Here is a 57671-nt window from a genome sequence, read left to right as displayed (position 1 = left end):
TAATTGCCGGCGACGAACGGCAGCGCGGCGGCGACCACCAGCGCGGCGATCGCGGCGAGCCGTTCATTCATCGTCAGCGGCCGCCATGGATTGACCGTGAGGCCCGGCGTGCGCCGCACCGGCGCCTCCGGCTTGCCGAACAGGCCCCACGGACGGACGATCAGCACCACCGCCATCACCAGGAACACCAGGATGATGGAGATCTTCGGGAAGATCAGGATGCCGAAGGCGTTGAGCTCCGACACCAGCACCGCGGCGACGAAGGCGCCGATGATGCTGCCGAGGCCGCCGATCACAACCACGACGAAGACCTCGACGATGACGCGCAGATCCATCGCGTGGTTGACCGCATCGCGCGGGATCTGCAGCGCGCCGCCGAGCGCGGCGAGGAAGACACCGAGCGCGAACACGCTGGTGAACAGCCATTTCTGATTCACGCCGAGTGCGGCAACCATGTCGCGATCCTGCGTCGCCGCGCGCACCAGCACGCCCCAGCGGGTGCGCTGGAACAACAGCCAGAGCACACCAAGCACGACAGGCCCGAGCACGATCAGGAACAGATCGTAGCTCGGAATATTCTGGCCGAAGAAATCGATCGCCCCCTTGAAGCCGGGCGCGCGGCGGCCGACCAGATCGTCCGGCCCCCAGATCAGCACCACGAGGTCCTCGACCATCAGCGTGAGACCGAAGGTGGCGAGCAGCTGGAACAGCTCGGGCGAATGGTAGATCCGGCGCAGCAGCACCATCTCGACCAGCACGCCGATCGCGGCAACCACCAGCGCCGCGATGACGATGCCGCCCCAGAAGCCGAATGCGCCCGAGAAGCGCTCGGTCAGCGTGAAGGCGACGTAGGCGCCGAGCATATAGAACGCGCCATGCGCAAAATTGACGATCCGCGTCACGCCGAAGATGATCGACAGGCCCGAAGCGACCAGGAACAGCGACGCCGCGCTGGCAAGACCGGTCAGGAACTGGACGATATAGAAGGCCATGGGCGGTCCGCGTTGGAGAACACAAGCGTCACTTTCCTTCACCTCGCCCCGCTTGCGGGGAGAGGTCGAAACTCAAGCGGAGCTTGAGCTTCGGGTGAGGGGGACTCTCCACGCGCTCGCTCGCGGTGGCGGCCCCTCACCCCGACCCTCTCCCCGCAAGAGCGGGGCGAGGGAGAAGAGAAATCAATCCTTCGGCCGCAACTTCTCGATTTCGGCATCGCTGGGCAGATAGTCCGAGCCCTTGCGATAGGCTGTGTCCACCATGATGCCCTTGCCGTCCTTCAGCGCGGTCTTGCCGGTGAAGGCACCTAACGTCGACTGGTGATCGATCTTGCGGAAGGTGATCTCGCCGAACGGCGACGGCATCGAGATGCCCTCCGCCGCCGCAATCAGCTTCTCCGGATCGCTCGAGCCGGCTTTCGCGAGAATCGCCGCCGCCGCCTTGATGGTCTGGTAGCCGACGATCGAGCCGAGCCGCGGATAGTCGTTGTACTTGGCCTGGTAGGCCTTCAGAAACGCGTCGTGCTCCGGCGTCTTGATCGAATACCAGGGATAGCCGGTGACGATCCAGCCCTCCGGCGTCTCGTCCTTCAGCGGATCGAGATATTCCGGTTCGCCGGTCAGGAAGCTCACCACCGTGCGGCCCTTGAACAGGCCGCGGGTGTTGCCTTCGCGCACGAGCTTGACGAGATCGGCACCGAAGGTGACGTTGAGGATCGCCTCGGGGTTCGCCGCGGCAACCGCCTGTATCACTGGGCCGGCGTCGATCTTGCCCTGCGGCGGCCACTGCTCGTCGACCCACTGGATGTCGGGCCGCTTCTCCGACATCAGCTTCTTGAACACCGCGACCGCGGACTGGCCGTATTCATAGTTCGGTGCAATCGTCGCCCAGCGTTTTGCGGGCAGCTTCGCCGCCTCCTCCACCAGCATCGCCGCTTGCATGTAGTTGGAGGGACGCAGGCGGAAAGTATAGCGATTGCCCTTCGACCAGGTGATGGCATCCGTCAAAGGCTCGGCAGCGAGAAAGAACACCTTCTTCTGATTGGCGAAATCGCTGACAGCGAGGCCAATATTGGAGAGGAACGTGCCGGTGAGCATCGCGACGTTCTCGCTCGACACCAGTTCGTTGGCCGCGGTCTGCGCATCCGCCGGCTTGCCGCCATCATCCTTGGAAATGACGACGAGCTTCTTGCCGTTGATTCCGCCGGCCGCGTTGATTTCCTCCACCGCGAGCTGCCAGCCCTTACGATAGGGCTCGGTGAACGCCGGCAGCAAGGAGTAAGAGTTGATCTCGCCGATCTTGATTTCGCTCTGCGCCAACGCCCGTGTCGTCATGGCGCTCGTTGCCATGGTCGCGACCGCGATCGCCAATCCCGCCCCTACGAAATAACCACGCATCCCGTCCTCCAGTTTTTCTTCAAAGAGATTATCGCAATCCGTCTTCGCCCTTGACTTCGTCGACCGTCAGCCCGCCGACGCGCGGCAGCGGTCGTCCGCTGTCGGTCACCGCCACCGCGACCATGATCTCGTTGGCCCGCGGTGCATCGTTGATCTGCACCTCCATGCCGTCGAAATGGCTGCGCACGAAGGCGGCGTCCTTGTGCCCGAGCGGAATGTCCAGCGTGGTGCCGGGACCCGAGCGCTTCTTCGACGACGGGATCAGCGCGGCACCCTTGGAGAGCACCTTGCGCACCGGCGCACCCATTTTCGGATGCAGGATCGCGGCCGCGTGCTCGAGCTCGCCATTCTCGCCGACGGCAGCGGCCTTGCCGTAGCTGTGTGCCTTGGCGCCGTCGATGCCGAGCGCGGCGACCGCCCGCTTCGAAAGCAATTCGCCGAGTTCCTCGCCGATCGCGATCAACGGCGACAGATCCTCGACATAGCGGCCGGCAAAGGGATTTTCGATCACCGCGATCGCGGCAGCACGCCGGGTCGGCGGCGCGATGGTCTTGCCCATCTCCAGATGGGTCTCCTCGACCACGGTGACGATCTTGCGAATGACGGCGCTCATCTTGGCTCGCTCCCGGTCATGCCTGCAGCATGTATTCTGTCGTTGTTGCCTGAAACGCGTGCGACGCCGGCGTCCCGTTGCCAGTTGCACCGACAAGCCGCGTTTCCCCCAGTAGACGCAATGCCGCACCCTCGATCAATCCCGACGTCAGGAGCATGCGCGCCCGCGTCGCCCCTGCCTCAAGCGCCTGCTCGATCTCATGTTCCGCGAGCGCTCCGACATCGCGGGTCACCAGCCGCGCGCCGAGATCGCTGTCCGGTTGCAGTTCGCTTGCCGGAACGCGCAGGATCGCGGGATGGTGGGGCAGATCGACCGCATTGGCGATCACGGTCGCGGCGGCATCCGCCTGCGAGGCCGTCCGCGCCAGCACGGTGACGGCATCGGCAATGCCGAGCGAGAAGCTGCGGCCATGGCGGCCGCTGGTGGCGATGCCGCGGGCCGGCATGTCGCTATCCACGGTCATTGTGCGCATCACGCCATGGCGGTCCGGCCGGTCCATCAGGCCCACGGTAAACTGTTCGCCATCGCCGAGGTGTAAGGCAATATCGCCGCCATTGTTGACATAGGCGCGGTCAAGCGCCGCTGCTCTCAGCATCGCGCCGAGAATTTCCTCGGCGACCGAGCCTGCGACCGCCGCCATCGGTGTGATGAAGCAATCGGCAGCAAACTGCGCGACCGCCGCATGCATACGCCGCGCGACCACGCCCTTCAGCATACAGTGATCGGGATCGGCCGCACTGCGCAGCTCGACGAGTTCGACGCAGAGCTCGTCGAGCAAGCCGGTGAAGCGTTCCGCCGCCGCCTGATAGGCGGCGCTGACGTCCCGGTCCGTGCCCTTGGCCTCAACAATGAGATCAATGGGGCCGTCCTGCAAATGCAGCCGCTTGCCGTCAGGAAGAAGCGCGATTTGCGGAAGCCGCCTCATGCGCGCCGCCCTGGAAGATGAGGCATCGGCCGGACCTCGGCGCTGTCGCGCAGCGACGACAGCGGCCGGACAAAATCCATATGGCCGCCAAGCGCCGCATAATCCGACAGCCGCATCGTGAACTCGATCGGCGCCACCAGGGCCGGCGTCGGCACGTAGCCGAAGGCGCCGGCCGGCATCTGCGTGACATCGACCATGAAGGTGATGCCGCCGCCCGGCCAGACATAGACCGGCGCGCCGCCGCTGGTCACCCTCGTCAACGCGTCCTTGACCGAGCGGGTCAGCCGCACCGGATTGTCGGTAACGCCGGCGCGCAGCGATCCGCCCGCGCCGCCCATGAACAGCACGGTGCACAGCGCCGGCTCGCAATTCTCCTGGATGCGCTCGACCGAGAATTTGAGGTCCGCCGGCATCTCTGTCTCGATCGGCTTCAACGCCTCGTCGAGCACGTAGTAGGAGGCATGCTCGCCGGTGGTCGAGACCATCAGCATGGTGAGCCCGGGCCGCGCTTCCTTGGCATTGAAGGGGCCGAGGATCGACAGCGGATCGGAGATGTTGGTGCCGCCCCATCCGGTGCCGGGATCAGCGACCTGGAAGTAGCGGCCCGGCGTCGAGCGGCGCCCCTTCATCTTGATGCCGGTGTCGGCGATGTCGAGCAGCTTGCCGGCCTGGTGCTCGCTGAGCACCCCGGTGATGTGGTCGTCGACCACCACGACTTCATCGACCTTGCCGTGCCACTGCTTGGCGAACATGCCGATGGTCGCCGAGCCACAGCCGACCCGCATCCGCTCTTCCGCCATGCCGTTGACGATCGGCGGCTTGCCCGCCTGCACCACCACGGTCGCGCCGCCATCGATGGTCAGCTCCACAGCCTTGCAGTTGGACAGATCCATCAGCGTGTCGCAGGTGACGCGGCCTTCCTTCTTGGAGCCGCCGGTCAGATGATGCACGCCGCCGAGCGAGAGCATCTGCGAGCCGTATTCGCTGGTCGTGACATGGCCGACCGCTTCGCCCTCGGCACGGACGATCGCGGTCTCCGGCCCGAGATAGCGGTCGGTGTCGATCTTCAGCTTGACGCCGCAATAGGAGAAAATGCCCTCGGTCACAACGGTGACCATGTCGACGCCGTCGACTTCCGACGACACGATGAAGGGCGCCGGCTTGTAGTCCGGATAGGTGGTTCCGGCGCCGATCGCGGTGACGAACAGTTCGGGATGACGGACGATCTTGCCGTCCCAGTCGCCGCTCGCCTGGAACGGCACCAGCTTGCCGCCATGCGAGACCGTGCGCTCCAGCACGACATGCGGATCGACGCGCACCAGCGTGCCGTCGTGATTGGCATAACGGTCGCACGCCCCGGCCGCGCCCGGCTTGATGTAGCACATCACCGGACAGGCATCGCAGCGGATCTTGTCGCCGGCGGCGACGGTCATTGTGTCAGCCATCGTGACCAAGCCTGGACTTGTGGCGGCGGTCGATCATACTGCGCTTCCGCCTCCCTGCCTATATCGTTCGTATACGAATGATCCTGCGCGCAGGTCTCAAACCTGTCAAGCGGGCTTTGCGATCAAAAGCTGCCATTCGCTTGCGCACCCTGTTCATAAAGCGTGCACTCGCTGCAGCGCGGCATGCCGCCGCTTGCACGTTTGTATACAAACGTTATCCTCATCGGCGGATTTGACGCTGACATTGCAGCGCAAACATCAAGGGGAGAACCAAGGCAATGCGCCTGACCGTGAACGGCAGGAATTATGATGTCGACGCCGCTCCCGACACCGCATTGCTTTACGTATTGCGCAACGATCTCCAATTGAACGGACCGAAATACGGCTGCGGGCTCGGCGAATGCGGCGCCTGCGCGGTGCTGATCGATGGCGTCGCTGCGCGCGCCTGCGTGATTCCGATCGAAGGCTGCGTGGGGCGCAACATCGTCACGCTCGAAGGGCTCGGCAGCCGCGAGCATCCCGATCCGGTGCAGGATGCCTTCATTCGCGAACAGGCCGCGCAATGCGGCTATTGCCTCAACGGCATGATCATCACCACCAAGGCTTTGCTCGCGCGCAATCCCCATCCGTCCGAGCACGAGGTGCTGGAAGCGCTGCGCTACAATCTCTGCCGCTGCGGTGCGCATATCGAAATCGTCCGCGCGGCGATGCGCGCCGCCGGCCATGCGCTCGAGGCGCGCGATTGATGACCGGTTCGGAGCAACACAAGCGCGGCTCGCTGTCCGTCGTTCGCCCCGCAGTGCTCGGCGCGGAAGGCGCGTTCGAGACCTTCATCACCATCACATCAGACGGTTCGGTCAACGCCTATAACGGCCACGTCGATCTCGGCACCGGCATCCGCACCGCGCTCGGGCAGATCGTCGCCGAAGAGCTCGACGTCTCGTTTGCCCGCGTTGTCGTGATCCTCGGCGACACCGCCGTGGTGCCGAACCAGGGTGCGACGATCGCGAGCGAGACCATACAGATCACCGCCGTTCCCCTGCGCAAGGCCGCCGCGCAAGCACGGCACTTTTTGCTCGCGCGCGCGGCGGAGCGGCTCGAATTGCGGGCCAGCGACCTCACGATCGAGGATGGCCTGGTCCGCGGCCACGACAATCGCAGCGTCAGCTATGGCGAGCTGATCGCGGACGAGACTATCCGGCTCGATCTCGCCGATGACGTTCCGCTCAAGGAAGTGAGCGCCTATTCCGTCGTCGGCAAGTCGGTGCCGCGCGTCGACCTGCCGGCGAAGGCCACCGGCGAACTCGTCTACGTCCACGACGTGCGCGTACCCGGCATGCTGCACGGCCGCGTCGTTCGCCCGCCCTATGCCGGCGTCGATGCCGGACCGTTTGTCGGCACCAGCCTGATCGCGGTCGATGAAGCTTCGGTACGCGATATTCCCGGCTTTGTTGCGGTGGTGCGGATCGGCGACTTCGTGGGCGTCGTCGCCGAGCGCGAGGAGAACGCGATCAAGGCCGCCGCGCAGCTCAAGGTGAGCTGGAAGCCGGGACCTGTTCTGACCGACCTCTCCGACATCGAGCAGGCACTGCGCGCCAATCCCTCGACGCCGCGCCAGCTGATCGACAGGGGCGACGTCGATGCCGCGATCAAGGCGGCGGCCAAGCCGATGCAGCGAACCTACGTCTGGCCCTACCAGATGCACGGCTCGATCGGCCCGTCTTGCGCAGTCGCCGATTTCGGCAACGGAGCCATCCGGGTGTGGTCCGGCACCCAGAACCCGCACATCCTGCGCGGCGATCTGGCGCTGTTGATCCAGCGACCGGAATCCGAGATCGACGTGATCCGGATGGAAGCCGCCGGCTGCTACGGGCGCAACTGCGCCGACGATGTCTCCGCCGATGCACTGCTGCTGTCGCGTGCGGTCGGCCGCCCGGTGCGCGTGCAGCTCACCCGCGAGCAGGAGCATGCCTGGGAGCCGAAGGGCACCGCGCAGCTGATGGACGTCAATGGCGGACTCAATGCCGATGGCAGCGTCGCCGGCTACGACTTCGTTACGCGCTATCCCTCGAACGGCGCGCCGACGTTGGCGCTATTGCTCACCGGACGGATCGCACCTGAAGCCACCGTGTTCGAGATGGGCGATCGCACCGCGATCCCGCCCTACGACTACGAAAACATGCGCGTCGTCGCCAACGACATGCCGCCAATCGTGCGTGCTTCCTGGCTTCGCGGCGTCTCGGCGCTGCCCAATACGTTCGCGCATGAATCCTACATCGACGAGCTTGCCGCCGAGGCCGAGGTCGATCCGATCGAATACCGGCTGCGCTATTTGAAGGACAAGCGCGCGGTCGATCTCGTCAACGCGGTTGCCGAGCGTGCCGGCTGGATGCCGCGCCCGGTGCGGAAAGAGCCCGAGGCCGAGGGCGATATCGTGCGCGGCCGCGGCTTTGCCTATGCGCTCTACGTGCACAGCAAGTTTCCCGGCTACGGCGCGGCGTGGTCGGCCTGGATCGCCGACGTCGCCGTCAACAAGGCCACCGGCGATGTCAACGTGACGCGCGTCGTGGCGGGCCAAGATTCGGGATTGATGATCAATCCGGAGGGCGTGCGGCACCAGATCGAAGGCAACGTCATCCAGTCGACCAGCCGCGCGCTGATGGAGGAAGTCTCGTTCGAGCGCGGCGCGGTGACGGCGCGGGAATGGGGCGCCTACCCCATCATCAAATTCCCCGACCTGCCTGAGATCGACGTCCTGATGCTGCCGCGGCAGGACCAGCCGCCACTCGGCGTCGGCGAGTCTGCATCGGTGCCGAGTGCGGCTGCGATCGCCAATGCGATCTATGATGCGACCGGCGTCCGCTTCCGCGAGCCGCCGTTCACGCCGGAACGCATTTTGAAGGGCTTGCACGGCGAGCAACCCGCAGCGCCCGCGGCGCTTGCACCACCCGCGCCGCCGGCCGACCTCAGCAGATGGCAGAATCCGTTCGCAAAGCGCGGCGGGGTGCTCGCCGGCATTGCGGCGCTCTGCGCCGCGGTGATCGGGATCGGCGCGACGGTGCTGCCCTGGCGCGCGATTGCGCCGATCGCCCGGCCGGATGCCTCGGTCTATTCCGCCGCGACGATCGCGCGCGGCAAGGAACTTGCGGCGCTCGGCGCCTGCGCCATCTGCCATACGTCGGAGCATGGCATCGCGAACGCCGGCGGCCGACCGCTCGAGACGCCGTTCGGCACCATCTACACGACCAACATCACGCCCGATGTCGACACCGGCATTGGCGCCTGGTCCTATCCCGCGTTCGAGCGCGCGATGCGCGAGGGCATTCATCGCGACGGGCGCCATCTCTATCCGGCGTTTCCCTACACGCATTTTGCAAGGACCAGCGATTCCGACCTGCAAACGCTCTACGGCTATCTGATGGCGCAGGCGCCGGTGCGCGCCGAGACGTCGGCGAACGCGCTGGCCTTTCCGTTCAACCTGCGGCCGCTACTCGCAGGATGGAATGCGCTGTTCCATCAACCGCGGCCATTCCAGCCCGAACCGTCGAGGTCGGAGATCTGGAATCGCGGCGCCTACCTGATCGAGGGTCTCGGCCATTGCAGCGCCTGCCACTCGCCGCGCAATGCGCTGGGCGCCGAACGGCAAGCGGCCTATCTCGCCGGCGGCTTCGCCGAGGGCTGGGAGGCGCCGGCGCTGACGTCGCTGTCGAAGGCGCCGATCCCCTGGAGCGAGGACGAGCTGTACGCCTATTTGCGCACCGGCGAGTCCCGTCTGCATGGCGTTGCCGCCGGGCCGATGGCGCCGGTAGTGCACGAGCTCGCCGCACTGCCCGACCAGGACATCCGCGCGATGGCGGTCTACCTCGCCTCGTTCAACGAAGCCACCGATCGGCCAGCGCACGAAGCCGTGGCCGCCGCGCTCGAGGCCGCCACGGCCGTCGCAGCCTCCACCGGCGCACGGATCTATCAGGGCGCCTGCGGCGTCTGCCACGAGGTCGGCGGCCCGCCGCTGTTCGGCAGCCGACCGTCGCTGGCGCTGAACAGCAATTTGCACAGCGACAACCCCGACAATCTGATCCAGGTGATCCTGCACGGCATCGCCAAGCCGGCCGTGACCGATCTGGGTTACATGCCGGCCTTCAAGGACAGCATGAGCGACGGCCAGGTCGCCGAGCTCGCCTCCTTCCTGCGGCAGCAATTTGCCCCGGGCAGGCCGGCCTGGACCGATGTCGCCGCCACGGTCGGCCGTATACGGCAGACCATAGCGCGCTGACCTGCCATGTTCCGCCCGATACCCACTGGGCGGGCGGCGCGGGGCAGGTTAAGGTTCCCGCATGACCGTGACAGACATCGCGACCCGGACCTACAACCACGGCTGGCGGCTCGACCCGATCGTGCGCAGCCTGCTGGACACCGATTTCTACAAGCTGTTGATGCAGCAGATGATCCGGGAAAGCTATCCGGACACGCGCACGACCTTTTCGGTGATCAACCGGTCGACCCATATCCGGCTTGCTGAGGTCATCGACGAGGGCGAGTTGCGCGCCCAGCTCGACCACGCCCGCACCATCCGCTTCTCCAAGAAGGAACTGATCTGGCTCGCCGGCAACACGTTCTACGGCAAGACCCAGATGTTCTCGCCCGATTTCATCAACTGGCTCTCGACCTTCCGCCTGCCCGAATACGAGCTGCATAAGGTCGACGGCCAGTATGAGCTGCATTTCCACGGGCCGTGGACCCACACCACGATGTGGGAGATCCCGGCGCTCGCGATCCTCAACGAGCTGCGCTCGCGCGCCGCGACCAAGACCTACGGCCGCTTCGCACTCGACGTGCTCTACGCCCGCGCCAAGGCCAAGCTGTGGGCCAAGGTCGAGCGGCTGCGCAAGCTGGACGGCTTGCGGCTGTCCGATTTCGGCACGCGCCGCCGCCACGGCTTCCTGTGGCAGCGCTGGTGCGTCGAGGCGGTGAAGGAAGGGCTCGGCCCGTCCTTCACCGGAACGTCGAACGTGCTGCTCGCGATGGACAACGACCTCGAGGCGATCGGCACCAACGCGCACGAGCTGCCGATGGTAGCCGCCGCACTCGCCAACGACGATCAGGAGCTGCGCTGGGCGCCCTATCGCATCCTCGACCAATGGCGCCACGCCTATGGCGGCAACCTGCTGATCGCCCTGCCCGATGCGTTCGGCACCAAGCCGTTCCTGCGCGATGCGCCGGATTGGGTCGCCGACTGGACCGGCTTTCGTCCCGACAGTGCCCCGCCGATCACCGCCGGCGAAGACATCATCAAGTGGTGGAAGCAGAAGGGCCGCGATCCCAAGGAGAAGCTGCTGGTGTTCTCCGACGCGATGGATGTCGGCTCGATCGAGGAGACGTTCCATCATTTCAAGGGACGCGTGCGCGTCAGCTTCGGCTGGGGCACCAACCTCACCAACGATTTCGTCGGCTGCGCGCCTGATGGCACCGCCGAGCTCGATCCGATCTCGATCGTGTGCAAGGTGACGTCGGTCGACGGACGCCCGGCCGTCAAACTCTCCGACAATCCGGAGAAGGCGACCGGCATTCCGTCCGAGGTCGAGCGCTATCTGCGCGTGTTCGGCAATGTCGGCCGCGTTCGCACCGCAGTTCACGTTTAAATTCGCGGACCAACCATTTCCCATCGACTGACCTGACGAGCTTCGCATGCCCGCACCCAAGCCGCCTGCCTTCGAAACCCTGAGCCTGCACGCCGGCCAGCGCCCCGATCCCGCGACCGGCGCGCGCGCGGTGCCGATCTATCAGACCACGTCCTACGTGTTCCAGGACGCCGATCATGCGGCGGCGCTGTTCAACCTGGAACGTGCCGGCCACATCTACACCCGCATCTCGAACCCGACGACTGCGGTTCTGGAAGAACGCATCGCGGCGCTCGAATGCGGCGTCGGCGCGATCTGCACCGCCAGCGGCATGGCCGCGATGCATCTCGCCATCGCGACGCTGCTCAATGCCGGCGACCATATCGTCGCCTCCGCCTCGCTCTATGGCGGCACGATCAACATTTTGGCGCACACGCTGCCGCGCTTCGGCATCACCACGACCTTCGTGAAGCCCCGTGCGCTCGACGAGTTTCGCGCCGCGATCAAGCCGAATACGCGGCTCGTGATCGGCGAGACCATCGGCAATCCCGGCCTCGAAGTGCTCGATATCCCGGCGGTGGCACAAATCGCGCATGATGCGAAGATTCCGCTGTTGATCGACAACACCTTCGCGACGCCCTATCTGAGCCAGCCGATCGAGCTCGGCGCCGACATCACGATGAATTCGGCGACCAAATGGATGGGCGGCCACGGCATCGCGATCGGCGGGGTCATCGTCGACGGCGGCCGGTTCGACTGGCGCGCCTCCGGCAAATTCCCGCAGTTGACCGAGCCCTATGCCGGTTATCACGGCATCGTCTTCGACGAGCAGTTCGGCAAGGCCGCCTTCATCATGCGCGCCCGCACCGAGGGCCTGCGTGATTTCGGCGCCTGCCTGTCGCCGACCAACGCCTTCCAACTCTTGCAGGGCATCGAGACGCTCGGCGTCCGCATGGACCGCCATGTCAGCAACACCCATGCTGTGCTGGACTTCCTCACCACGAACAAGGCGGTCGACTGGGTGCTGCATCCGTCGCTGGAGACGCATCCGGACTACGCGCTGGCGAAGAAGCTGTTGCCGCGCGGCGCCGGCTCGATCGTCAGCTTCGGCATCAAGGGCGGCCGCGCCGCCGGCAAGAAGTTCATCGAGCAGCTGAAGCTGATCAGCCACCTCGCCAATGTCGGCGACGCCAAGACGCTGGTGATCCACCCCGCCAGCACCACGCATCAGCAGATGGATGCCGAGCAGCTGAAAGCCGCCGGCATCGGCGAGGAGCTGGTGCGGCTGTCGGTCGGCATCGAGACCGCGCAGGACATCATCGACGATCTCGGCCAGGCGCTGCGCGCCTCGCAAAGGACTTGAGGCCATGCAGCTTTCCGTCAACGGGTCAGACACCTTCATCGCTACCGGCGGCAAGCCGTTCGATGCCTCGCTACCGGCCGCGGTGATGATCCACGGCGCCGGCTTCGACTCTTCGACCTGGGCGCTGCACAGCCGCTGGTTCGCCCATCACGGCTATTCCGTTCTTGCGCCCGACCTCCCCGGCCACGGCCGCTCCGCCGGCAAGCCGCTCGCGACCATCGCCGAGATGGCCGACTGGGTCGCGGCGCTGATCACCGCCGCCGGCGCGTCGAAGGCCCGGCTGATCGGCCATTCGATGGGCTCGCTGATCGCGATCGAGACTTCGGCGCGGCATCCCGACAAGGTCTCCGGCCTCGCGCTGATCGGCACCGCCGCGACCATGACGGTCGGCCCCGATCTGTTGAAGGCGGCCGAGGCCAATGACGTGGCCGCGATCGACATGGTCTCGATCTGGGGCCTCGGCTTCAAGGCCGAGCTCGGCGGCAGCCTCGCGCCCGGCCTCTGGATGCACCAGGGCGCGCAGCGGGTGCTGCAGGAGGCTAAGCCCGGCGTGCTCTACAACGACCTCAACGCCTGCAACGCCTATCAGAACGCGCTCGCGGCTGCGGCCGCGGTCAAGGTGCCCGCAACGTTCGTGCTCGGCGAGCGCGACATGATGACCCCCGCCAAGGCCGGCAAGGCGCTCGCCGCTGCGACGCCGAATGCCCGCATCGTGGTGCTGCCAGGTGCGGGCCACATGATGATGGTGGAGCAGCCCGACGAGCTATTGGCGGCGCTGCGGTAATCGCGCTTGAGATCCCGCTTCCTTCTTCCATTGTGGGAGAAGGTGGCGCGGATGCAATCCGCGCCGGATGAGGGGTTTGTCTCCGCGAATAGAGACCCCTCGACCGGCTCAGATGCTTTCGCATTCGAGGTGCGCCACCAAAATATCGAAAACAACCCCATGCAAAGTAGCAGGCGGCCGCCGGCCCACGGACAAGCAACTTGACACGTCGGGCAACTCAGCGATATCTTCTATTATTCCGAAAATCCGCAAACGCCCCGCGCCTGCACAATAGTTCGCATTTCTTTGATTTGTACAGGAAGCCATCAATCCGCTCGGCTTAAGCGAGGGTCGGACGAGATACCGCATGACAACTCTGCGCATTTACGATTATCGCGATGGAGTGCTGGCGCTCGACTTGAGCGACCTAGTCGACTTGCTTGCTCCCCGCTCACTCGAAGCCAGTTGGACGGCTTCGCCCGTTCGGGTAAATCATCCGGACCTCGGCCGCTTCTGCGATGAATTCATGGTCGTTGGGCAAGGCAAAGCGGGCCAGCACCCGCTAGAAGTACTCGCGGCCAACGGCTCGTCGTTCGATGGCATTAGGTTCTCGGAGGCCGCTCACACAGCACGTCAGGTGATTTGGGGGCAATTCGTCGCGGCTCTCTCGGAGCAGGACGACCATTGGGTCGACATCCGCGCGATAGACAGCACGTTCTACGAAGTAACGACGTCGGATAAGGCCGTGCTCAATGCAGTTTGGGCGTCTTACAAAGACGTTCGAGTTGCGTCCGGGCCCACGATATCGGTTCCTATTGACCGCATCTGACGCGAAGAATATCCGGGCGATCCGACGGTTTGACGCCCAAGGGGGCACGGTCCCCTCGGGCATTTCAAGCCGATCGGCAGCCTCCTCAAATGCCCGGAGCGACCGATCTTTCAGGAAATCCAGCTCGCCATCACGAGCAAGGCGGCGAAGCAACCGATCGGTGCGAGATGAGAAAACTCCCGATGTCGCAGGACGGTCAAAGCTGCTGCTGCGAGAATGACGGCGCAGAGGATCAAGCCTGCTGCGCGGGTTGCCGGTAGTGCAACCAGGATGGCGGCCGATATCTCCAATCCGCCGGTGACCCGGCACCACCACGCGGGATACCCCCATCGAACAAAGTCGCTCCGCGTCGTCGACGTCGCGATCGCATTGAACAGACCAGCACTGGCGAAGGCAGCGGCAAGCAGCCTGATGAATATCAGGTGCATGACTTAAGCGACCGCCAACGCATAGGCCCGTAACTCGTCGATGATCGATCCCCGCGAAGGATTCCAGCCGAGTTCGCGCTTTGCCTTCTCGCTCGAGATGATCTGATCGGAGGCGATCGCATCGGCGAAACCCCAGAGGACCTTGCGCGCCTCTTCGAGCGGCCATGCCGCTACTCGGCCCCCGGCACCGCCCAGCTCGCTCGCTGCGCGTGCGATCTCGATGAGCCGCGGCGCCGAACCGTGCGCGCCATTGAAGACGGATCCCGCCGGTGCCCGCGCGAGCGCGAGCGCATAGAGATCGGCCAGATCGTCGGCATGCACGGTCGACCAGCGATTTTGACCGTCACCGACATGAAGCGCCGCACCGTGTTCCTTGGCCGTTGCGACCATCATCATCGCGGCGCCGCCCCAGTTGCCATACACCCAAGCAGGCCGGATAACGACCGGATGGACGCCCTCGGCTTCGGCCGCGAGGATCTCGCGTTCCAGGGCCTGGCGCCAGCGGACCATCTCGACCGGGTTCAGTGGAGTGCGCTCGGTCACTGGCATGTCACCCGTGGAGCCGTAGACCAAACTGCCACTGGTATAGATGAAGCGCTTACCCGTTCCGCGCTGGGCTTCGAGGATCGCGCGCGTCGCAATCTCATCGAGCGACGCAGCGTTCTGATCGTTGGGCGAAGCGGCATGGACGACGGCGTCCACGCCTCGCACCGCCGAGATCAAGCTCACCGGGTCGGCAAGCTCACCCATCTCCGCTACGAAGCCTCGGTCGAGCAGCTTGGCCGCGCTGGCTTCCGACCGAGCGAGTCCCACGACTTCATGGCCTGCCTCTTTCAATCGGTGCGCTACCGCACCGCCGATCAAGCCAGTCGCGCCTGTTACCAAAACTCGCATGTCGATCACCCTTCAATTTCGGTGAATCCAACAAAGCGGAACGGCAATGCGGATGGAAATCGCGAGTTCTGATGTGGCGCTATCGATCGCGCCGATGGCGTCAGGCCGAGGCGGCGATTCTGGTGATGATGCCGCGCAGCCAGGCAATGGCCCCATGGGTATCCGCCCGCCGGTGCCACATCAGGTGGAGTGGCCAGGTCGGCAGTTCGAGCGGCGGATCATAAATCGCTATGCCTGCTCCGGTACCAGCGAACCTTCGTGCGACCCGGGAGGCCAGCGTCGCGACGAGGTCGGTCCCGGCGATCACGAAAGGGGCGGCCAGGAATTGCGGCAGGCTCAGCACGACGCGCCGTTCGAGACCGAGATCGGCAAGCCTCAGATCGACGATCCCGGAGCGGTCGCCTTCCGGAGAGACCAGAAGATGCGGCGCCGCTGCGAAAGCCTTCAGGCTTGGACCATCCGCGAACGCCGGGTGTCCCTCCCGCACGACGCAGGCGAAACTCTCAAGAAAGAGCGGGCTGCTGATAATGCGCGCCGACGTCTCGACGGGGAAACCGATCGCCAGGTTCGCCTCGCCGCTGTCGAGCAGCGTGATGGCTTCGTCTCGTCCGAAGATCCCGCAGACCCGCACATTGATGTGCGGGGCGTCGATGCTGAGGCGGGCCATCAGCGACGGCAACAAAACGAACGCCGCATAGTCGCTCATCGCGAGCGTGACGGTATTGTCGGCCGTCGCGGGGTCGAAGCTATCGGCCTGTAGCGCGCTCCGGAGCAGCCGGAGCGCATCCGAGACGGGACCAGCAAGGTCATGGGCGCGGGGCGTCGGCTGCATGCCTGAAGGCGTTCGCACGAACAGCTCGTCCCCAAGAAGCTCTCGCAAGCGCGTGAGTGCTCCGCTCATCGCCGACTGGCTGAGGCCGATCCGCGATCCGGCGCGCGTCACGTGGCGCTCCGCGTACAGCGCATCAAAGGCCTTCATCAAATTAAGGTCGAAGCCGGCTATATCCATGTGGCCGACCATAAGCGAATGCGCCGAACGGGCATAGCGGCCATACGTCAAGCGCACGCCGGCGCCGTCTGCAAAAGGTCAATAGGCGCCGTCCTCCTTCCAATCTATGCTAATGTGGTGCGTCATTTGGCGCAGATGGAGCGTGCACTCTCAGGTTAGGAGGCCGATGCATGAAGATGAAGATTGTGACCGTCGTGGGCGCTCTCGGAGCGGCCTTGGTGCTGTGTAGCCTCGGAGCGTCCGACGCTGAAGCCCGGGCGCGGAAGGCACAAGTCGTTCATGAACGAGCGAGGGTCGTTATCTCGACGCCCGTGATAACGCCGACTCCGTGGGACTATTATATTGTTCCACGATATCGCTATCGCCCAGAAGACGACCGCGTCGATCCATATGGGCCGCCTCTGGTGTCGTCTTGGCTCCTCTATGAAGGGTGGCGGTGGCCATACTGGTGATGAACAGCGACCACGCCAAACGGATCGCATTCGGAGAGAAGCCGGTGATGGCCCCCTGACGGACGCGGCGGTGGAGCGTAACGCCCGGCCGCGCGACGGGAGGGTTCCTTTTTGCTCGCCGCCGGTGTTTCGTCTGTCACGGCGGAGAACGGGCATGCAGGGATCGCTGGGAGAGAAGATCGGCGATGGGCTTTTCGCTGATGTCTACGCCTGGGCGCCCGGTCAGGTCGTCAAGTTGTCCAAGCCAGGTATCCCGTAATGGGTCGTCCAGCACGAGACGCAAATGACCCGCGCGGTCTTCGCCGCCGGCGGCCCAGCGCCGGAGGTGCTCGGCGAAGTCACCCTGGACGGCCGCTTTGGCATCGTGCTGCCGCGGTTCGATGGGCCGACCCTGACGCAGGCTACGCGCACCGGCGCCATCACGCGTGAACAAGCGGGCGCAATCCTTGCGACGCTCTGCCTTGCCGTTCACAAGACGCGACCGCCGCCGGACGCACTCTCGCTGCGCGAGGCGATGGACGCCAGATTGCGGTTCGGCGGCAAAGTGCTTCCAGAGCGCATCACCACCGGCGTCCTCGCGCTGATCGAACACCTCGCGCCCGATGACGTTCTGTGCCATTCCGATCTTCACCCCGGCAACGTGATCATGACGGCGCAGGGTCCGAGACTGATCGACTGGCTCGGCGCGGCTCGTGCGCCCGCCGCCTACGAGATTGCACAGTGCCATATCCTGCTTGCCGAGATTGGCTCGGAACACGCCGACGATCCGGAGCGGGCCACGGTCAATTCGGTTCTGCAGGCGGAGTATGCGCGGCTGGCCGGCATAGCCCCTGCGGCGCTGACGGCGGCGATGCAGCCCTATTTGCCGATCGTCCGCGTCTTCCTGCTGCTCGGCGGGGCGATGCCTGACATGCGGGAGCGGCTGATCCAGCGCGTCGAGGCGGCCCTGCGCTCCGTGGGGTGATTACTCTCGGTCATCGCGCTCCGCCTATGGTGATTGACGTCACAGCAACACGGAGGCTGAAGATGCAGGGATCGCTGGGGGACAAGATCGGTGAAGGCGCCTACTCCGAAGCCTACGCCTGGGCGCCGGGGCAAGTCGTTAAACTGTTCAAGCCCGGCTTGCCGCGGCGGATGCCTCGGTTCGAGGTGCAGATGATCCGCGCCGTCCACGCTGCCGGCGCTCCGGTACCGGAGGTGTTCGGCGAGGTGACCCTGGACGGGCGCTTCGGCATCGTGCTGCAGCGCCTCGATGGACCGACCCTGCTGCAGCTAACCCGAACCGGCGCGGTGACGTTCGAACAGGCCGGCGCGATCGTCGCGGCTCTTGCCATGTCCATTCACAAGACACCCCTGCCGCCGGAGGTCCTCTCCATGCGCGAGTACATGGAGGCTCAGCTGGGGCACGACGACGGCAAGCTCCCGAAGCACATCGCCACTGAGATCCTCGCGCTGATCGATCGCTTGCCGCCGGGCGACGGGCTTTGCCATACCGACCTGAGCCCCGGTAACGTGATCATGACAGCGGAAGGCCCAAAGCTGGTCGACTGGATCAGCGCGATGTGCGGGCCCGCCGTCCTCGAGCTTGGGTTCTTGCGCGTGATCCTGTCCGAACTCGGGCCGGAAGTCGCCGACAATCCGGAGCGGCCGCGCGCGACCAATGCGGCGGCGCAATCCGAATATGCGCGGCTGGCCGGCATGTCTCTCGCGGAGCTAACGGCGGCAATGGAGCCGTATTTGCCCATCGTCCGCACCTTCGCCGTTCTCGGCAACGCGGTGCCTTCGCTGCGGGAGCGGCTGATCCAGCGCATCGAAGCGGCACTGCGCTCGGAAGACTGAATTGCATTGGTTGCGCTCGCGAGCCCAAGTGGCCTGTCGAAGCGAGCCGTCAGCGTCCTCTCTGGCTCACTGCTTCGCGGGCTTACGCTCGATCGGATGGATGTCGATCGCGCGCAGGCGGCCGAGGCGGAGCACGTCCATCGACAGGGTGCGGTCGATCCGGCTGTGATCGAGCGCGCGGATCAGGTCGTCAACACCGTGGATCTCGATGCCGTCGAGCCTGATGACGACGTCGCCGGGCAACAGGCTGGCGCGCGCAGCCGGGCTGTCCGGCTCGATCTGCATCAACAGCGCACCCATCTTGTTCTCGACGCCGGCGAGCACCGCATGCCGCCGCGGCACCGGCGCGGTCTGCCCGGCAACGCCGATATAGGCGCGGCGGACATAGCCGTGGCGGATGATCTCCGACAGCACGAACTGTGCGGTGTTGCTGGCGACCGCAAAGCAGATGCCCTGCGCGCCGTTGATGATCGCGGTGTTGATGCCGATCACCTCGCCCTTGGACGACACCAGCGGGCCACCGGAATTGCCGGGATTGAGCGCTGCGTCGGTCTGGATCACGTCCTCGATCGTGCGCCCGCTGACGGAGCGGATCGAGCGGCCCAGCGCCGACACCACGCCGGCGGTGACCGTCGATTCGAAGCCGAGCGGATTGCCGATCGCGACCACGAGCTGGCCGCGCCGCAGTGTCTTGGAGTTGCCGAGCGAGGCATAGGCCAGATCGCGCGCGCCGTCGGCCCGCAGCAGCGCGAGATCAGTGTCGGGATCGACGCCGAGCACATGGGCATCGGTGTCGAAGCCCTCGGTGTCGCGCAGGCGGATCTCCTTGGACGATCCGACCACATGGCTGTTGGTCAGCACGAGGCCGTCGGGCGAGATTACGATGCCCGAGCCGAGCCCGCCGCGCTCGCGCCCATTGCGCACCTTGGGTCCGGTTTCGACACGAACCACAGCGGGGCCGACGCGATCGGTGACGTCGATCACGGCATTGGAATAGGCATCCAGCAACGCCCGGTCATCGGTTTGAGCAGCATCAGCCCCCCGCGATGACGGCGTGTCAGCGGCGGTATCTGAGGTAAAATCCAGCATGGCGAGAGTCCTTTGGTCCCCTCAGATGGTGACCTGCTCCCGCCGCCGCAAGTGGTTACGCCTGCACCTGCCCGATCGGCTAGGTCGCCCCGCGCAGCGTGCCGCCGCGCGCCTTGACCGGATCGAGCAGCGACCAGTCGCCGTCCGGCAGCACGTAGCCCTTCGGGAACGGCGCGCGCAGCTCGAGCCCGAGCGAGCGCAGCACGCGGTCGTCGCGGTAGTAGCATTGCAGCACGACGCGGACGAGCGTCGCCGCCGTAGCGCCGCCACGGCTCCGAAACTCCTGCGCCACCGCGTCGCGCCTGGCCTCGTCGAGCTCGGCAAGCGGCTTGCCCGCAAGCTGCGCCAGATGATCCAGCGCCTGCGCGACCAGCGCGGTGTCGCGGCCGAGCGTTGCCAGCATGTCAGCCTGGATCACGGCATCATCAGCCCCCGGCACCTTGTACTCTTCACTGGCGGGCACGATCATCGCGGCGACGGTGCGCAGATCGGCGCGCTGGGCTGCGGTCAGTTGTTTTGCATCGGACATGTCGGTCTCAATCGAACAGATTGGCGAGGCGCTGCTTCATCTGGTCGGCGATGTAGAGCGCAAGGGCCTGGATGGTGGAGGTCGGATTCACGCCGCCCGAGGTGACGAAGATGCTGCCGTCGACGATGAACAGGTTCTTCACGTCGTGCGAGCGGCCCCATTCATTGACTACAGAGCGCGCCGGATCGGTGCCCATCCGCGCGGTGCCGAGCAGATGCCAGCCGCCCCACGGGATCGGCGCGTTGACGCAGAGGTCGGTGGCGCCGGCGGCTTCGAGAACTTCGCGGCCGCGCGCCAGTGCATGGTCCATCATCTTGCGGCTGTTCTCGCTGATCGTGTAGTCGATCCGCGGTGCCGGAATGCCGTGGCTGTCCTTGCGCACCGGATCGAGTGTGACGCGGTTGTGGTCTTCCGGCAGATCCTCGCAGATCGCCGAGAAGCCGAGCCGATGACCGTTCAACTTGCGGAAAACGCGGTGATGATCCTTGCCCCAGGGCAAGATGCCCTTCTGCTCGCTCGACACGGCCTCGAACACCGGTCCCGCCCCGCGGACGAACTGGACGCCATAGCCGCGGACGAAGCCGCGCGAGAGGTCCGTGTCATACCACTCCTTGCTCCACAGGCAGGTCGGCGGCGCGCGGTTGGAATCGGTCGGCTCGGCGACATAGCCGTAGATCTGCGCATAGGGATGGAACATCAGGTTCTTGCCGACCAGGCCGGACGAGTTCGCCAGGCCGTTCGGGAATTTCCCCGACACCGAATTGAGCAGCAGCCGCGGCGTGCCGACGCCGTTGCAGGCGACGATGACGACCTCGGCCGGCTGGAATTGCTCGACGCCGTCCTTGTCGTAATAGACGACGCCGGAGGCCATGCCGTGTTCGTTGGTCAGTATCTCGCGCACCCGGCAATGCGTCTTGACCTCGACCCCGGCGCGGATCGCGTGCGGCCAGTAGGTAATGTCGGTCGAGGACTTGGCGCCCTGCGCGCAGGCCGGCGTGCAATGGCCGAGATTGATGCAGCGCGCCCTGCCCTCGTAATCCGTCGTCGCAACCGTCGTGTCCGACGGCCACCAGTGCCAACCGAGCTCGTTCATCGCCTTGCCTATCATCGGGCCGGACAGGCCGAGCGGCTGCGGCGGCATCGGCGGACGCGACAGCGGCGACAGCGGATCGCCGGACAGGCCCGACGTGCCCATCATGCGATCGTTCTCCTCGAAGAACGGCGTCAGTGCGTCGTAATCGATCGGCCAGTCGTCGGCGACGCCGTCGAGCGTCCTGACCTTGAAGTCGGAGGGGTGCAGCCGCGGCCAATGCGCGGTGTACATCACGGTCGAGCCGCCGACGGCGTTGAAGTTGACGACCTTGATCGGCGAATTGTCGTCGTTGATCGGATAGTCCTCCGGCCGCTTGCGGATGTTGGGGCTGGACGACCACTCGCCGTAGAATTTCGCCTCCCAGTCGCGGCCCGTGCTCGGATACTCGGCAGGGTTCATCCAGCCGCCCTGATCGAGGCAGAGGATATGCATCCTGGTATCGGCGAGGCTCCAGGCTATCGCGGCGCCGGAGGCCCCGGCGCCGATGATCAGGACGTCAACGGGATCGTTCTTCATTCTTGTTTCCTGGTATTGCCTTCATCGTCATTGCGAGGAGCGACAGCGACGAAGCAATCCATCTCTCCACTTGTGGCTCCATGGATTGCTTCGCTTCGCTCGCAATGACGGGGTGATGCGGCTCAATTCACGATTCTCACCGGCAAGCTTCGTATACCGCGGATGAAATTGGAATAGAGCCTTTGCGGCGGGCCCATCAGCTTAAAACGCAGATCGCGCGCCAACACCTCCTCCCAGAGGATGCGCAATTGCTGCTCGGCGAGGCGGTCGCCGACGCAGCGGTGAATGCCGGCGCCGAAGGCGAGGTGCTGGCGCGGCTTGGCGCGGTCGATGATGAATTCGTCGGCCCGTTCGATCTTGTCCTCGTCGCGGTTGCCGGAGATGTACCACATCACCACCTTGTCGCCCCTCCTGATCCGCTTGCCGGCGAGCTCGACGTCGTTGCGCGCGGTGCGGCGCATGTGCAGCACCGGCGTGTGGTAACGGATGGTCTCGGAGACGAGGTTCGGGATCAGCTCGCGCCGGGCGCGGACCAGCTCGAATTGCTCGGGGTTTTCCACCAGCGCCATCAGCCCGGCCGACATCGAATTCCGCGTCGTGTCGTTGCCGCCGACGATCAGGAGCCCGATGGTGCCGATGAACTCGCGCGGCTCCAGATTCCGCGTCGCTTCCGAATGCGCCAGCATCGAGATCAAATCGAAGGTCGGCGGCGCATCGACCCGCGCGTCCCATAGCTTGCGGAAATATTCTCCCATCTTGATCAGCTCGGCGGTGCGTTCAGCCTCCGAATGCACCACCGCGTCGGGGGACTCGATATTGGCGATTGCGACATCCGACCACCAGGTCAGCTTGGCGCGGTCTTCTGCGGGAAAGTCGAACAGCGTCGCCAGCATCATGTTGGTGAGGTCGACTGAGACCCGCTCGGCCCAGTCGAAGGTCTCGTTGCGCGGCAGCGCGTCGAGTACGGCCGCGGTGCGCTGGCGGATCAGCGCATCGAAATTGGCGAGGTTCGACGGCGCCACGATCGGCGCCACCGTGCGGCGCTGCGCGGTGTGGCCGGGGGGGTCCATGCGGATAAAGCTCGGCCGCTCCTGTCCTTTCGGCTGGTCAGCGACCTGGATACCGCCGAGTTCGGAGGCCGAGGAATAGTTCTGATGATCCAGCTCGACCGCGAAGATGTCGTCGTAGCGCGTTACCGACCAATACGGGCCGTAAGGTGAAGCCTCGCAATAATGCACGGGGTCGTCGCGGCGAAGCTGCGCAAACAGCGGCCGCCAGGTGTCGTCCTGATAGAGCCGGGGGTTACTGACATCTGTCGACGTCGGCCTGCGCAGCGCCTCTCCCATCGCCTCACTCCCGCTGGTTCCGTCGCCGCTTGGCGGGCGATCGTCTTGTCGGGCCGACGATAGCGGGTATCTCGCGGCCGAGTAAAGCCGCGGGACGGACAGTCCGCCGCGCGGAATGCGCGCAGGCCGGCGCACCCGGCAAATCGCGATAGCTGCCCCGCTGATCGATGTTTGTCGGCGGCGGTCAGACCGGTTAGCCTTGCGCGCAATCAACCGATCAGGGAGCGACGACAGGTGGCCGCAACGCGCCAGGACAACAGCCCCGAGAAGGCCGCGCTGGACTACGACGTCATCATCATCGGCGCCGGCCTGTCCGGCATGTACCAGCTCTACCGGCTGCGCGAACTCGGCCTCTCGGCGCGAGTGTTCGAGGCCGGCACCGGCGTCGGCGGCACCTGGTACTGGAACCGCTATCCCGGCGCGCGCTTCGATTCCGAAAGCTACTCCTACGGCTATTCGTTCTCGAAGGAGCTGCTCGCGGAATGGGAGTGGTCGGAGCATTTCGCCGGCCAGCCCGAAACCTTGCGCTACTGCAACTATGTCGCCGACAAGTTCGACCTGCGCCGCGACATCCAGTTCGAGAGCCGCATCACGTCCGCGATTTACCAGGACGACACGCGAAGCTGGCAGGTCACGCTGGAGGACGGCGTCCGCCGCTCCTGCCGATTCCTGATCACCGCGATCGGCCCGTTGTCGACCCCGACCCTGCCGCGCATCGAGGGCCGCGACGATTTCAAGGGGCAATCCTTCCACACCGCGCGCTGGCCGAAGGAGGAGGTGGATTTCGCCGGCAAGCGCGTCGCCGTGATCGGTACCGGCGCGACCGGTATCCAGACCATCCAGACCATCGCTGGCGAGGTCGGCCACCTCACCGTGTTCCAGCGCACCGCCAACTGGGCCGCGCCGCTGCACAACGGCAAGATCGACGCCGAGACGCAAGCCAGGATCAAGGCCGGCTATCCCGAGATCTTCGCGCGCTGCAAGGAGACCTTCGCCTGCTTCGTCCATACGCCCGACCCGCGCGGCACGTTCGAGGTCAGCGACGCCGAGCGCGAGGCGTTTTACGAAAAACTCTATGGCGAGCGCGGCTTCGGCATCTGGCAGGGTAACTTTAGGGACATCCTGATCGACCGCAAGGCAAATGCGACGATCAGCGATTTCGTCGCGCGCAAGATCCGCCAGCGCGTCAAGAATCCCAGGGTCGCCGAGAAGCTGATCCCGACAAACCACGGTTTTGGCACGCGGCGGCTGCCGCTCGAGACCTTCTATTACGAGGTCTACAATCGCGACAATGTCGAGCTGGTCGATCTGAAGGCGACGCCAATCGAGCGGATCACGCCCGAGGGCATCCGGACCACCGACAAGGACTACACCTTCGACATCATCATCTATGCCACCGGCTTCGACGCCATCACCGGCAGCTTCGACAACATCGATTTTCGCGGCGCGCACGGCGCGCGGCTGAAAGAGAAATGGACGCACGGCCCGGAAACCTATCTCGGGCTGATGGTCGACGGCTTCCCCAACATGATGATGTTGATGGGCCCGCACACCGCGCTCGGCAACATCCCGCGCAGCATCGAATACAGCGTCGACTGGGTTACCGGCCTGATTCGGTTTGCCCAGGAGAGAGGCCTGACCTTACTCGACGCCACCCCCGAGGGAACCGCCGACTGGACCGATCACGTCAAGGCGCTGGGTGTCGGGCTGCTCTCCAACGAGGTCGACTCCTGGATGACCGGCATCAACCGCAACGTCGAAGGCAAGCAGACCCGCATCGTCGCCCGCTACAGCGGCAGCGCGCCGGCCTATCGCGCACGGTGTGATGAGGTGGCGGCGCAGGGGTATGCGGAGTTGAGGTTGGGGTAGCGCGCGGTCGTTCAGTGATGCGAGGCGACTACCCATCCTCCGCCGTCGTCCTGGCGAAAGCCAGAACCCATAACCACCGCATTCAGTGATGAAAGGGATTGCGGCCCCAGCATCGCGCAACTATCAATATTTGGGGTAATGGGTCCTGGCCTTCGCCAGGACGACGCCGGTGGATCGTTCCCGATTCAAGATGTCAAAGATGCGGTGTCATCACCCGCGAAGGCGGGTGATCCAGTATTCCAGAGACAGTAGTTATCGAGCCGAGAGGCCGCGGCGTACTGGATCACCCGGTCGAGCCGGCGATGACAGTTGGGGCGGGAACGCAGCCCTGTCCTCCCTACCACGCATCAATGCACGGCCGCTTGCGATGCGTCCGCGGCTCCGGTTTCGGCACCGAGCGCAAACCGGCCATGATCCAGTGCCTTGTGTCGGCGGGGTCGATCACCTCGTCGATCTCGAGCACCGAGGCGATCGAGACCGCCTTGCCGTTGGCGTAGAGCTCGGCGACCTTGGTCTGGAAATACTTCTCGCGCTCGACCGGGTCCGCGATCGCCTCCATCTCCTTGCGGAAACCGAGGCGGACATAGCCCTCCAGGCCCATGCCGCCGAACTCGCCGGTCGGCCACGCCACCGTAAAGAACGAGGCATGGAAGCCGCCGCCGATCATCGATTGCGCGCCGAGACCGTAGCCCTTGCGCAGCACGACGCCGAACAGCGGCACCGTGATGCTGGCGCCGGTGACGAACATCCGCGCGACGTGGCGCACGATCGCGGTCTTCTCGGCCTCCGGCCCGACCATGAAGCCCGGCGTGTCGCACAGCGAGACGATCGGGATGTCGAAGGCGTCGCACAGCTGCATGAAGCGCGCGGCCTTGTCGCCGGCCGCCGCATCGATCGCGCCGCCGAGATGCTTTGGATTGTTGGCGATCAGGCCGAACGGCTTGCCCTCGATGCGGATGAAGGCCGTGATCATGCCGACGCCGAAATCGCGCCGGATCTCCAGCACCGAGCCCTCGTCGGCCATCAAATCGATCACGTTGCGGATGTCATACACCCGCAGGCGATTTTCCGGGATCGCGCGGCGCAGCAGCCGCTGGTCCGGCGCCTTCCAGTCCGCCACCGTGCCCTGGAAGTAGGACAGGTATTTCTGCGCGACCGTCGTCGCCTCTTCCTCATCCTCGACCAGGATGTCGATCACGCCGTTCGGCGACTGGAACGAGACAGGGCCGACCTCGGCCGGATGATAGACGCCGAGCCCGCCGCCCTCGATCATCGCCGGACCGCCCATGCCGATCGAGGCGTTTTTCGTCGCGATGATGACGTCGCAGACGCCGAGCATCGCGGCGTTGCCGGCGAAGCAATAGCCGGAGACCACGCCGACCACGGACACGAGGCCGGAGAGTTTTGCGAACTGCACGAAGGACGGGCCGTCGAGGCCGGTCATGCCGAGCCGGTCGGTATCGCCGGGCCGGCCGCCGCCGCCCTCGGCGTAGAACACCAGCGGCATCCGCCACTGCTCGGCGAGGCCGAGCATGCGGTCGATCTTCTTGTGGTTCATATGCCCTTGCGTGCCGGCGAGCACGGTGTAGTCGTAGGAGATCACCATGCAGCGCGCGCCATCGGCGCCAAAATCCCTGGCGTTGACGGTGGCAACGCCCGCGATCAGGCCGTCGGCCGGCGTGTTCTTGATGAGGTCCTCGACCTTGCGGCGGCGGCGCTGTGCCGCGATCGCAAGCGAGCCGTATTCGACGAACGAGCCCTCATCGACCAGCTGCGCGATGTTCTCGCGCGCGGTGCGCTGGTTGGTCTTGCGGCGGCGCTCCACCGACGCCGGACGGTTCTCGTCCAGCGTGATCGCCTTGCGCGCGATCAGTTCGCCCAAATCAGGACGGATGTGATCGAGATCGATCGCGGCCGCTTCCTCCGCGGCATGGCCGTCGACCTCGGCGGGCTCAAGGAACAGGATCGGCTCGCCATGCATCAGCGTGACGCCGGGACCGCCGGCGACCTTCGTCACCCGGCCGCCATGCGGTGCCGTGACGAGATGCTCCATCTTCATCGATTCCAGCACCGCGATCTGCTGGCCGGGACGAACCAGATCGCCCTCCGCGACCTCGATCGCCACGATCGTGCCCTGCAACGGCGCCGGCACCGGCAGCGATCCCTCGGGCGCCGCCTCGATAGCGATGGACCTGGTTGCGGCCGCCTCGCTCACCTCGAGCAGCGGCGCAGCATGCTCCTTCGCGGCGCCGACCAGCGCCGCCACATGCGTATCGATGAAGTTGGTGCTGATCTTGTTCCGGGCAAAACTCTGGTGCGCCAGGATCGCGCCGAGGAACGGGATGTTGGTGGCGACGCCGCCGATCCGGAATTCGCGCAAGGTGCGCGATGCCTTGTGCACCACGTCGGTCCATTTTTGGCTCGGCGAATGCACGATGACTTTTGCCAGCAGCGAGTCGAACGCGGCGCTGGTGCGGTAGCCGGAATAGCCGAACGTATCGACGCGGACGCCGGGGCCAGACGGCAGGTCGAACACGCTGAGCGTGCCGCCGGTCGGCTTCGTAACGCCCTTCTCGTCCATCACCTCCATGTTGACGCGGAGCTGAATGGCATAGCCGCGCGGCAGCGGCACGGCTGATTGCGCCAGCCCGAGCGAAGCCAGCGTCGCGCCGGCGGCGACCGCGAGCTGCGAACGGACGAGGTCGAGGCCGAGCACCGCCTCGGTGACGGTATGCTCGACCTGGAGCCGCGGATTGGCCTCGATGAAGGCGAAGGCGCCCTCGCCCTTGCTTTCCTCCGCCTCGTCATCGACAAGAAATTCGAAAGTGCCGAGATTGTCGTAACGCGCGGCGGAGGCGAGCTGCTTTGCCGCCTCGATGATGCGAGCGCGCAGGCTCTCACTTAATGACGGGCTCGGCGCCACCTCGATCAGCTTCTGGTTGCGGCGCTGGATGGTGCATTCGCGCTCCCAGAGATGGCTGATCGCACCATGACGATCGCCGATGATCTGCACCTCGATATGGCGCGCTTTGCGGATCAGCCGCTCGACATAGACGGCGTCATTGCCGAACGCCGCCTTGGCCTCGGACTGGCAGCGCGCATAGGCTTCATCGAGCTTGGCCAGGTCCTCGACCACGCGCATGCCGCGGCCGCCGCCGCCGGCGATCGCCTTGACCATCACGGCGGCATTGGCGCCGAGCGAGGTGAAAAAGGCCTTTGCCTCGTCAAGCGAGGTTGCACCTGAGGTGCCGGCAATGATCGGCACGCCGCACTTTTTGGCCAGCGCCTTTGCCTTGGCCTTGTCGCCGAACAGATCGAGCGCCTCCGGCGACGGGCCGACGAAGGTGATCTTCTCCTCGGCGCAGCGCCGCGCCAGCTGGGTATTCTCGCTGAGGAAGCCGTAGCCCGGATGCAGCGCGTCGCAACCCGTGGCCTTGGCCGCCGCAATCACCGCCTCGATGTCGAGATACGCCCGCGCGCCGCGACCGGGGATCTCGTGACTTGCATCGGCGGATCGGACATGCAGCGAGGCGGCATCGTCGGCGGGATAGATCGCGACCGTCGCGATGCCGCTCTCTGCCGCGGCGCGGGCAATGCGGATCGCGATCTCACCGCGGTTGGCAATCAGCAATTTCTTGAACGACATGATCATTCCACCAAAGGTCAACGATCCTTCATGGTCGGATCGAGCACAACACGCAAGGATTCTCCCAGCGCATTGAACGCCAGGGAGACGACGAGAATGGCAAGGCCCGGCGCATACATCTGCTCCGGGGCGATTTCCATGTATTGGTAGGCGCGCGCCAGCATAGCGCCCCAGCTCGGGTCCGGCGGCTGGATGCCGAGGCCGAGGAACGACAGGCTGGCCTCGGCCAGGAGCGCCGCGGCGAGCAGCAGCGTCACCTGCACGATGACCGGCTGCAGCGTATTCGGAAGCACGTGGCGCCACAGCACGTGCCAGGTAGGGGCGCCGAAGCCCCTCGACGCGTCGACATAGAGCTCCTGCCGCACGATCAGCGTGCGGGCGCGGACGATACGCGCCAGCGCCGGAAACATCGTGATGCCGATCGCAATCATGCCGTTGGTGAGTCCGATGCCGAGCGCACCGGTGACCGCGATCGCCAGTACGATAGCGGGGAACGACAGGAACGTGTCGATGATGCGGCTGATGATGTCGTCGATCCAGCCGCCGAAATAGCCGGCGATCAGGCCGACCGGCAGCCCGATCAGAACCGCGACGCCGACCGCAAGCAGGCTGGCATAGACGGTGGCCGGCGCGCCGTAGATCAGGCGGGAGAAGATGTCGCGGCCGAGATCGTCGGTGCCGAGCAGATGCAGCGGGCCCGGCGGCGCCAGCATGTTGTTGACGTCCTGCGCGGTCGGCGCATAGGGCGCGATCCAGGGCGCGCCGATCGCGACGACAACCAGCACCGACAGAACCAGGATCGACAGCGCGGCGCGGAGGTCGCCAGCGAGCCAACGCAGGAAACGCCGCGGCCGGGTCGGCTTTGCTGATATCTTCAGCGGAGCGAGCGCGGTGTCGGTCATTGCTCGATCCTCGGATCGACCGCGGCACAGAGCAGATCCGTGATCAGATTCACCGCGATGACGACGACCACCATGGTGAAGACGACACCCTGCACGATCGGGAAATCGCGCTGGATCGCGCCGCGCACGATCAGGCTGCCGAGGCCGGGAATGGCGAACACCGCCTCGATCACGACGGTCGCCGCCAGCATGCGGTTGACCAGCAGGCTGATGATCGTGAGCAGATTGACGCCGACATTCTTCAGGCCGTGCTGCCAGAGGATCCGCGACATCGACAGCCCCTTGGCATGCAGCGTGCGGACATATTGCGACGACAGCACCTCCAGCAGCGCACCGCGCAACTGGCGGGCGACCTCGGCCATGCCATAGGCCGCGATCGCGACGGCCGGCAGCAGCGCGTGCCGGATCGCATCGATCGGCGAGACGCTGAAGGATTTCGCGCCGGTCGCCGGCAGCCAGTTCAGCTTCAGCGAGAACTCCGCCACCAGGATCATCGCGAGCCAGAAGCCGGGCACGGCGACGCCGAGCGACGCAATCATGCTGATCAGCTTGTCGAGCCAGCCGTTCGGCTTGATCGCGGCCATCACGCCCATCGGAATGCCGGTGACCAGCGCCAGCACCAGCGCGATCACGACGATCAAAAGCGTGTTCGGGAAGGCGCGGCCGATCGAGACCGCGACCTTCTCGCCGGTCAGAAGCGATTGCGAGAGATCGCCCTGCGCGACATGGCCGAGCCAGGCGCCATATTGCACCAGGAACGACCGATCGAGGCCGTAGATCTGCCTGATCTCGGTGATCCGCGCGTCGGTCGCGTTGTCGCCGGCCAAGGTCACGGCGATATCGCCGGGCACCAGCTTGAGCAGCGCGAACACCATGAAGGTCGCGAGCAGGATCACGGGCAGCGCCTGCACGAGGCGGCTGCCGATGACCTTGACTGGTGACCGTCGTGCCATGGTTCAGCCTTCGAGCCAGACGTCGTCGTATTTCGGCTTGCCAAGGAGATTGGGCCGATAGCCCTGCACCTTCTTGTTCATGGCGACCAGCTCGAACTGGAACGCCAGCGGCACGACGAAGGCGTTTTCCATCACCAGCCGTTGCACGGTGGCGAACGCCTTGCGCCTGACCTCGATGTCTTCCGATGCGCGCGAGTCCTTGATCGCCGCCTCGAGCTCGGGCGGCACCGGCGCACGGCCGCCATTGTAATAGGCGTCCTTGGTGAACATCAGCGAATAGGTCAGGCTCGGGTCGGGCCGCCCGGTCCAGGCCGACAGCAACCCGGCCCCCTTCTTTTCCGGACCGAAGAAGGCAGCCGAGGCTTCCGCGACCGTACCGTTGACGAAGCGCACGGTGATGCCGGCCTTCCGCAACTGCTCGATCAGGATCTCCTCGCGTTGCACCGAGTCCTGATCGGTGTAACCGCCGATCTCGATCGGGGTGCCTTCCTTGAAGCCGGCCTCGGCGAGCAGCTTGCGCGCCTTGTCGGGATCGTAGGGATAGAGCTTTGCGACCTCGGCATCATAGGCCCAGTGCGCCTTCGGCAGGTTCATGTAGGCCGGCTCGGCTAGCCCGGCGAGCGCGGCCTTGACGAAGGCCTCGCGATCGATCGCAAAGTTCAGCGCCTGGCGGACCTTGATGTTGTCGAACGGCGGCTTGGCCCAGTTCAGGAAGATCTGGAACACATAGAGTGTCGGGCCATGCACGACCTTGACGCTGGAAGCACGCTCGATGATCGCCTTCTGCCGCGGCGGCAATTGATAGATCAGATCGTTCTGCCCGGCGGTAACCGAGCGCGCGCCGGTGGTCAGCTCCGGAATGATCGAGATCTCGATCGCATCGGGATACGGCCGGTCCGGCTTCCAGTATTTCTCGTTGCGCTTGACCACGATCTTTTCTCCGTCGGCCCAGCTCACAAACGCATAGGCGCCGGCGCCGACCGGCTTGCGCGTCACGACGCCGCCCTCGGCCGCCTTCAGCGCCGTCGGCGACACCATCATGCCGGCGCGATCGGAGAGGATGCCCGGCAGCGCCGTATCCGGCGTCTTCAGCTTCAAGGTCACCTGCTGAGGCCCGGTGACTTCGACCGCCTCCACCGACAACAGATCGGCCTTGATGTTCGACTTGGCATCGCTCCGGTTGCGATCGAGGTTGAACTTGACCGCTTCGGCATCGAGCGGCGTGCCGTCATGGAAGGTGACGCCTGAGCGGATGTTGAGCACCAGCGTGTTCGGATCGGTGAACTTCCAGCTCTCGGCAAGCCCGGGCTTCGGCTTCAGCGTCTCGAATTCCCATTCGGTCAGCGTGTCGTACATCGTGAACAGGAAGGCGTGATCTGAACCGGCGCCGCCGGTTGCCGGATCGAGGCTCGACGGATTGGCCGGCGCTGAGATCCGCAAGGTGCCGCCCTTCTTCGGCGTGCCTTGCGCGAATGCACTGCCACCGAGCGTGGTGCTCGCAAGTGCCCCCGAGATCAGCGCCATGGCCTCGCGTCGTGTCGTCATCGTCATGGCATTGTCTCCGGTACGTTGTTCGAAAAATTCGGGCAGTCGGCGAAATGGCAGGCAACCCAGTGATCGGGCTTCAGCTCGCGCCACTCCGGCACACGGTCGGTGCAGAGCGGCTGCGCGTGCGGGCAGCGGGTGCGGAAGCGGCAGCCCGAGGGCGGATCGATCGGGCTCGGCACCTCGCCCTGCAGCACGATCCGCTGCGCATCGCGCATCGTCGACGGCAGCGGCCGCGGCTCGGCCGAGAGCAGTGCGATGGTGTAGGGATGCAGCGGCCGCTCGGCGACCTCTTCGGTCGGCCCGAGCTCAACGAACTGGCCGAGATACATCACCGCGACGCGCTCGCTGATATGCGAGACCACGGCGAGATCATGGGTGATGAAGACATAGGTCAGCCCGAGATCGCGCTGCAGATCGGCAAACAGGTTGAGCACGTCGCCGCGGATCGACATGTCGAGCGCGGCCACCACCTCGTCGCAGACGATCAGCTTCGGCTTCAGCGTCAGTGCACGCGCGATCACAACACGCTGCTTCTGGCCGCCGGAGAGCTGGTGCGGATAGCGCTCGCCGAACTCCTGCGGCAGCCCCACGCGCTCCAATGCCTCCCGTGCCTGCCGCTCCCGCTCGGCGCGGCTGCCGACACGGGCGAGCTCCAGCGGCTCCAGCACCGAGGCCAGGATGGTCATGCGCGGATTCAACGCGGCGTTGGGATCCTGGAAGATGATCTGATAGTCGCGGCGATGACTTTGAAACTCCCGGCGCGGCAGCGCCAGCGGATCGATGCCGTCGTGCAGAATGGCACCGGCGCTAGGATTCAGCAGGAAAACCAGCGCGCGGCCGATCGTGGTCTTGCCCGAGCCGGATTCGCCGATGATGCCAAAGGTCTCGCCGCGCCGGACATCGAAATTGACGCCATCGACCGCCTTCACGGTGGCGCGGCGGTCCGAGGTCTGGAAGCGGACCTGGAGATCGCGCACCGAGACGATGGGTTCGCGGCGGGGCTCGGCTGTAGCTGCGGTCATTGCGTCGCAACCTTCGCAGCCGCCGGCGCATCGGGCGGATGCAGGGCGCCCGGCAGGTTGAGCTCGGCAAAGCGCCAGCAGCGCACCTTGCGGCCGCCGCCGGCGTCCTGCAGCGTCTGCTCCGCCTCGCAGCCCTTGGCCGCATGCGCGCAGCGGGCGCGGAAGCGGCAGCCCGCAGGCATCTCCGCGATCGACGGCACCCGGCCCGGGATCGACGGCAATCGGCCGTGGCGCGGGCTCAAATGCGGCAGCGAGCGCAAGAGCCCCGACGTATAGGGATGCAGCGGCCGCACCAGCGCCTCGTCGACGGTGGCGTCCTCGATCACCTCGCCGGCGTACATCGTGATCATCCGCGTGCAGGTCTCGGCGACGACGCCGAGATCGTGGGTGATCAGCATCAGCGCGGTCTTCGAGGTCTCGCTGATGTCGCGCAGCAGCTCGAGGATCTGCGCCTGCACGGTGACGTCGAGCGCGGTGGTCGGCTCGTCCGCGATCAGCAGCTGCGGGCCGCAAATCAGGCTCGCCGCAATCATCACGCGCTGGCGCATGCCGCCGGAGAGTTGGTGCGGATAGTCGTCGATGCGCCGCTCGGGCGACGCGATGCCGACGTGGCGGAGCATCTCCAGCGTTTTGGCGCGGGCTTCCTCATAGGAAACGTCCGTATGGACGCGCAGCGTCTCCGCGATCTGGTGACCGACGGTGAAGACCGGATCGAGCGCGCTCATCGGCTCCTGGAAGATCATCGCGATCCGCTTGCCCCGGATCGCGCGCATCTGCCGCGCGCTGCAGGAGGCGAGATCGGTGCCATCGAACAGGATCTTGCCGTCGAGCCCAGCAAAGTTGCCCGGCAACAGGCGCAGGATCGACAGGCCGGTGATGGTCTTGCCGCAGCCGCTCTCGCCGACGATGCCGACCCGCTCGCCCGGCGCGATGTCGAAATCGATCCGGCGCGTCGCCTGCCAAATGCCCTGCGACGTCTTGAAACGGATGCCGAGCCCGCGCACGGACAGCAGCGGCCGCGCGCCGTCGCGCGCACCCTCCGCCTTGCGCTGTGCCGGCTGGCCTGTCTCCATCAACCCGCCGCCCGCTTCTTCTCTTTCACCAGCTGCTCCTCCATCAGCATCTCGGTGCCGATGATGCCTTCGCGGGTGAGCTCCTCCAGCTCGGCGTCGGAGAGGCCGAGCATGCCGGACAGGATCTCGCGATTGTGCTCGCCGAGCGTCGGCGGCACCGAGCGGATCGCGAACGGCGCATCGCCCTCGCGGAACGGCATCGACGGCTGCGGATGTTTACCGATGAAAGCACGGTCGACCTGCTGGATGAAACCGCGGGCGTGGAGCTGCGGGTCATCAAGGAGATCGATCGGCAGCCGCGCGACGCCGGAGGCGACACCGGCAGCTTGCAGCGCGGCCATCGCCTCATCGGCATCGCGTGCCGAAGTCCAGGCCGTGATCGCCGCCTCGATCTCGGCCTCGATGGCGCGGCGGCTCGCGGCCGTCTTGAGCGTCGCGTCCGCAGCCCAGTCCTCGCGGCCGAGCAGCCGCGCGAGTCTTGGCCACATCGCGTCGTCGGATACAGCGACCACGATCCAGTTGTCCTCGCCGTCGCAACGAAAGCAGCCATGCGGCACGAAATCAGGATGGCGGTTGCCATATTTCGCAGGCTGCTTGCCGTCGATCGAATGCGCCACGATCCATGGTGCCGCGAACGGCATCATGCACTCGATCTGCGCGAGATCGATGAACTGGCCCTGCCCCGTCAGCCTGGCGTTGATCAGCGCGGTCAGCACCGCGGCAGCGCCGTTGAGCCCGCCGACGGCATCGCCGAACGCGGTATGGCTCATCACAGGCGGGCCGCCGGCATCGCCAACGACACTTGGCAGGCCGGAGCCCTGCTCCAATGTCGAGCCGTAAGCGCGGCAGTCACGGTGCACGCTGCCGGCGCCGAACGCCGACATCGACATCATCACCAGCTTCGGATTGATCTTGCTCAGCACCTCGTAGCCGAGGCCGAGCTTGGGCAGCACCTCGACCGAATAATTGTCGACCACGAGGTCGGCGTCGGCGAGCAGGCGTTTCGCCAGCGCAAGCCCCCTCGGCCGGGTCAGATCGAGCGTGATGCCGCGCTTGTTGCGGTTCATGATGCAGTAACGCACCGACTTCTCGTACATCTGCTCCAGCACATAGGCGGGGCGGCGGTCGACGCCGCGCCACCAGTCCGGATACTGGGTCGCCTCGATCTTGATGACGTCGGCGCCGAGATCGGCGAGCGTGCGGGTGCAGATCGGCCCGGCCCAGCCCATCGAGAAATCGACGACGCGAACGCCCTCGAGCGGCAGGCGATTGGTCGGAGCCGGCTTCGGCGCCGGCACACGCGGCGCGGCATCGCGCCTCGCCTGCTGCTCGCCGAGATCAGGCACGCGGCCACCGCGAAGTGGCGGCGTCCCCGTCAGCCGCTGCATCGTGCCTGCGGAAAAACCGGTCTCGTCGCCGACCGTGATCGGGACAATCGCACCGCGGACGCGCTTCTCTTCATCGGCGATGAGATCCGCGATCTCCGGCACCGGCACGATCGGGATCTTGCGCTTGAGACCCTCCGCGAACCATTCCTGCGCGGTGCGCTGCTTCAGCTTCGGCAGCATCTTGCCTTCGATCTCGGCGACGCGCTGCAGCCGGTCGACGCCCATGACCAGCGTCGGATCGTCGCGCAGATCGGTGAGCCCGAGCATCTCGCAGAACGCGCGCCACTGCGCCGGGGTCACCGTGGTGACGCCGAGCCAGCCTTGTTTGGTCTCGTAGATGCCGACCGGAAAGGTCGGCCAGAACCGGTTGACACCGATCCGCCGCATGATGTCGCCGCGCTGGAACGCCTCGAACATGATGTATTCGGTGACGGCGATAGAGGCCTCGAACAGGCTGAGATGGTTTTCGCGCCCGCGCCCATCCTGCATGCGGCCCAGCACCGACGAGGCGGCCGCGATGAAGCCCCACAGCCCGCCGAGGATGCCGGTCTGGAAATCCGGTGCGTGCATCGGCGGTCCCTGCTCGGGTCCGACCAGCTTCACAAGCCCGGTCAGTGCACGGATCGTGGAGTCGGTCGCGGCGAAATTGGCATAGGGACCGCGATCGCCGAACCAGGTGAGGTCGAGATGGATCAGGCCCGGATTGTTCCGCTTGATCGCATCGAGATCGATGCCGGGACAATTGGCCGCATCGATACCGCGCCCATCGAGCAGGATATCGCAGCCGGCAATCAGCTCATGCAGGCGCGACGTGGCGCTCGCGTCGCTCTGGTCGAGCACGACACTCGATTTATTGAAGTTCAGAAACGCAAACCACGCGCTGTGCCCCTGCGGCGTCAGCGGCTCCGCGCGGCGAAGCGGATCGCCCGCCGGTGGCTCGATCTTCTGCACATCGGCGCCGAAATCGGCGAACAGCCGCGCGCAATAGCTCGTCGCCGCCGCACTTCCGATCTCGACTATCCGCAGATGCGACAACGCGCCCATCACGCTTCCTCGCGACAAAATGACCAGCCGACGACATCGGCTGATTCAGTTTCTTGTTGCGTGAACTTGAAGCCGCGCCGACTGTGTGATGCAAGTGGAATTTTCTTCCGTTTGACGGAATTCACGCGATTGCCGCAGCACTTTGCAACAAGCGTGCGTTGACGGTCTGCCGCCGTGCGGTTGACGCATTGCTCGATCCGCTATTGTGCTCTCTTCAACACCAACAAACGCCGGGCAGGAAACCATGAGCAAATCCACCACGATCAAAAGCGTCGAGACGCTCGCCTGCGATGCCGGCTGGCGGAATTATCATTTCGTCAAGGTGACGACCGCGGATGGGCTGGTCGGCTGGAGCGAATATGACGAGGGCTTTGGCGCGCCCGGCGTGACCGCGGCGATCGAGCGGCTGTCGGCGCGCGTGGTCGGCAAGAACGCATTCGAGCACGAGCGGATCTATGTGGAACTGTTTGCCGCGACGCGCCCCGCCGCCGGCGGCGTGGTGGCGCTGGCGTTAGGTGCCATCGAGAACGCGCTGCTCGACGTCAAGGCCAAGGCGCTCGGCGTGCCCTGCTACGATCTGCTCGGCGGCAAGATCCGCGACCGCGTGCGGGTCTATTGGTCGCATTGCGCGACCTGGCGTATCAATCATCCGGATTGGTACAAGCCCGCCATCACCGATCTCGACGGCGTCAAGGCGATCGGGGCCGAGGTGCGCGAGAAGAAATTCTCGGCGATGAAGACCAACATCTTCGTCTACACCGACGGCAAGCCGCAGGGCTGGCGTCCCGGCTTCGGCGCGCCGTTTCAACCCGAGATCAATGTCGACCGCAATGTGCTGCGCAATCTCTGCATGCATCTGGAGGCGATCCGCGACGGCGCGGGGCCGGATGTCGATCTCCTGCTCGATCTCAACTTCAACGCCAAGACCGAGGGCTATCTCAAGATCCTGCGCGCCATCGAAAAGATGGACATGTTTTGGGTCGAGATCGACACCTTCAACCCGCAGGCGCTCGGCTATGTCCGCCGCCAGAGCCCGCACCCGATCTCGTCCTGCGAGACGCTGCTCGGCCTGCGCGAATTCCTGCCCTATTTCACCGAGCAGGCGATGGACGTCGCGATCATCGACACGCCGTGGAACGGCGTCTGGCAGTCGATGAAGATCGCCGCGGCCGCCGAGCATTTCGAGGTCAACGTCGCGCCGCATAATTTCTACGGCCATCTCTGCACCATGATGAACGCGCATTTCTGCGCCGCGGTGCCGAACCTGCGCATCATGGAGACCGACATTGATCGCCTGGCCTGGGACCACGAGCTGTTCACCCACGTGCCGGAGTTCGTCGACGGCCATCTCGTGATTCCCGATCGCCCGGGCTGGGGCACCGAGCCGAACGAGGAAGGCCTGCGCGCCCATCCGCCGAAGAACAAGGGCGGGCTGCTGAATTACGGGCTGAAGAAGTAACTCTCTCCACACCGTCGTCCCGGCGAAAGCCGGGACCCATAACCACCGCTGCGTGGTTTGTGAGCGCGGCTGCGGCCCCAGCGATGTAAAGCAACAAACGGCTGGGGTAATGGGTCCCGGCCTTCGCCGGGACGACGCATAACCCCAGCCCCCAGCTCGCCGCCCCCTCAATTATCTTCCCGCACCGGCGTGAATGCGCTCTCGATTACGTCGCCGATCGGCTGCCAGGCGTTGCCGTCGAACTGCACCAGCCGCATCTGCTTGATCGGGCGGAAATCCTTCGGCCCGGTGTTGATCACGATCCCGGGCAGCGCGATCGGGCTCTGGTAGTCCTTCAGCGAGGCGGCCTGCCGCATGATGTTCTCGCGCGACAGGTCGTCGCCGCACTGGCGCAGCACCTGCATCAGCGTGTCGGCGGCGGCATAGCCGAACACGGCGTAGACGTCGTCCTTGTCGCCGTCGGGATAGTATTTGTCCATGAAGGCGTCCCACGCCTTGATCTGCGGATCGTTCTTCCAGGAGGCGTCGCCGGCATCCTTCAGGAACGAGGTCGAGATCACGCCGAGCGAGTTCTGCAGGCCCGCAGGCCGCAACGCACTGGCGATCGAGGCCGACGCGTTGTCGAGGATGAACACCGGGTGCCAGTCGAGGTCCGCGGCAACGCGAATCGCGCGTGCCGCGATCGCCGGCGCGCCGTCGAACACCAAAATGTCGGCGCCGGAGCCTTTCAGGATTCCGATCTGGTTCTGGATCGCGGTCTCCGATGCGTCGAAAGCGAGATCGGCAACGATCATGCCCGCGGTATCGCCGAGCCCTTCCTGCAATCCCTTGAACAGATCGCGGCCGAACTGATCGTTCTGCCAGAGCACCGCGATCTTGCGCGAGGGATACGCCGCCTGGATGTAATTGGCGTAGATCCGCCCCTCGGCGCGGAAGGTCGGCTGCCAGCCCATGGTCCAGGGAAAGCTTTTCGGATGCGCCCACTCCTCGTCGCCGGAGGCGACGAACAGCTGCGGGATGTTCTTCTCGTTGAGATACTTTCGCACGGCGAGGTTGCTCGGCGTGCCGAACGAGCCGAACATCATCAGCACGTCCTGCTTCTCGACGAGATCGCGGGTCTGCTCCATCGCGGTCTTCGGATTGGAGCTGTCATCGACCGAGACGAATTTGACTTTGCGGCCGTTGATGCCGCCATGCTCGTTGATCATGTCGAAATAGGCCGCTTCCGCCCGCCCGATGGTCGCGAACGCGGCGAGCGGCCCGGTGTATGGCATGACATTGCCGACGCGGATGTCGCTGTCCGTCTTCGCTTCCGGCGCCTGCTGCGCACGCAACGGCGACGCCGCGAGAACAGCTGCGAGGACAAGAGATATCGAAAGCACGGTTTGTCGTTTTGTTTGCATCAACATCGCCACAAACGCCGGCAGCAACCGGCGCTCCCTCCCGAGGACGCGACCTTATCGCCCAAGCCAATGCCGGGAAAATGAAATGTTGATGGCGAAGGCGAACCTCAGCGCAATGTTATGTCGAGCCAGCCCAGCGGATTGACCGCGACGCGATCGCCGCTGTCGACCAGAACCGTGGTGGTTTCGGCCTCAATGATCGCGGGACCAGCCAGCGTATGGCCGGGCTTGAGATCGTCGAGCGCATAGACCGGCACCTCGCGCCAGGCGCCGAGCCAGGCCTGCCGCTTGCCGCGCGGCGCGCAGGGCGCGGCCGACGCGGCCTCGCCGGCATCGCCGCCGCCGCGCGCCACCTTGCCGACCGCGGCGACGCGGGCGTTGACGAACACCACCTCCTGCCCGCGCGAGGCATAGGTGTAGAGTTCCTCGTGGCGGCGATGGAAGCGCTCCTCGATCTGTGCCACGAGGTCCGCGGCGTCGAGATCGAGGTCACCGAGCGGCACGTCGATCTCGAACACCTGCTCGCCGTAGCGCATCTCGGCCGAGCGCTCGATCGCGATGTCGCCCTTGAACCAGTCGCGCAGCCGGCCGGCCGCCTGCTCCTCCAGTCCGGCGAGCAGCGCCCTCACCTCATCCGCCGAGATCCGGCCGGTGCCGTAATGGGTGCGGCTGACCTCATAGCGCAGATCGCTGGTCAGCATGCCCCAGGCCGACAGCACGGAGGCGACCGTCGGCACGATGATGCGCTTGATCTCGAGCTCGCGCGCGACTTCGGCGGCATGCATGCCGGCGGCGCCGCCGAAGCTGAGCAGCGCGAATTTGCGGGGATCGACGCCGCGGCGCAGCGTCATCAGGCGGATGCCGTCGGCCATCTTCAGATTGATCATCTTGTAGATGCCGGCGGCGGCCTCGATCCGCGACAGCTCGAGCGCTTCAGCGATGCGGTCGACCGCGGCTTCCGACGCCGCGCGATCGAGCGGCCGCGCGCCGCCCATGAAGGCGCTCGCATCGAGATAACCGAGCACAACATTGGCGTCGGTGACGGTGGCGGCCAGGCCGCCATTGCCGTAGCACGCCGGCCCCGGCACCGAGCCCGCGCTCTCCGGCCCGACCCGCAAGGTGCGGCCGCCGTCGACGCCGGCAATCGAGCCGCCGCCCGCCGCGATGCTGGCGATGTCGAGGCTGCGCAGCGCGATGCGCTGGCCGGCCAGCATGCCGTCGGCCGACAGCGAGGCCTCGCCGTCTGCGATCAGCGAGATGTCGGTCGAGGTGCCGCCCATGTCGAACGGCACGAGATCGGGAATCCCGAGCATCTCGGCGCAGCGGCGGCTGCCGGAAATGCCGCCGGCCGGGCCCGACAGCACCGTACCCGCGGCGAGCCGCGAGGCCTCTTCCACCGGCGCCATGCCGCCATGCGACAGCACGACGAACAGCGAGCCTTTGAAGCCGGCTTCGTGCAGGCTGCGCTCCAGATTGGTGAGATAGCGCCGCACGGTCGGCGCGACATAGGCGTTCACGATCGTGGTCGAGACGCGCTCATATTCCTTGATCTGCGGCAGCACGTCGCTCGAGCGCGACACGCTGACGTCAGGCAGCTCCTTCGCCAGCCGCTCGACCGCGGCGAGCTCATGCGCCGGATTGAGATAGGCGTGCAGGAAGCAGACCGCGACCGAATTCGCGCCGGACCGTTTCACCTCGGCGATGACGTCGCCGAGCGCTGCGGCATCGAGTGCAACCGCCGCGCTGCCGTCGGCCTTCAGCCGCTCGCGCACGCCAAACCGTCGCTCGCGCGGCACCAATGGCTCGGGCGGCGGCGTGCGCAGGTCGTAGCGATCCGGCTTCAGCCCCTCGCGCATCTCGACGACGTCGCGATGTCCCTCGGTGGTCAGGAGCGCGACCATGGCGCCCTTGCGCTCGAGCAACGCGTTGGTCGCAACCGTCGTGCCGTGCACCAGGCGATCGGTCGCGGCGAGCATCGCCGTGCGCGTGACGCCGAGACGGCGGGCCAATTCCTCAAGCCCCGCCATGACGCCGATCGACTGATCGGCCGGCGTGGATGGTGATTTCGCGAACACAGTGCGCCCGGTTTGATCCGTCGCAACCAGGTCGGTGTAGGTGCCGCCGACGTCAACCCCAATCGTGTACATCGCTGCCCTATACCGCCTTCGAAACCAGACCTTGGTCGACGTCGCGCGCCCGCGCCTCCGCCGTTCGCTTCTCGGATGGACCCCAGCCGCCCCCACCAGACGAGCGGATCTCGAGGCAGTCGCCGGGGCGCAGCTCGATGCCGACCTCCTTGGTCTTCAAGACGCGCGGTTCGCGGCCTTCCGACAACAGGCGATAGTGATGCGGCTCGCCGTCCTTGCCGCCGAGCATGCCGCATGGGCCGTGCCGCGCGCCGTCGCCGGCGGTATTGCCCTTGGCGGGCTTTGCCGTCTCCAGCACCATGTCGAGCGCCACGCCGAGCCCGCCGCGATGCTGACCATCGCCGCCGGAATCCGGCCGGAACTCGTGCTGGCGGAAATGCAGGGGAAAGCGCACTTCGGCAACCTCGATGCTGCCGAATTTGAGCCCGCCGACCGAGTGCCACTCGCCGATCGAGGAATAGCCGTCGCCGCCTGGCGATGCGCCGCCGCCCGGCCGCGCCTGGAACATGTGCCAGATGAAATTGCGCCCGTTGCGCGGATCCTCGCCCTGGATCGCGATACGGAAGCGGCGGCCCCAGCCGCCCATCACGCGATCCGGACAGGAGGCCGACATCGCCTTGATGATGGCTTCGACGATCTCGTTCGAAGGGTGGCTGGTGCACAGCGTGACCGGGCGGCCGGGATCGGCCCACACGATGGTGCCCTGCTTCGCCACCACCTTCAGCGGCCGCAGCGCGCCGGTGTTCTTCGGGATGTCGGCGTCGATCAGATAGGCAAAGGCCATCGCGACCGCGGCCTGCATGTTGGCGTGCGAGGAGTTGACGAAACTCGTCGACTGCGGATCGGAGCCGGTGAGATCGACCTCGATGTCGCTGCCCTTCTTGGTCACCTTGGCCGCGATCTTGATGTCGGTGCGGCCATGGCCGTCGTCGTCGAGCAGCGCTTCACCATAGAACACGCCGTCCTTCCAGCTCGACACCACGGCGCGGGTCTGCTGCTCGGTCGCGTCAAGAATGGCCTCGATGGCGGCCTCGACCGTCTCGGCGCCGAACTCGCTGAACAGTTTTGCGACGCGGCGCTCGCCGAGATGCGCGGCGCCCAGCATCGCCGCGAGGTCGCCGCGGAATTCCTTGGGGTTGCGGATGTTCAGCGCCAGCAGGTCGAGCAGGTCCTCACGCGGCTTGCCGGCCTCATAGAGCTTGATCGGCGGAATCCGAATGCCTTCCTGATAGATTTCGGTTGCGGCCGGATTGTAGGCGCCATGGGTGGCGCCGCCGATGTCGCTCTGATGCGCGCGCACGATGGTCCAGAGCAATCGCTTGCCGCCGTCGAACACCGGCACGAAGGCCGTGAGATCGGGCAGATGGCTGCCGCCCTGATAGGGATCGTTGAGCAGGATGACGTCGCCGGGCGCGACATCCTTGAAGCGTTCCTCGACCGCGAGCGTCGCCCACGGCAAGGCGCCGACATGCACCGGGATGTGATCGGCTTGCGCGATCAGGCGCCCGCTCGTGTCGCAGATCGCCAGCGAAAAATCGCGGCTGGAATTGAGGATCTGCGAATAGGAGGTGCGAAGCATGGCTTCGCCCATCTCCTTCACGATCGACGACAGGCGGTGCTGGACCACGGAACGGGTGATCGGATCGATCTTGGCGGACATTTTTGCCCTTGTGGGCGCATGGGACTGCGCAGAGAGGATCGCGGAACCGGTCGATCAGGACCGGAATTCCTTCTTATAGCCAGAGGCTTGCCATTCGCAAATCGGCCGGTTCGGCCGTAACGGGGTATTCCGTCGATCAGCAAGTCGTGATCGACAGGAAGCCACCCGGCGACGGAATAGAACTCAGGCTACCGCGTCCCACCCATGCAAGCCGGCCCGGAGGCCGGACCGCTCGGGCTTCCCCGACAACTCCCAGGGTGACGCAATGCCTCCTCGATTCCTCAAACCCGGCCTCGCGCCGCTCGGCGCGGCCGTCCTGCTCGCCATTGCCGCAGCCGCGTTCGCGCATGACGGCGATCATCATCCGGCAGAGACCGCGCTGTCGGCCGACGAGAGCGCCTTCCTCGCCGAGAACGACGCTGCGATGACCAAGATGATGAATGACATGGCGGCCAAGCCGAGCGGCGACATCGACCGCGATTTCGTCGCGATGATGACGCCGCACCACCAGGGCGCGATCGACATGGCCGTGATCGAGCTCCGCTACGGCAAGAACGAGCGCCTGCGCCGGATCGCACAGGAGATCATCGTCGAGCAACGCCAGGAGATCGACGCCATGAAGCTCGCACTCGGCGAACAGGTCACGGACACGACGCCCGCCCCGACACAACAAGCCGGAGCGACACCCGGCCCGGCCGCGACCAGCCACGATCACACGAACATGCACCACGAGATGATGAAGCAGGAGACCAAGTGATGACGAGCCCATTCGTGAAGGGCCTGCTGGCCACCAGCATGATCGCGCTGTCGACGTCGGCGTTTGCGGGACAGGCGCCGGGCGCTGCGTCCGCGCCCGATATCCCGATCAGCCATCACGACCGCGTCTACGCCGCCGAGCAGTTCTCGAACACGGTGTCGGTCACCGATCCCGTCGACAACAAGCTGCTTGGCGTGATCAGGCTCGGCGACCCGCAACCGGGTAATTTCAGCCCGCTCTACAAGGGACAGGTGCTGGTCCACGGCATGGGCTTCTCGCCCGACCACCACACCCTCGCCATCGTCTCGATCGGCTCGAATTCGGTGACCTTCATCGACACGGCAACCAACGCAGTCAAGCACGTCACCTATGTCGGGCGTTCGCCGCACGAGGCGTTCTTCACGCCCGACGGCAAGGAGGTGTGGGTCACCGTGCGCGGCGAGAACTACATCTCGGTGATCGACGCCTCGAGCTTCAAGGAAACGATGCGGATCGAGGTGCCGGCGGGACCAGGCATGCAGATCTTCTCGCCCGACGGCAAGTACGGCTACATCTGCTCCTCATTCAATCCGGAGACCGACGTGGTCTCGGTGGCCGACCATCAGATCGTCGCCAAGGTGAAGCAGGAAAGCCCGTTCTGCCCGAACATCGCAGCGACACCGGATGGCGAGCAGGTGTGGTTCACGCTGAAGGATGTCGGCAGAACCCAGGTGTTCAACGCCAGGCCGCCGTTCAACCTGATCAAGACGATCAACACCGGCCCGATCACCAACCACGTCAATTTTGCGAAGACGGCCAAGGGCACCTTCGCCTATGTGACGATCGGCGGCACCAACGAGGTCAAGGTGTTCCGCACCGACGACTTCTCGGAGGTCGCGACCATTGCCGTCGGCAACCTCCCGCATGGTATCTGGCCGTCCGGCGACGGCACGCGGGTCTATGTCGGCCTGGAAAATGCCGATGCCCTGGCCGCGATCAACACTGCGACCAACAAGGTGATCGCCAACATCCCGATCGGCCAGGCGCCGCAGGCCATCGCCTACGTGCCGAACGCCGCGCCGAATCCTGACGACCGCCAGAACCTGCAGGCGCTTGGCGTCGCCGGCCAGACCGCCCATCTCACACTCGCGGCGAAGAAGGACGCCAAGGGCGACAAGCCGCCGACCAGCGTTTCGCTGTTCGATCAAGGCCTGATCCAGGTGGTGCAGGCATCGGTCACCGGGCTCGAACCCAAGCAGCACTACGTGCTAGGATTGGCCGAACATGCCGATGGGACGGGATCGGTGCAGCCGCTGGCAGCCTTCATGACCAATCCCGCCGGCTCTGCGATCGTCAACGCTGCCGGTCCGATCCGCCAGATCGTGCAGAGCGCGGCCAAGGCGGAGCGACGCTATCTCGTCATCGCATCAGGCGAACCGGCGAAGCTCGGTGCGGTCATCCAGGTGCAAGCGCCATGAGCGACATGCTGCGCCTCGTCGAGCCGCTGATACCCGCCCTGCGGCGGTATGCGCGGGCCCTGGTCCGCGATCACGCAGCGGCCGACGATTTGGTGCAGGACTGCCTGGAACGTGCCGTCATTCATTGGGAGCAGCGGCGGTCGGACAATCCGCGACCGTGGCTGTTCGCCATCCTTCACAATCTCGCCATCAACCAATTTCGCCGCGCTACGACGCGCGGCGTCCACGTCGCGATCGACGAAACCAACGAGAATGCATTCGGCCAGGAAGCAGAGCAGGAACACAAGGTGACGTACCGCGACGTCATGGCGAAGCTCGCAAGGCTTCCGCATGACCAGCGTGCGGTGCTGCTGCTCGTCGGCGTCGAGGACTTGTCCTATGCCGACGCCGCGAAGGTGCTCGGTGTGCCCATCGGCACGGTGATGTCGCGCCTGGCGCGCGCTCGCGAGCGGCTCCATCAAGAGTTGGAGGGCACTGCCGGCGATCTGAACAATAATATTGTGCAATTGCGGAACAAGACATGAGCAACCGACCCATTACCGAAGACGATCTGCATGCCTATGTGGATCGCGCGCTGGAGCCGGAGCGCGAGGCGGAAATCACGGCCTATCTGGAAAAGCATCCTGATGTGGCCAAGCGCATCGCCGCCTACTCCGATGAGCGTAGCCTGCTGCGATCGGCATTGCTGCCGATTGCTGAGGAACCGCTGCCGCCGCAGCTCAACCTCGCCCGGATGATCGAGCGCCCGCGCCGCCGTCCCTCGTCATTGCGCTGGGCGATCGCAGCGATGCTGATGCTCTCGATCGGCGGCCTCGGCGGATGGATGATCCGCGGCGCGACATCGGCGCCGGCCGGCGGGCTTGCGGCGCTGGCTGAAGAGGCCAGCGATTCCTACAAGGTCTACGCCTCGGACCACACCCGGCCGGTCGAGTTGCGCGACAGCACCGAGCTTGTGCAATGGGTCTCGAACCGGCTGCGTCAGCCGGTCAAGCTGCCGGATCTGAGCAAGTCGGGATATCGCTTGATGGGCGGACGGGTGGTGCCGACGGCGCACGGTCCCGCGGCCATGTTCATGTACGACGATGATCGCGGCGAGCGGCTTGTGGTCCTCACCCGCCCGATGACGTCGGATCAGAACGCACCGATGGCCGCGCATTCGGGCGGCGACGTCGCAGGTGTCTCCTGGGCGGACGGCGGCACGGGCTATAGCCTCGTCGGGCCGCGCGGGGTTGATTCCCTGCGGCCGCTTGCCAACGAAATCCGCAAGCAGGCGCAGACGATCTAGCTAACCGGAAGCCTTGGTGTAAATCAGGAACAGCACGATCCCGATCACCAGCGCACCCGCGATGAACAGCAGCACCGCGGGCAGCCCGAACAGCGCCGCGACGCCGGCGGTGCTCGACTGCAGCAGAGCCGCGCCGAGGAAGAACGCGAGATTGACCGACGATAGCGCCTTGCCGGTGTTCTGGGCGTCGACGAGTTGCCGCGTCATGCCGTAGATCAGCGGCTGCGCTGAGGTCGCAAACCCGATCAGGATCAGCAGCACCAGATCATACTGCACCGGCATCACGGGGACACCGAGCAGGGTCGAGACCGGGAAATGCGGCGCGCCGGCCGCCATCAGCACCAGCAGCAGCGCGGCGACGGCATGGGTCGACGCCACCATGGTGCGGCGATGCCCGAACTTGCGATCGATGGCGCCGATACAGGCCGGGCCAATGATCATCGCCAGCGTGAACAGCCCGAGCACATTGCCGGCCTCGATGCGGCTCAGACCCTTCATATCCATCAGCCACGGGCCGCCCCACAGGCCGCGCAGCACCAGCGAGGCGCCGAGCGACACCAGCGACAGCGCGATCAGTCCGCGCAAGCCGCGCGACAGGCCGAGCCGCAGCACCTCGGCCATCTGCTGCAAGGGTGAGGAATCATCCGCATGTGCCGCCGGCTGCCGCGGCACCAGCGCGAACACCGCGATCAGCACCACAATGCCGAAGCCGGCCGAGCCCCAGAAGCCGGCGCGCCAACCGAACTGATCGACCACGAAGGCCAGCGGGCTGGCCGACAGCAGCATGCCGATATTGCCGATCGAGAGGATCAGGCCGGACCACAGGCCGAACTTCGCCGCCGACATCTGCTTGGCCGCCAGCGTCATCGGGCACATCAGCATGCCCGAGGTGGCGATGCCGAGCATGAGTTGCCCGAGCACGAAGCTCGCGGGCCCGGTGGCGAGCGCCGAGACCAGCGTCCCGACCACGGTACCTCCGAGCAGGCTCAGCGACACCGGCCGCACGCCGAAACGGTCCATCGCGGCGCCGACCGGGATTTGCGAAGCGGCAAAGGAGAAGTGGTAGATCGAGGTGAGGCTCGCCAGCGCCTGCGGCGAGGTGCCGAAATCGCGCGCCATCAGATCGAGGCTGATCGCGGGGATCGTGCGCAGCAGCGTCGACAGCATGTGGCCAGAGGCCAATGCCAGAAGTGCAAGGACCAGGGCGCGGAACCCGATCCCGGCTGCTTCCTTCGTCACCACGCCGTCCATGAGTAGCCCTCTCCCCGAGCAGTAAGGGGGACGGGCGTAACATTATTGGGACTGGGGTGCCAAGTTTGCGGGCAGAGCGGATTCGTTCTGCCGTCCTTGCCTCTCCCGCTTGCGGGGGAGGCCGGAGCGCATCGTCAGATGCGGTCCGGGTGGGGGTTCTCTCCACAATACGACTCGTGGAGGGAGCCCCCACCCCGGCCCTCCCCCGCAAGCGGGAGAGGGAGCACACTTGTCTCGCGGTCGGACACTTCTACTGCTTGTGGAACACCAGCGTGCGGAGCTCGATGCTCTCGCGCGGCGCGGCGTCCGCAGGGGTGGTCGGATCGACAAACGCCGTGTGCGGTCCAAACCGGGTCCGGCCGTCGGTCGCCGAGTCGTAGCATTTCAGCAGGATCGCCTCATCCGGCGTCATCTCGGGAATGTAGAACCAGCGATGGTTCGGGTTGTACTTCACCGAATAGGTCTCGCCGCTGCGGTTCGGATAGATCAGGTCGGAGGCGATCAGATCCTCCGGCGCGATCGTCGTGCCGTCGGCCATCGCGAGCGGTGAATCGCGCAAGGGACCTCGGATCGGACGCCACAGATTGATCACCTGGACGCGGCCCTTGACGAGTTGCTCGGCCTGGTCAGGCAAATGCTCGAACACCCTGTTGTGGCCGGAAATGGCGGTCTGGTCTACATGGACGCGGGTCGCGGGCTGCCGCGGTCCGCCGCCACGGATATCAGCCGCCCCCTCGACGCGCTTGCGCACGGTGTGATCGAAGATGAAGACGCGATCCGCCTTCAGCGTTGCCTTGAGGAAGGCCTCGACCGCCGGGTAGTAGACGTTGCGCACTTCGTTGTCGTCGTAATAGTCCTTCACGAAGGTCGGATGCTTGACCAGCGCAAAGCCCTCGCGGTCGAGCGAGAAGCTGTCAGCGACCAGGCGCCCGTCAAAGATCGGAACGTTATGGGCTTCGGGCAGCGCGGTGGATTTGGGTTCGCCGGGCGGCGGATCGAAAGCGTAGGTCCGGGGCTTGCCCGGCGTCGGCGCGAGATAATTCAGTTCAGCAGTCACAAACGGCAGCGACTCGATACGAGTTTGTTGAAGGCCCACGGTGATCTCCCGGACTCGATTGTTGGTGTATTTGATCTTGGCAGCGCCGGGAGGGTCGGCAAGGCCGCGGCGAAAATAGCAACGTTGTGGTTTTGGAAGGCGCGGAACGGGGAAAATCCTTGCCGCGCGGCAGCCTGCGGACGAATGGATGTTTTCGAGATCACGGGTTCGTTAGCGGTGCAATCGTGCGACGTTGAACCGCTTCCACGCAGATGGTCCACATCTCCCGCTTGCAGCGGTCGCGTCTTCAGAAGTTGCGTAAGCCCTCCACGCCCGTCGTCCTGGCGAAAGCCAGGACGACGCTGAATGTTTGGCGTCGCTTGCAAATTGACTACAGCCCCGCGCCCTTCTCGACGGCCGCGCCAAACGAGCGATCGACAACGTCGGCCGCGTTGATCTTCTGCCGGATCAGGCCCCAGCGGTCGTAGAGATCAATGGTCTTCTGCTCGTCGGCCACCACGCTGTCGTCGATCGGCGCGATGCGGATCTTGGCCCGCGTCAGCCAGTTCAACGGCACCGCGGGCGGGATGTTCATCAGCCTGCCCCAGGTCGCAGCATAGCCTTCGACATTGTTCTGCGACCATGCGCGCGCGGCCGCGAGGCGACGCACGAAGTCCTCGAGCTCGGCGCGCTTGTCCTTGATCGCGTCCGGTGTCGCGACCTGGAAGCCGAGGCCGGGCGTGATGCCGTCGGCCGTGATGACGCGGCGCGACTTGAACAGCACCTCTTCCTGGCTGACATAAGGCTCCCAGGTCGACCAGGCGTCGACCGAGCCTTGCGTGTAGGCGACCTTGGCATCCGACGGCGCGAGGAACACGAGCTGCACGTCGCTCGCCTGCCAGCCCTTCGATTCCAGCGCGGCCAGGATCAGCTGATGGCCGATCGAGCCGCGGCCGGTTGCGATCTTCTTACCGCGCAGATCGCCAAAACTCTTGATCGGCGAATTCTCCGGCACCACGACCGCGAGCCCGTCGCGCGACTGCCGCACGGCCGCGATCGCCTTGACCGGAATTTTGGCGGCGGCGGCGAACGTGAACGGCGCGTCGCCGACCAGGCCGGTGTCGATCGCGCCCGCCCCGAGTGCCTCCAGCAGCGGCGCCGCCGCCGCAAACTCCTTCCACTCGATCTTGTAGGGAACGTCCTTGAGCACGCCGGCTGCTTCCATCACGGCCTGCGAATTGCCCTTCTGGTCGCCGACGCGCAGCGTGGTCTGCGCAAAGGCCGCGTCGATGGCAGCGAGCGCGAGCGCCGCCGCAACAATGAGACGGATCATTCGGCGGCGATCCCCCGCTGCTGGTCGCGCGCTTCGATCAGCTTGCGGGTCAGCGGGATCAGCTCGCGGCCATAGTCGATGGCATCGACCAGCGGATCGAAGCCGCGGATCAGGAAGTGGCTGACGCCGAGATCGTAGTAATCGGCGAACACCTCGGCGACCTGCTCGGGCGTACCGACCAGCGCTGTCGTGTTGCTGTTGGCGCCGGTGAGTTTTGCAATTTCGGTCCACAGCCGCTTGTCGATCCGCGTGCCCTGATCGGCCAGCGCCAGCAGCCGCTTGGCGCCATCGGTCGCATGATTGGGGCGGCGGTAGCCGGTCTGATCCTGCAACGCGGTGGCGCGCGCGAGGATATGCTCCGCCTTCGCCCACGCCTTCTCCTCGGTGTCGGCCAGGATCGGCCGCACCGACAGGCTGAAGCGCGGCGTCGGGCGGCCGTGCTTGGCCGCGGCCGCGCGCACCCGCGCGGTGACGTCACGCACCTGCGCGTAGGATTCACCCCACAGCGCGAACGTATCGGCGTGCTTGCCCGCAACCTCGACCGCGGCATCCGAGCCGCCGCCGACGAAGGTGTAGATGCCGCCCTTCTGCAGCGGCTTCACCTGCGAGAAGCCGTTCTCGACGTTGTAGTACTTGCCGCTGTAGTTGAACGGCTTCTCGCTGGTCCATTCCAGCCGCACTACGTCGAGGAATTCGTCGGTGCGGGCGTAGCGCTCGTCCTTGTCGTCGAGCGTGTTGCCGTCCTGGCGCAGCTCGATGGCGTTGCCGCCGGTGATGACGTGCAGCGAGACCCGCCCGCCATAGAACTGATCCAGCGTCGCAAGCTGCCGCGCCAAAAGCGTCGGCGCGGTGAAGCCCGGGCGCTGGGCGATCATCACCTTGAGCTGCTTGGTGATGGTCAGGACATGCTGCGCGACCTGCAGCGCGTCCGGCGTGGTCGAGTGGAACGCCAGCAGCGCGCGGTCGAAGCCGGCGAGCTCATGCGCCTTGGCGACGGTCTCGATATAGGGCGGATCGAGCACCGGGCCTGAGCGGACGATGGTCTCGGAGGCATTGTTGTTGGTGATGAAGCCGATGAACTCGACCGGCATGACTGACAACTCCGTTGTTGTTGTTGGCTGTTGTTTTCAGACGCCCAGCGCGAAGCGTCCGGCGGAGACACGGGTGGCATCGTCTTGCGGGGTATGGACGCGGCCGCACAGCACGTCGCGGTAATGCCGCTCCAGCGGATTGGTGCGCGACAGGCCGGGATTGCTGGTCAGCGACAAGGCATCCTCCACCACTGCTGCGGCGTTATTGGTCACCGTCAGCTTGATGATGTTAGACTCGATTGCGGACAGCGGGAAGCCGTTATCGAAATCGGCGGCAAAGCTGTCGATCAGGCGGGCATTGACTGCAAGCCGGGCCTCGATGCCGCCGACGACCTCCTGCATGCGCGGCAGCGTCGCCAGCGGCGCACCGAGATTGGCGGGCACCCGCTCCTTGAGGAATTTGACCAGCCAGTCGCGGGCAGCGCGCGCGATGCCGTCATAGATCGCGGCGACGAAGATCGCATGCACGGTCGCCTGGGTGACGTCAGGAACCTTCCAGTCGTCGGGCCGGCGAACGTCGATCTCGTAATCCAGCGGAAACACCACGTCGTCGAAGATCACGGTGTGGCTACCGCTGGCACGCAGGCCGAGATGGTCCCAGGTCTCCTCGATCCGCGTTCCCGGCAGGCCGGCGGGAACCAGAAACAATCCGACACGGGCGTCCTGCTCGTCGGTCTTCGCCCACACCGAATACCATTTCAGGATCGGCGCACCGGTCGAATAGATCTTGCGGCCGGTCAGCCGCCAGCCGGTTTCGGTGCGGCGCGCCGTGGTCGCCGGCAGGCCGCCGCGCGCGGGCGAACCGAGCTCGGGCTCGACGCGCAACGCGTTGATCAGCGCCACGCCCTCGACCGCCTCCTTCGCGAGCTTGCGCGACAGACGCGCCGGCCAACGCGTGCTGCGCGCCATCACCAGATGCTGGATGTAGTGCATCGACAGCACCAGCGCGGTCGACGGATCGGCCTTGCCGATGATGCCGAGCACACGCGTGGCATCGCGCGCGCCCGCCCCGCCTCCGCCGAGCGCGACGGGCACGGTCAGCGCCAGCAGGCCCTCGCGCGACAGGTCGGCGAAATTCTCGAAGGGAAAGCTGGCATCGCGATCATGCGCGGGGGCACGCGCGGCAAACACCTCGGCGAGCCGCAACGCGCGCACGATGTATTCAGGCTGGTTCGCCGGCAGCAGCTCCCGCGCCGCTGTCGTCACCATGTCGCCTCCAGCCCGAGCAGGCCGAGGATCTGCTTGCGCAGCTCGGCCAGATAAGGATCGCCGCGATGCCGCGGATATGGCCGGGCGACGGCGATGTCGGCCTTGATCCGCGCCGGGCGATCGGAGAGCACGATGACGCGGTTGGCGAGCACCAGCGCTTCCTCGACGTCATGGGTGACGAGCAGCGTGGTGAAACCCTTGCGCTGCCACAGCGCCACGAGCTCGGCCTGCATCGCAATCCGCGTCAGCGAATCGAGCTTGCCGAGCGGCTCGTCGAGCACCAGGATCTTCGGATCGTTGACCAGCGCACGCGCCAGCGCCACGCGCTGCGCCATGCCGCCGGAGAGCTGGTGCGGATAGGCATTGCGGAACGAGGACAGGCCGACCAGCTCGATCACGGCATCGACCTGGTGCCGCTGCGCCTTCAGGATACCCTGCGCTTCCAGCCCGAGCGCCACATTGTCCCACACCGAGCGCCACGGAAACAGCGTCGGGTCCTGGAACACCACGACACGCGACGGATGTGGGCCGCTGATGCGGACTTCATCCTCGCGCAGCGCGCCGCTGCGCGGCTTCTCGAGCCCCGCAACCAGTCGCAGCAGGGTCGACTTGCCGCAGCCGGACGGGCCGAGCAGCGCGACGAATTCGCCGGGCGCGATCGACAGGTTCACATTGTCGAGCACCGGCAGCACGGCGCCGTCGATATCGAAGGCATGGCTGACGCCTTCGATGTCCAGCTCGGCGCCGACCGCGGGATAGGTGATCGCTTCAGCGGCGGACTGCACTACCATTTGACGACCCCCTTCTGCCAGATCAGCAGGCGATCACGGGTACGTAACAGCAGCGTGATCGCGCCGGAGCAGAGCAGCGACATCACGATCAGCGCCGCATACATGTTCGCATAGGCCGCCCAGCCCTGCGCCCATTGCAGGTACCAGCCGAGCCCGGCCTTGACGCCGATCATCTCGGCGACCACGAGCACGGCAAAGGACGAGCCGAGCCCCATGAACAGGCCGACGAACACGTGCGGCAGCGCGGCCGGGATCGCGACCTTCAGCACCAGGAATGACGGCTTGGCGCCAAGCGTGCATGCGACGTCGTAATAGGCGCTGCTGACGCTCGCCACGCCCGACCAGGTCAAGACCGTCACCGGAAATCCGGTGGCGAGCGCGATCAGGAAGGTCGAGGCGCTCCAGCTCGACGGGAAGGTGAAGAAGGCGATCGGCAGCCAGGCGGTCGCCGGCAGTGGACCGATGAAGCGCAGCACCGGATGCACCCAGTAGCCGATCTTCTGCGACCAGCCGATCGAGACGCCCGTGATGAAGCCGATCGTCGCACCGATGATGTAGCCGCCGAGCTGCAGCTTGATCGAGGCGAACACGCTGTCGAGCAGCTTTGGCAGATCGTCGGTGTAGACCTCGAGGATCGACTGCGGCGGCGGGAAGAACGGCAGCGGCAGCCAGGCGAATTTCGCGGTGGCGACCTCCCACAGCGTGACGAAGGCGCCGAACGCCACCAGCCATGGCGCACGCTTGCGCAACGCCTGCCCGGCGCGGCCGAGATAATCCGCGCTGAATGTGCCGAACAGGATGAAGGCCGCGATGACGATCGCACCGATGCCGAGCGACCCCGTCCGCGACCAGTCGCCGACATCGGGCCAATAGAGGCACGACAGCCCGAACGCGAGCCAAGCGAGGCTCGCCGCGAGGCCGACGCCATAGCTGCCGGAGAGATTCGCGAACGTGACCGCGGCGCGCGGTGCGGCCGCGGCCGTCGTGTCAGACACTGAATACGTCGACATAGATCCGCTCCGCGAATTTGGCCGTGTCGGTGCTCTGCTTGAACACCTGCACCGATTTCAGGTCGTCGGCGTAGCCCTTCAGCTCACGCTTGAGCACCTCGCCGGTGGGATGATGGTGATGAGTGTGGTAGCGCGCCATCGCCTCGAGATCGGCGAGGCTCGCCGTTTTCGGCGCATAGGGCTGGAACGACTTTGCCGCCTTGTCCGGATTCTGCGAGGTGAACATCGCGGCATCAAGCAGCGCTTGCGTGATGGCGCGCGCCACATGCGGCTCTTCCCGCACCAGACTGCCGCGCAGGCCGACGATGCAGCAGCTCTTGTCGCGGTACTCGCCATCGAGATTGGAGGCGACCTCCTTGTACTGCGTGTCCTTCAGCCAGAGATAGGCAAGCGGATCCGACGACAGGAAGGCCTGCACCTCGCCCTTCTCGACCGCAACGTTCAACAGATTGCCGGGATAGGCGCGCCAGTCGACGTCCTTGACCGGGACGATGCCGAGCTTGGAGAGCTGAATCGAGAAGAAGTTCTTGTCGGGACCTGCGAGATCGCCGACCGCGACGATCTTGCCCTTGAGGTCGGCAAGTTTGCCGACGCCGGAGTTGGTGCGGGTCAGGACGCGCATGCAGCCGCCATGGGTGCCGGCGGCGATCTTGACGTCAAAGCCCTGCTCGAGCGGTTTCAACCAGCGCAGCGCCATGCCGAGCCCGGCGTCGCTCTTGCCGGTGGTGATCGCCTCCAGCAGCTGGTCGGTCGAGCCGGAATAGTTGACGAGCTCGACGTCGAGATTCTGCTTCTGGAAGAAGCCGTGGTCGATGGCGACCGGCAGCGGCGCGAGGCAAACCGCGCCGGCGTTCCAGGACAGCTTCAGCTTGCGCGGCGCGCCGGTCAGCGGCGGCGCATCGGAAGCGGCCTTGCAGATCGGGAATTCGGAGAAGTCGATCGCCGATGCGACCGGGCGCGGCGCGAACGCCTGCGCGCTATAGGCGCCGATCGGCGCGGCAAAGGCTGCGGCGGCGCCTGCACGCAGCAAGGTGCGGCGATCCATCACCGTCTTCTTGTTCGTCGACATCATCACTCCTGCATTTCGGCAAGGCTCCGCCCCGCGCACAAGACGTGTCCGTCTGCGCGCCCCGTCGTTCGAAGCTCATGGTTTAGAAAAAAGCGGATTTCTCCGGCGCTATTGCCCTCAAAGCAACGCGCAAATGATGCGGCGCGACAAGTTCACCGTCAATGAAATGGAATTTCGAATGTGGCCAGTGCGGCAGCTGATCTCTCCACGATCGCAGCGCACGACGATGAAAGGATTTTCGCTGCTGTCGCGGCGCAGGCGCGCAACAGAGCGGCATCGATTGCACCAAATTTGAGCGAAACATCGCCGCTTGCGCGATGTCTTCTACGCATGACGGTCCGGCGAGATCATCCTTGCTGCGCGCGGACTGATTTCAGTTTTCCGTTTCGTTGACGGCGAGCGGCTTGCTCATAGACTTGATCGAACGCTGCCGCGCTTTCCGACGAGCAGCGAATGAATCAGAAAGAAAATGCATATGCGCAAACTGACCCGCTCGGGTTCTCCCTATAGTTTCACACGCCGCACCGCGGCCGCGCTGATCACGGCCGCGATCACGCTGTCGACATCGGCCGCAGCGTTCGCGGCTGATGCGATCGTGCTGCGGGTCGGCGACCAGAAGGGCGGCAACCGCTCGCTGCTCGAGATCTCCGGCTTTGCCAAGGACCTGCCGTACAAGATCGAATGGTCGGAATTCCCGGCCGCGGCGCCGATCCTCGAGGCACTCAATGCCGGCGCGCTCGACGTCGGCTATACCGGCGACCTTGCCTTCCTCACGGTCTATGCCGCGGGCGCACCGATCAAGGCGATCGGCGGGACGCGCGCCGATCCGAAGACTCAGGCGATCCTGGTGCGCGGGGATTCGCCGATCAAGACGGCGGCCGATCTGAAGGGCAAGCGCCTCGCCGGCACCCGCGGCGGCTGGGGCCAGTTCCTGATCGACGCGACGCTGGAGAAGTCCGGCAGCAGGATCGAGGAGGCGACCTTCGCCCCGCTCGGCCCGGTCGACGCCAAGATCGCGCTGCTCGCCGGCTCGATCGACGCCTGGGCAGTGTGGGAGCCGTACATCTCCTACGCCAGGCTGAAGGACAATGCGCGCGTCGTCGCCGACGGCGAGGGCCTGACGCCGACCATCACCTTCATCGTCGCCTCCGACAATGCGATCGCGACCAAGCGCGCCGCGGTGCAGGACCTCGTACAGCGGCTGAACAAGGCACGGCTGTGGTCGCTCGACCATCTCGCCGAATACGCGAAGAGCACGGCCGAGCTCACCAAACTGCCGGAAGACGTGCTGCTCGCCGCCTACACCGCGCAGAAGACCTCACCGATCGCGATCGACGAGGCCGTGGTGAAGGAGGTGCAGGCCGCCTCCGACCGCGCCACGCGCTACGGCATCCTCGGCAAGACGCTGGATGTCGGCAAGGCCGTCGACCGCAGTTTTACGGCAAACGCAAGCTTGAACTAGCGATCCTCACCTCCCCTTGAAAAGGGGAGGTCGGTTTGCGCAGCAAACCGGGTGGGGATCCTGCCTCCGCGAGCACCGGCGTTCGTGGAGAGCAACCCCCACCCTGCCCTCCCCCTTTCAGGGGGAGAGAGACGAGCGGCGGTGCTCACCTCACGGAAGTGCCTCACCTCGCGCCCCAATGGAGATATCCGATGTCCGGCCCGCTCCATCTCGCGATAATCGTCACGGCACACCTGCTCTGCATGACCTTGTTGGTCGCACTGTCGGTTTGATAGCGTTCTCTCAGGGCCAGCCCCAGGGAGAACAACAATGAACCTATCCATGAAAGACCGCGTCGCGGTGGTTACCGGCGGCAGCAAGGGCATCGGGATCGCGGTGGCGCGGCGGTTTGCGGAATCCGGCGCCAAGGTCGCGATCCTCGCCCGCGGCGCGGCCGACCTCGCGGCGGCGCGCGAGGCGCTTGCCAAGGACGGCCTCGTGGTGCGCGATTACGTCTGCGACGTCGCCAAGGCCGCCGACATCGCCAAGGCCCACGACCGGATCGTCGCGGATCTCGGCAAGATCGACGTGCTGGTCAACAACGCGGGCACCGCGCGCACGCTGGCCTTCGAGAACATCAGCGACGAGGCCTGGCAGGAGGACCTCGACCTGAAACTGTTTGCCGC

Annotated in this window: 48 protein-coding genes (2 of these 48 only partly in view); 18 read left to right on the top strand and 30 right to left on the bottom strand. The window is 65.6% G+C overall.

Going from position 1 to position 57671, the window contains the following annotated elements:
- From ACE103_RS12585 to ACE103_RS12565, 5 genes are all read right to left on the bottom strand, one after another.
- A protein-coding gene (locus ACE103_RS12585) for an ABC transporter permease (protein ID WP_375779679.1) crosses the window boundary here: on the bottom strand, positions 1-992 show its 5' portion. It extends 898 nt beyond the left edge of the window; the window shows 992 of its 1890 coding nt (coding positions 1-992); it begins with the start codon at positions 990-992; its stop codon lies off the left edge, out of view.
- A gap of 183 nt (positions 993-1175) precedes the next feature.
- Positions 1176-2390, bottom strand: a complete 1215-nt coding sequence (locus ACE103_RS12580; protein ID WP_223968162.1) for an ABC transporter substrate-binding protein — start codon at positions 2388-2390, stop codon at positions 1176-1178.
- Between the two features lie 28 nt (positions 2391-2418).
- Positions 2419-3003 (bottom strand): amino acid synthesis family protein, encoded by a 585-nt coding sequence (locus ACE103_RS12575; protein ID WP_029078203.1) that lies wholly within the window; start codon positions 3001-3003, stop codon positions 2419-2421.
- 16 nt (positions 3004-3019) lie between these two features.
- Positions 3020-3928: a UPF0280 family protein gene (locus tag ACE103_RS12570; RefSeq protein WP_375779678.1), complete on the bottom strand. Its 909-nt coding sequence runs from the start codon at positions 3926-3928 to the stop codon at positions 3020-3022.
- Positions 3925-5373, bottom strand: coding sequence for a 6-hydroxynicotinate reductase (locus tag ACE103_RS12565; RefSeq protein ID WP_223968165.1), 1449 nt, complete (start codon positions 5371-5373; stop codon positions 3925-3927). Before ACE103_RS12565 ends, ACE103_RS12570 begins: the two co-directional genes overlap by 4 nt.
- Before the next feature lie 278 nt (positions 5374-5651).
- On the opposite strand from ACE103_RS12565, the gene ACE103_RS12560 reads away from it, so the two are divergent.
- The 6 genes from ACE103_RS12560 to ACE103_RS12535 all read left to right on the top strand — a co-directional run bounded on the left by ACE103_RS12560 (position 5652) and on the right by ACE103_RS12535 (position 13946).
- Entirely contained in the window at positions 5652-6119 is a 468-nt protein-coding gene (locus ACE103_RS12560) for a (2Fe-2S)-binding protein (protein WP_375779677.1), read from the top strand.
- Positions 6119-9646 (top strand): molybdopterin cofactor-binding domain-containing protein, encoded by a 3528-nt coding sequence (locus ACE103_RS12555; RefSeq protein WP_375779676.1) that lies wholly within the window; start codon positions 6119-6121, stop codon positions 9644-9646. Before ACE103_RS12560 ends, ACE103_RS12555 begins: the two co-directional genes overlap by 1 nt.
- A 61-nt stretch (positions 9647-9707) precedes the next feature.
- Complete coding sequence (pncB, locus tag ACE103_RS12550; protein ID WP_375779675.1) at positions 9708-11012, top strand: nicotinate phosphoribosyltransferase; 1305 nt, start codon at positions 9708-9710, stop codon at positions 11010-11012.
- A 46-nt stretch (positions 11013-11058) separates the two neighbouring features.
- On the top strand, positions 11059-12354 hold the full coding sequence (locus tag ACE103_RS12545) for an O-acetylhomoserine aminocarboxypropyltransferase (RefSeq protein ID WP_375779674.1): 1296 nt from the start codon (positions 11059-11061) through the stop codon (positions 12352-12354).
- Positions 12355-12358: 4 nt separating this feature from the next.
- Positions 12359-13138, top strand: coding sequence for an alpha/beta fold hydrolase (locus ACE103_RS12540; RefSeq protein WP_375779673.1), 780 nt, complete (start codon positions 12359-12361; stop codon positions 13136-13138).
- Between the two features lie 346 nt (positions 13139-13484).
- On the top strand, positions 13485-13946 hold the full coding sequence (locus tag ACE103_RS12535) for a hypothetical protein (protein ID WP_375779672.1): 462 nt from the start codon (positions 13485-13487) through the stop codon (positions 13944-13946).
- Positions 13947-14056: 110 nt separating this feature from the next.
- Here ACE103_RS12535 and ACE103_RS12530 read toward each other — a convergent pair whose 3' ends face one another.
- The 3 genes from ACE103_RS12530 to ACE103_RS12520 form a co-directional block, all read right to left on the bottom strand.
- Positions 14057-14374: a DoxX family protein gene (locus ACE103_RS12530; protein ID WP_375779671.1), complete on the bottom strand. Its 318-nt coding sequence runs from the start codon at positions 14372-14374 to the stop codon at positions 14057-14059.
- Between the two features lie 3 nt (positions 14375-14377).
- Positions 14378-15268, bottom strand: coding sequence for an NAD-dependent epimerase/dehydratase family protein (locus ACE103_RS12525; RefSeq protein WP_375781097.1), 891 nt, complete (start codon positions 15266-15268; stop codon positions 14378-14380).
- A gap of 100 nt (positions 15269-15368) precedes the next feature.
- On the bottom strand, positions 15369-16277 hold the full coding sequence (locus tag ACE103_RS12520) for a LysR family transcriptional regulator (protein ID WP_223968172.1): 909 nt from the start codon (positions 16275-16277) through the stop codon (positions 15369-15371).
- 342 nt (positions 16278-16619) lie between these two features.
- Between ACE103_RS12520 and ACE103_RS12515 the strand changes: the two genes are divergently transcribed.
- The 3 genes from ACE103_RS12515 (at position 16620) to ACE103_RS12505 (ending at position 18568) form a co-directional block, all read left to right on the top strand.
- Positions 16620-16988 (top strand): hypothetical protein, encoded by a 369-nt coding sequence (locus ACE103_RS12515; RefSeq protein WP_375779670.1) that lies wholly within the window; start codon positions 16620-16622, stop codon positions 16986-16988.
- 24 nt (positions 16989-17012) lie between these two features.
- On the top strand, positions 17013-17693 hold the full coding sequence (locus tag ACE103_RS12510; RefSeq protein WP_375779669.1) for a phosphotransferase: 681 nt from the start codon (positions 17013-17015) through the stop codon (positions 17691-17693).
- 62 nt (positions 17694-17755) lie between these two features.
- The gene (locus ACE103_RS12505; RefSeq protein ID WP_375779668.1) at positions 17756-18568 is read left to right on the top strand and encodes an aminoglycoside phosphotransferase family protein; all 813 of its coding nucleotides are present in this window, start codon (positions 17756-17758) and stop codon (positions 18566-18568) included.
- 66 nt (positions 18569-18634) lie between these two features.
- On the opposite strand, the gene ACE103_RS12500 is transcribed toward ACE103_RS12505, so the two are convergent.
- The 4 genes from ACE103_RS12500 to ACE103_RS12485 form a co-directional block, all read right to left on the bottom strand.
- A complete protein-coding gene (locus tag ACE103_RS12500) occupies positions 18635-19657 on the bottom strand; it encodes a S1C family serine protease (RefSeq protein ID WP_375779667.1) in 1023 nt (340 codons plus the stop codon).
- Positions 19658-19736: 79 nt separating this feature from the next.
- Complete coding sequence (locus ACE103_RS12495; RefSeq protein ID WP_375779666.1) at positions 19737-20186, bottom strand: hypothetical protein; 450 nt, start codon at positions 20184-20186, stop codon at positions 19737-19739.
- Between the two features lie 7 nt (positions 20187-20193).
- The gene (locus ACE103_RS12490; protein WP_375779665.1) at positions 20194-21795 is read right to left on the bottom strand and encodes a GMC family oxidoreductase; all 1602 of its coding nucleotides are present in this window, start codon (positions 21793-21795) and stop codon (positions 20194-20196) included.
- A 122-nt stretch (positions 21796-21917) separates the two neighbouring features.
- Positions 21918-23141: a cytochrome P450 gene (locus ACE103_RS12485; protein WP_375779664.1), complete on the bottom strand. Its 1224-nt coding sequence runs from the start codon at positions 23139-23141 to the stop codon at positions 21918-21920.
- Positions 23142-23375: 234 nt separating this feature from the next.
- Here ACE103_RS12485 and ACE103_RS12480 point away from each other — a divergent pair, with 234 nt between their 5' ends.
- Positions 23376-25010: a flavin-containing monooxygenase gene (locus tag ACE103_RS12480; RefSeq protein ID WP_375779663.1), complete on the top strand. Its 1635-nt coding sequence runs from the start codon at positions 23376-23378 to the stop codon at positions 25008-25010.
- Positions 25011-25347: 337 nt separating this feature from the next.
- Here the strand turns inward: ACE103_RS12480 and ACE103_RS12475 are convergent, their stop codons facing one another.
- From ACE103_RS12475 to ACE103_RS12445, 7 genes are read right to left on the bottom strand one after another with little or no spacing between them, the layout of a single operon-like run.
- The gene (locus tag ACE103_RS12475) at positions 25348-28656 is read right to left on the bottom strand and encodes a carboxyl transferase domain-containing protein (RefSeq protein ID WP_375779662.1); all 3309 of its coding nucleotides are present in this window, start codon (positions 28654-28656) and stop codon (positions 25348-25350) included.
- A 17-nt stretch (positions 28657-28673) separates the two neighbouring features.
- On the bottom strand, positions 28674-29558 hold the full coding sequence (locus ACE103_RS12470) for an ABC transporter permease (RefSeq protein ID WP_375779661.1): 885 nt from the start codon (positions 29556-29558) through the stop codon (positions 28674-28676).
- On the bottom strand, positions 29555-30511 hold the full coding sequence (locus ACE103_RS12465) for an ABC transporter permease (protein ID WP_375779660.1): 957 nt from the start codon (positions 30509-30511) through the stop codon (positions 29555-29557). Before ACE103_RS12465 ends, ACE103_RS12470 begins: the two co-directional genes overlap by 4 nt.
- Positions 30512-30514: 3 nt before the next feature.
- On the bottom strand, positions 30515-32062 hold the full coding sequence (locus ACE103_RS12460) for an ABC transporter substrate-binding protein (protein ID WP_375779659.1): 1548 nt from the start codon (positions 32060-32062) through the stop codon (positions 30515-30517).
- The gene (locus ACE103_RS12455; RefSeq protein ID WP_375779658.1) at positions 32059-33081 is read right to left on the bottom strand and encodes an ABC transporter ATP-binding protein; all 1023 of its coding nucleotides are present in this window, start codon (positions 33079-33081) and stop codon (positions 32059-32061) included. The genes ACE103_RS12460 and ACE103_RS12455 overlap by 4 nt, the downstream gene beginning before the upstream one ends.
- Complete coding sequence (locus tag ACE103_RS12450; protein WP_375779657.1) at positions 33078-34154, bottom strand: ABC transporter ATP-binding protein; 1077 nt, start codon at positions 34152-34154, stop codon at positions 33078-33080. The genes ACE103_RS12455 and ACE103_RS12450 overlap by 4 nt, the downstream gene beginning before the upstream one ends.
- Entirely contained in the window at positions 34154-36586 is a 2433-nt protein-coding gene (locus tag ACE103_RS12445; RefSeq protein WP_375779656.1) for a CaiB/BaiF CoA transferase family protein, read from the bottom strand. The genes ACE103_RS12450 and ACE103_RS12445 overlap by 1 nt, the downstream gene beginning before the upstream one ends.
- A gap of 244 nt (positions 36587-36830) precedes the next feature.
- Between ACE103_RS12445 and ACE103_RS12440 the strand changes: the two genes are divergently transcribed.
- Positions 36831-38045, top strand: coding sequence for a mandelate racemase/muconate lactonizing enzyme family protein (locus tag ACE103_RS12440; protein ID WP_375779655.1), 1215 nt, complete (start codon positions 36831-36833; stop codon positions 38043-38045).
- A 167-nt stretch (positions 38046-38212) separates the two neighbouring features.
- Here ACE103_RS12440 and ACE103_RS12435 read toward each other — a convergent pair whose 3' ends face one another.
- The 3 genes from ACE103_RS12435 to ACE103_RS12425 all read right to left on the bottom strand — a co-directional run bounded on the left by ACE103_RS12435 (position 38213) and on the right by ACE103_RS12425 (position 43255).
- Positions 38213-39448 (bottom strand): ABC transporter substrate-binding protein, encoded by a 1236-nt coding sequence (locus ACE103_RS12435; protein WP_375779654.1) that lies wholly within the window; start codon positions 39446-39448, stop codon positions 38213-38215.
- Positions 39449-39555: 107 nt separating this feature from the next.
- Positions 39556-41595 (bottom strand): hydantoinase/oxoprolinase family protein, encoded by a 2040-nt coding sequence (locus ACE103_RS12430; protein ID WP_375779653.1) that lies wholly within the window; start codon positions 41593-41595, stop codon positions 39556-39558.
- A gap of 7 nt (positions 41596-41602) precedes the next feature.
- The gene (locus ACE103_RS12425) at positions 41603-43255 is read right to left on the bottom strand and encodes a hydantoinase B/oxoprolinase family protein (RefSeq protein ID WP_375779652.1); all 1653 of its coding nucleotides are present in this window, start codon (positions 43253-43255) and stop codon (positions 41603-41605) included.
- 265 nt (positions 43256-43520) lie between these two features.
- Here ACE103_RS12425 and ACE103_RS12420 point away from each other — a divergent pair, with 265 nt between their 5' ends.
- The 4 genes from ACE103_RS12420 to ACE103_RS12405 are packed head-to-tail and all read left to right on the top strand — an operon-like array spanning position 43521 to position 46754.
- Positions 43521-44012 (top strand): DUF305 domain-containing protein, encoded by a 492-nt coding sequence (locus tag ACE103_RS12420; protein WP_375779651.1) that lies wholly within the window; start codon positions 43521-43523, stop codon positions 44010-44012.
- Entirely contained in the window at positions 44012-45469 is a 1458-nt protein-coding gene (locus tag ACE103_RS12415; protein ID WP_375779650.1) for a YncE family protein, read from the top strand. The genes ACE103_RS12420 and ACE103_RS12415 overlap by 1 nt, the downstream gene beginning before the upstream one ends.
- Positions 45466-45993 (top strand): RNA polymerase sigma factor, encoded by a 528-nt coding sequence (locus ACE103_RS12410; RefSeq protein WP_375779649.1) that lies wholly within the window; start codon positions 45466-45468, stop codon positions 45991-45993. The genes ACE103_RS12415 and ACE103_RS12410 overlap by 4 nt, the downstream gene beginning before the upstream one ends.
- Positions 45990-46754, top strand: a complete 765-nt coding sequence (locus tag ACE103_RS12405; protein ID WP_375779648.1) for an anti-sigma factor family protein — start codon at positions 45990-45992, stop codon at positions 46752-46754. The genes ACE103_RS12410 and ACE103_RS12405 overlap by 4 nt, the downstream gene beginning before the upstream one ends.
- Here the strand turns inward: ACE103_RS12405 and ACE103_RS12400 are convergent, their stop codons facing one another.
- From ACE103_RS12400 to ACE103_RS12365, 8 genes are all read right to left on the bottom strand, one after another.
- On the bottom strand, positions 46755-48005 hold the full coding sequence (locus ACE103_RS12400; protein ID WP_375779647.1) for an MFS transporter: 1251 nt from the start codon (positions 48003-48005) through the stop codon (positions 46755-46757).
- A 250-nt stretch (positions 48006-48255) separates the two neighbouring features.
- The gene (locus tag ACE103_RS12395; protein WP_375779646.1) at positions 48256-49101 is read right to left on the bottom strand and encodes a CmcJ/NvfI family oxidoreductase; all 846 of its coding nucleotides are present in this window, start codon (positions 49099-49101) and stop codon (positions 48256-48258) included.
- A 331-nt stretch (positions 49102-49432) separates the two neighbouring features.
- Complete coding sequence (locus ACE103_RS12390; RefSeq protein ID WP_375779645.1) at positions 49433-50374, bottom strand: ABC transporter substrate-binding protein; 942 nt, start codon at positions 50372-50374, stop codon at positions 49433-49435.
- Complete coding sequence (locus tag ACE103_RS12385) at positions 50371-51465, bottom strand: LLM class flavin-dependent oxidoreductase (protein ID WP_223968198.1); 1095 nt, start codon at positions 51463-51465, stop codon at positions 50371-50373. The genes ACE103_RS12390 and ACE103_RS12385 overlap by 4 nt, the downstream gene beginning before the upstream one ends.
- A gap of 36 nt (positions 51466-51501) precedes the next feature.
- On the bottom strand, positions 51502-52674 hold the full coding sequence (locus tag ACE103_RS12380) for an acyl-CoA dehydrogenase family protein (RefSeq protein WP_375779644.1): 1173 nt from the start codon (positions 52672-52674) through the stop codon (positions 51502-51504).
- Entirely contained in the window at positions 52668-53465 is a 798-nt protein-coding gene (locus tag ACE103_RS12375) for an ABC transporter ATP-binding protein (RefSeq protein WP_375779643.1), read from the bottom strand. Before ACE103_RS12375 ends, ACE103_RS12380 begins: the two co-directional genes overlap by 7 nt.
- Positions 53459-54475: an ABC transporter permease gene (locus tag ACE103_RS12370; protein WP_375779642.1), complete on the bottom strand. Its 1017-nt coding sequence runs from the start codon at positions 54473-54475 to the stop codon at positions 53459-53461. Before ACE103_RS12370 ends, ACE103_RS12375 begins: the two co-directional genes overlap by 7 nt.
- Positions 54453-55544 (bottom strand): ABC transporter substrate-binding protein, encoded by a 1092-nt coding sequence (locus ACE103_RS12365; RefSeq protein WP_375779641.1) that lies wholly within the window; start codon positions 55542-55544, stop codon positions 54453-54455. Before ACE103_RS12365 ends, ACE103_RS12370 begins: the two co-directional genes overlap by 23 nt.
- On the opposite strand from ACE103_RS12365, the gene ACE103_RS12360 reads away from it, so the two are divergent.
- From ACE103_RS12360 to ACE103_RS12350, 3 genes are all read left to right on the top strand, one after another.
- The gene (locus tag ACE103_RS12360) at positions 55531-55839 is read left to right on the top strand and encodes a hypothetical protein (protein WP_375779640.1); all 309 of its coding nucleotides are present in this window, start codon (positions 55531-55533) and stop codon (positions 55837-55839) included. The genes ACE103_RS12365 and ACE103_RS12360 overlap by 14 nt on opposite strands.
- Positions 55840-56019: 180 nt before the next feature.
- Positions 56020-57006, top strand: a complete 987-nt coding sequence (locus ACE103_RS12355; RefSeq protein ID WP_375779639.1) for an ABC transporter substrate-binding protein — start codon at positions 56020-56022, stop codon at positions 57004-57006.
- A gap of 309 nt (positions 57007-57315) precedes the next feature.
- Positions 57316-57671: the start of an SDR family oxidoreductase gene (locus tag ACE103_RS12350; RefSeq protein WP_375779638.1), read on the top strand. 424 nt of this gene lie beyond the right edge of the window; the window shows 356 of its 780 coding nt (coding positions 1-356); the start codon lies at positions 57316-57318; its stop codon lies beyond the right edge, outside the window.

It is taken from the genome of Bradyrhizobium sp. ma5, from assembly GCF_042258955.1.
Lineage (GTDB): Bacteria > Pseudomonadota > Alphaproteobacteria > Rhizobiales > Xanthobacteraceae > Bradyrhizobium.
This window is presented reverse-complemented; position numbering and strand designations above follow the sequence as displayed.

Bases quoted from the DNA above. Each gene is read 5' to 3' on its own strand.
- ACE103_RS12505 (WP_375779668.1), top strand. From the start codon at position 17,756: ATGCAGGGATCGCTGGGGGACAAGATCGGTGAAGGCGCCTACTCCGAA.
- ACE103_RS12500 (WP_375779667.1), bottom strand. From the start codon at position 19,657: ATGCTGGATTTTACCTCAGATACCGCCGCTGACACGCCGTCATCGCGG.
- ACE103_RS12495 (WP_375779666.1), bottom strand. From the start codon at position 20,186: ATGTCCGATGCAAAACAACTGACCGCAGCCCAGCGCGCCGATCTGCGC.
- ACE103_RS12580 (WP_223968162.1), bottom strand. From the start codon at position 2,390: ATGCGTGGTTATTTCGTAGGGGCGGGATTGGCGATCGCGGTCGCGACC.
- ACE103_RS12485 (WP_375779664.1), bottom strand. From the start codon at position 23,141: ATGGGAGAGGCGCTGCGCAGGCCGACGTCGACAGATGTCAGTAACCCC.
- ACE103_RS12530 (WP_375779671.1), bottom strand. From the start codon at position 14,374: ATGCACCTGATATTCATCAGGCTGCTTGCCGCTGCCTTCGCCAGTGCT.
- ACE103_RS12465 (WP_375779660.1), bottom strand. From the start codon at position 30,511: ATGGCACGACGGTCACCAGTCAAGGTCATCGGCAGCCGCCTCGTGCAG.
- ACE103_RS12365 (WP_375779641.1), bottom strand. From the start codon at position 55,544: ATGTCGACGAACAAGAAGACGGTGATGGATCGCCGCACCTTGCTGCGT.
- ACE103_RS12540 (WP_375779673.1), top strand. From the start codon at position 12,359: ATGCAGCTTTCCGTCAACGGGTCAGACACCTTCATCGCTACCGGCGGC.
- ACE103_RS12370 (WP_375779642.1), bottom strand. From the start codon at position 54,475: ATGTCGACGTATTCAGTGTCTGACACGACGGCCGCGGCCGCACCGCGC.
- ACE103_RS12475 (WP_375779662.1), bottom strand. From the start codon at position 28,656: ATGTCGTTCAAGAAATTGCTGATTGCCAACCGCGGTGAGATCGCGATC.
- ACE103_RS12575 (WP_029078203.1), bottom strand. From the start codon at position 3,003: ATGAGCGCCGTCATTCGCAAGATCGTCACCGTGGTCGAGGAGACCCAT.
- ACE103_RS12545 (WP_375779674.1), top strand. From the start codon at position 11,059: ATGCCCGCACCCAAGCCGCCTGCCTTCGAAACCCTGAGCCTGCACGCC.
- ACE103_RS12470 (WP_375779661.1), bottom strand. From the start codon at position 29,558: ATGACCGACACCGCGCTCGCTCCGCTGAAGATATCAGCAAAGCCGACC.
- ACE103_RS12445 (WP_375779656.1), bottom strand. From the start codon at position 36,586: ATGGGCGCGTTGTCGCATCTGCGGATAGTCGAGATCGGAAGTGCGGCG.
- ACE103_RS12400 (WP_375779647.1), bottom strand. From the start codon at position 48,005: ATGGACGGCGTGGTGACGAAGGAAGCAGCCGGGATCGGGTTCCGCGCC.
- ACE103_RS12570 (WP_375779678.1), bottom strand. From the start codon at position 3,928: ATGAGGCGGCTTCCGCAAATCGCGCTTCTTCCTGACGGCAAGCGGCTG.
- ACE103_RS12390 (WP_375779645.1), bottom strand. From the start codon at position 50,374: ATGATCCGTCTCATTGTTGCGGCGGCGCTCGCGCTCGCTGCCATCGAC.
- ACE103_RS12535 (WP_375779672.1), top strand. From the start codon at position 13,485: ATGACAACTCTGCGCATTTACGATTATCGCGATGGAGTGCTGGCGCTC.
- ACE103_RS12415 (WP_375779650.1), top strand. From the start codon at position 44,012: ATGACGAGCCCATTCGTGAAGGGCCTGCTGGCCACCAGCATGATCGCG.
- ACE103_RS12455 (WP_375779658.1), bottom strand. From the start codon at position 33,081: ATGACCGCAGCTACAGCCGAGCCCCGCCGCGAACCCATCGTCTCGGTG.
- ACE103_RS12430 (WP_375779653.1), bottom strand. From the start codon at position 41,595: ATGTACACGATTGGGGTTGACGTCGGCGGCACCTACACCGACCTGGTT.
- ACE103_RS12385 (WP_223968198.1), bottom strand. From the start codon at position 51,465: ATGCCGGTCGAGTTCATCGGCTTCATCACCAACAACAATGCCTCCGAG.
- ACE103_RS12450 (WP_375779657.1), bottom strand. From the start codon at position 34,154: ATGGAGACAGGCCAGCCGGCACAGCGCAAGGCGGAGGGTGCGCGCGAC.
- ACE103_RS12490 (WP_375779665.1), bottom strand. From the start codon at position 21,795: ATGAAGAACGATCCCGTTGACGTCCTGATCATCGGCGCCGGGGCCTCC.
- pncB (WP_375779675.1), top strand. From the start codon at position 9,708: ATGACCGTGACAGACATCGCGACCCGGACCTACAACCACGGCTGGCGG.
- ACE103_RS12435 (WP_375779654.1), bottom strand. From the start codon at position 39,448: ATGCAAACAAAACGACAAACCGTGCTTTCGATATCTCTTGTCCTCGCA.
- ACE103_RS12520 (WP_223968172.1), bottom strand. From the start codon at position 16,277: ATGGATATAGCCGGCTTCGACCTTAATTTGATGAAGGCCTTTGATGCG.
- ACE103_RS12565 (WP_223968165.1), bottom strand. From the start codon at position 5,373: ATGGCTGACACAATGACCGTCGCCGCCGGCGACAAGATCCGCTGCGAT.
- ACE103_RS12555 (WP_375779676.1), top strand. From the start codon at position 6,119: ATGACCGGTTCGGAGCAACACAAGCGCGGCTCGCTGTCCGTCGTTCGC.
- ACE103_RS12355 (WP_375779639.1), top strand. From the start codon at position 56,020: ATGCGCAAACTGACCCGCTCGGGTTCTCCCTATAGTTTCACACGCCGC.
- ACE103_RS12410 (WP_375779649.1), top strand. From the start codon at position 45,466: ATGAGCGACATGCTGCGCCTCGTCGAGCCGCTGATACCCGCCCTGCGG.
- ACE103_RS12380 (WP_375779644.1), bottom strand. From the start codon at position 52,674: ATGGTGACGACAGCGGCGCGGGAGCTGCTGCCGGCGAACCAGCCTGAA.
- ACE103_RS12510 (WP_375779669.1), top strand. From the start codon at position 17,013: ATGACCCGCGCGGTCTTCGCCGCCGGCGGCCCAGCGCCGGAGGTGCTC.
- ACE103_RS12560 (WP_375779677.1), top strand. From the start codon at position 5,652: ATGCGCCTGACCGTGAACGGCAGGAATTATGATGTCGACGCCGCTCCC.
- ACE103_RS12405 (WP_375779648.1), top strand. From the start codon at position 45,990: ATGAGCAACCGACCCATTACCGAAGACGATCTGCATGCCTATGTGGAT.
- ACE103_RS12525 (WP_375781097.1), bottom strand. From the start codon at position 15,268: ATGCGAGTTTTGGTAACAGGCGCGACTGGCTTGATCGGCGGTGCGGTA.
- ACE103_RS12460 (WP_375779659.1), bottom strand. From the start codon at position 32,062: ATGACGATGACGACACGACGCGAGGCCATGGCGCTGATCTCGGGGGCA.
- ACE103_RS12420 (WP_375779651.1), top strand. From the start codon at position 43,521: ATGCCTCCTCGATTCCTCAAACCCGGCCTCGCGCCGCTCGGCGCGGCC.
- ACE103_RS12425 (WP_375779652.1), bottom strand. From the start codon at position 43,255: ATGTCCGCCAAGATCGATCCGATCACCCGTTCCGTGGTCCAGCACCGC.
- ACE103_RS12375 (WP_375779643.1), bottom strand. From the start codon at position 53,465: ATGGTAGTGCAGTCCGCCGCTGAAGCGATCACCTATCCCGCGGTCGGC.
- ACE103_RS12440 (WP_375779655.1), top strand. From the start codon at position 36,831: ATGAGCAAATCCACCACGATCAAAAGCGTCGAGACGCTCGCCTGCGAT.